The organism is Myxococcus sp. NMCA1, assembly GCF_026810205.1.
Lineage (GTDB): Bacteria > Myxococcota > Myxococcia > Myxococcales > Myxococcaceae > Myxococcus > Myxococcus xanthus_A.
Window position 1 is genome coordinate 573,262 of sequence record NZ_CP113950.1, and the last position, 57,671, is coordinate 630,932.

Below are 57,671 nucleotides of genomic sequence, written 5' to 3' on the forward strand. Positions count from 1 at the left end.
GTCACACGTGCACGTACGGTGGCGAGTTCCCGCGGTGAAAGCCGCCTCACCCAGTCATCCCGCTGGTCTTCGAACAGTCCCTCGCCGCGGCGTGCAGCCTCCAGCCAGGGCTTCCATTCCGGAGGTGCCGTCAGCCAGACGTCCACCCGCTCCATCCGATTCGACGAGCGCATTCCTTCCGGATGGAACGTCTGGATGGCCAGCAGGACTTTGTCCTCGTCATCCCAGTTCAGGATGGAGAATGCCTCCGGCTCCAGCGTGAGCCACTTCGGATGTGCACAGCCCGCCGTGAGGAGTTGCTCTCGGCCCTTCGTGAAGGAGGGCTGCTCCTTCACCATCGAGGGGGAAGGACAGCGCTCCTTCGATGGAATATCCGGCACCTTGAGTATCGCTGCGAGGACCCGCCCTCCCTGTCTTGTTTCCTCCAGGTATTCACCCAGCGAAAAGCGATATTTCCCGCGATATTCCACCCGCATGGACTCGGTGATGTATCCGCCCGAGTCGCCCATCCACGTCTGCATGAACCGGGTTGTCACCATCGGTCCGATGACACTCAGAATGTCGATGCGTGTATCCGGCTCTTTGCTCGGCAGGACAGGCCCATCGTCCTGCAACACCGTCATCCGCTGCGGGACACCGTCGACGTTCCAGGTCAGCACGCGCTGGGCAGGCTTCGGCCGGGCTGAACTCGCTGGACCCTGGGCCACGATGACGAGCAGGCTGCCCAGACACCACCCTGTGAGATTCATGGTGACGAGTCTACTTCGAATGATTCCCTTTGGACGAGCACGCCTCGGAAGTCCTCGGCCGCAAGCGCGCGGCCTTCCTCGTCACGGCCACCGAGAAGTACGGCGTGCCGTATGCCGAGGTGTTCGCCTTCTTCGTTCTGCACTCGGCCTTCGACGACGAGCTGCGCGAGGTGGTGCAGCGGCTGGCCCGTGACAAGCAGTTGGGGGAGACGCTGGGCGCCATGGCCGCCGTCCGCGAGGAGCTGAAGCGACGAGGCCTGGAGCTGGAAGGCTTCCCGGTGCGGGGAGAGAAGGCCGGTGACGTGCTGCGGGGGCTGGGGCGCGCGGGTCGGGACATGCTCTCCAGCAGCTTGGTGAGTGGTGAGGCCCGGTACACGGAACTCAGGGCGATGCGTGGGCAGATGCCACCGCCCCGGCGCCGATCTGCCTGACGCCTTCCGTAACGAGCTGAAGCGCTACCGTAAGGCGATGGGTCACTTCGGACAGGGGCTTTAGGCGGAGGAGGCAGCGGCTCGCCGCTTCCTGCCGTGAGCGTGTCTCTCAAGAGTGCGTTCATTGCCCACAGCGAGACCGTGGACTGGAACGCCGCTTTTCAGACCGGGGAACGACGCGCCGTGCTCAGCGTTGTTGCTGACGGGGCGAGGCCGGTTGGCCCTGCTGCGGGGCGCCGCTTCCGCTCATGCAGCGCTGCATCCGTTCCGCCATGCGCTGGACGTCCTCGACCTGACTGGGGTTCTTTGCGGTGAGGTGCAGAGTGGCCCCTTCTTGCGTCTGCTCCATCTGCACGTCCGCCATTCCGCGCATGGGGCAGTTCATTCCCGCGCCGCCCATTCCCTGGCCCATCATGCCGCTGCCCATCATCCCACAGGCGCAGCTTGGCTGTTGCCGTGTCGAGTCATCCGCTTGGCGTCCCGCGGACGGTGGCTGGGAAGCCCCTTGGGCTTCAGCAAGTGTGCCGATAAGAAGCCCCGTGGTGACGAGTAGTCCATATCCAAGCTTCCTCATGCTAATTCCTCCCGGAAATTGGAATTGTCCACCTACAAAGACTCATGCCGGGGTCGGGAAATGGCCTGCTGCCCCTCCCGCCATGAAGCGGAGGCTGCCGGGGCATGGCTGTTCGCTTTCTCTCCGCGCTGCACTACGCGGCGTGGACTGGCGCGATGCCGTGCATTCCCGAGCGGCCGTACCACCGGGCCCCTATGTCAGGGAAGTTGTCGCCTCGGCGGATACACTGAGCTGCCGATGCCCTCTCGCGCGCCTCGCTCACTCGCCTCGACGCGCTGCCGAATGTGGCCTTGGCGCACCCATGACGCAGCGACCGAATTTCGGGTAGGCACAAGCGGTGAGCGTCAAGGTAGATGTCGCGTGAAAGGGTTCAACCGATGCGCTTCAACTCCTGCACTGCTGGGGTGAGGTTCGGAGAGGGGCCGAGGCGGACGGGGCCCGCGGGCGTCCAGTCGCGCGTGTCGCGGCTCCACCGCTCGGGGTGACGGGCTTTGGCGCGTTGGTACACCTGGTGCCGTCGGGCCAGCAGCGCGCCCTCGCGGCCGAAGTGCCTGTCCTCGGGCGTGACGAAGCGGATGGCGCAGTGGCGGTGCTCGGTGTTGTACCAGGCCACGAAGCGCGTCACCCAGGCACGCGCGTCCTCGACGGACGCGAAGGGGCGCTGAGGGAAGCTGGGGCGGTACTTCAGCGTGCGAAAAAGGGCCTCGGAGAAGGGGTTGTCGTCCGAGACGCGGGGCCGACTGAAGGACGGGGTGACGCCCAGCCACTGCAAGGTGGCCAGTAGCGTAGCGCCCTTCATCGGGCCGCCGTTGTCCGAGTGCAGCACCAGCCCCTCGGGGCAGCCAGCCTCCTGCCAGGAGCGGCGGATGAGGGCCGCGGCGTGCTCGGACGACTCCTCTTCGTGCACCGCGAAGCCCATGCTGCGCCGGCTGAAGACGTCCACCACGAGGTACAGGTAGAGGAAGCTGCCCTTCACCGGGCCGCGCAGGTAGGTGATATCCCAACTCCAGACTTGGTTCGGCCCGGTGGCGGTGTGCTCGGCCCGAGGCCTGGGCACAGGGGCCTTGGCGCGGCCGCGGTGGGCCAGCTGCCCTGCCTCGCGCAGCACCCGGTAGAAGCTCGCCTCGCTGGCGACGTACTCGCCCCTGTCGGCCAGCCTGGGGACAATCTGCTTGGGCGAGGCGTCCCGGAACTCCTCGCTGTTGGCCACCGCCAGGATGCGGCGTCGCTCCACCTCGGACAGCCGGTTGGCCGGCCGGGTATGCGGGCCACACCGCCGGTCCTCAGCCGTCGCTGGCTTCCTCCAGCGCTGAATGGTGCGCGGAACGACTCCGAGCCGCGAGCAGATGGCCTCCAGCCGCACGCCCTTCTCCAGCGCCTCGTCGACGAGCGCGAGCGTCATTTCTCGCACGTCTCGTCCGCTGCGCCGTCCTCGTCGCCCGAGTCCTTCTCGTCCCAACCCATCGCCTGAAGTTTTTTTTCGAGCACCAGCAGTGCGGCCGCCTCAGCCAGCGCCTTCTCCTTGCGGCGCAGCTCTCGCTCGAGCTCCTTCACTCGCTTCTCCGAGACGGCCAGCCGCCGACGCTGGCCGGCCGTCAGGGCCCCGGACGGCGCCTCCTTCGTGCCCTGAGAGAGGGCTCCAGCGGCAGCCGCCCGCCACTCTGCCAGGTGCCCCTCGTGTAGCCCCTCTCGGCGCAGCAGCGCTCCCAATGCCTCGCCCGCCAGTCCATGTGCCTCCGCCAGCACGCGCAACTTCTCCTCGGGCGTCCACTTCTTGGGGCCGACGGGCTTCTCCTCGGGCGGGGGCGTCATGGCCGCCAACTTATTCGCCTCCCGCAACCACTGCGACAGCGTCGGCTGCGAGACTCCCACCTGGCGGGCCAACGCCGCGGCACTCACCGCGCCGGGGCCCACCATTCGCTTCACCATCTGCGCCTTGAATGCATCCGTGTACGGCACTGCGTTCTGCCTGCTCTCGCCCCCAGGGCGTCGTCAGCTCGGCACGTCAGCCGAGGCGACATCTTCCCTGACACAGGGGGCAAGTATGTAGGAGCGGAGTCTCCGCCGGGTCAAAGGCCTTCAGGCATCAAACCGTGCTGCGCCACGACCTCACGAATTAGGGCCTCATCCTTCAGGACGATGCGGTAGAGCGCCCGGTAATGGTCGTTCGCCCAGAAGTCGAACACGCTCCTCGCTGTTTCCTTCCCGGCGGTGTTCTGTAGGGCGGCGTACTCCTGGTAATTGACGAGAAGGTGGAGATAGGACGACTCCACGTCCACTGCTCCCTCGGGGCATCCTGTCGGTAGGGTCGGATACAGCCCGTGCAGGGCCGCCATCGCGCGCTCGGTTTTCGTTCTGTTCGCGTCGAGGAACCAGTGCATTTGCTCATGTATAAAGGTCGAGAGCAGGTGCATGTCATTGTCGAGATGCCGCGTGTGGAGCGTCAGCACGGGATGGCTGTGAGGAATGGACCTCTCATTGACTCGGACCGTGTTCGTATAAATCCACGGGTCGACCTCGAACTTCTCCAGTAAACGGCGGAGTTGCTCGCGTGTCTTCTGCTCAGGCACTGAGTCGTTTGCCAGGGTGATTTCAAGTGGAGGGGAAGCCGTGCGCCTTTCAGAAGGCGCAACAGGGGGCGAAGTCTGACAGGCAAGTGTGAGGCCCACTGACAGCATCAGAATCACGCGCATGAGTGCGCTCTAGCACACGCCTTCATGGAGCATAGAGGAGATGAAGCGGCAGGCCAGCCGCGAGCGTGGAGGAAGTCCGCCAAGCCCTAATCCCCTTCAGGGAAATCACCGAAGGGTGAAGGAGGTTACGCGATGAGGAGGCAGGAGGCTTCGCATGGCGTGGCAGCCGAGAAGGCTGACGGCAGAGCAGTTGTGACGATTTCCACCAGGCCCGGTGAATGGGATTGACGTGTCAGCCTCGCCGCTGACATGTCAATCGCATGTGCCAAGATGCTTCACGGCGACCCGACCAGGGGACGGGCTGATGGCACGTTGTGGTGCCGAGGGGCTGCTCGGGAGCGGGTCGTGTTCCTGTCAGTGTGTCGTTGGCGAGCAGAGACGAAGAGGAAAGGGGAGGCTCCTCGGGGGCAACCCGAGATGGGTCGAGCCTCCTGGTGAGCGTCAAGGTAGAGGTCGCGTGAGAGGGGGCAGCCGATGGGCTTCATCGCCGTAACCGTCTGGCGAGCGACGTGCCGAGAGCCCTTGAAGGGGGTAACCGACCGACGGTCGGCGTGCAGCGGGTGCACGCATCCGCTCGCGCAGCGTGGTAGCCGCGCAGATGAGTGCCTGACCGCAGAGGCTTGCGTGGATTCAGGATGAGTCGGGTGCGGAGGCGGAGGACGGGCGCCAGCGGTGCGGTTGCCACGCACCTGATGGGAGCGCGGCCTGGGCAGGCGTGTGCCCCAAGGGGGCTCAAGCGCACCCCTTTCAAGGTACGGTGCGCAACGTCCAGCGCTTCCTGTCGCGCTACCGGGCAGGGGGCCTGGACGGGCTGAAGATTCAGTGGGCGCCGGGCAGAACGCCCCTGATTCCCGAGGCGCTCGCGCCCCTCATCCTGGACTGGGTGCGCAAGGGGCCCAGGGCGTGCGGCCTCAAGCGCGCCAATTGGACTCATGCGGCCCTGGCCGACTTCCTGTACCAGCGAACGGGCATCCGAGTGCGTGAGACGGCCATGGGCGACTTCTGCCGCCGCCGTGGCGTGCGCCCCTACCGGCCCACCTACCGCTTCCTGCGGGCCGATGCTGCACGCCAGCAGAGGGCGCTCGAGGAGTTGAGGGAAAAAAACGCCAGGCCCAGCGAGGCGTCATTGTCCTGCTGAGCCAAGACGAGGGACGCTTCCCCATGGTGCCTACTCTGACGGCCACCTTGGGACTCAAGGGAGAACGCCCCGTCGTGGTGCCCGCGACTGCAAGGACGTGGTGCACACGTTTGCCGCCATCAACGTCATCACCGGTGCGGTGACCAACCGCATCTCTGGCAGCCGCGTTGGCACTCGCCGCAAGGACGGCCTGTCCAAGACGAAGCGGATGCAGGTGGCCTTTGCGCACCACCTGCTCGACATCGCCCGCGCCTACCCAGCCGACGAGTACCCGGAGGTAGTCATTGTCATCGACAACGCGCCCTGGCACCGGGGGCGGCCCGTGGACTGGGCTTTGCGGCGCTACCCTCACCTGACGCTGTATCGGCTGCCACCCTACAGCCCGCAGCTTCAGCCTGTTGAGCGGCTGTGGCGTCCTCTGCGCGGACGCACCACTCACAACCTTCTCTTCGACGAGATGACCGAGCTTCAGGACTCGTTACGCTTGGGGCTCACCTACCATCGTGCGCGGCCCCAGGCGGTGCTCAAGCTTCTCGGCTCTCTCTGGAACCCGACCACATCAGCCGAGGCGTGAATGAGGACATCAAGAGGGCGATGGAGCGCGCGAACGTCACGGGAGCAGAGTTCGAGGAGGTCTAGGCGCTCGTAGGTCCGCTAGGCCCCGAGTGTTTTGCGCATGTTGCGGTGGGGGACGCCCACCTCGGTGTAGGGGGCGCCGAAGACGGCGTAGCCCAACCGCTCATAGAAGGGGACCGCTGGGGCGCGCGCGTGCAGGTGGACATGGGTGAAGCCACGCTGCGCCAGTTCCACTTCCAGCGTACGCACCAGCCGGGCACCCAGCCCTTGCCCTTGGAGGTGGGAGGCCACGGCCATCTGGAACAGCCGTCCGCCGTGGGCGTCCTCGGGGTTGAAGAGGACGCAGCCGAGCACCACCTCCCCCTGGTGCGCCACCAGGTGCAGGCTGTCCGCCTCGAAGGGAAAGGTGACGTCGTCACGGGTGTAGCCGAGCGGCTCGCGCAGCACGCGGAAGCGCAGCTCCAGCTCGCCCGCGTAGAGCGGATGCCCGGGGTGGACGAAGGTGAAGGTGGTGCCGGCCGTCACGTCAGAAAGTCCCCGTGAGCTGGAGCGTGAAGGTGCGGCCGTACTGGGGCACGGGTGCGATGGAGTTCTCGTCCGACACCGGCAGTGAGTAACGGGCGTCCAGCAGGTTGTGCACGCCGGCGAAGTAGCGCAGGGGGCCGTAGTCACCCGACAGGCCGAAGCCCACCAGCAGTGCCTCGCCGCTGTCCGCGCCGCCCGGGCCGGTGGGCCGGGCGCTCTGGTAGATGGCCTGGGTGGCCACGCGCATGTCGCCGGCGCCAATGGGCAGCATCATCCGGCCCGCCACCAGGTGCGCGGGCGCCGCGTTGGCCACTTCCTCCGAGGCGTTGCGCAGCGTCACGTAGGAGTAGCTCACGTCCACCATCAGCCAGCGGCCCGGCTGCCAGTGCACGCCGGCCTCGGCGCCCCAGGCGAGTGTGGTGCCGTCGGTGTTCATGAAGCGCAGACAGGCGGCGGTGCCGCAGTCGCCTGAAGCCGAGTCCTCCGCGGTGAGCTGCACCAGGCTGGAGATGCGGTTGTGGTAGCCGGCGACAGTGAGGCGCAGCTCGTCCGTCAGGTCGTGCGAGTGCTCCAGCTCGAAGGTGGTGATGGTCTCCGGCCGCAGGTTCAGCGCCGCGCCCTGGGAGATGCCGTCCGCGTAGTAGAGCTCGTAGACGTTGGGCGCGCGGAAGGCGTTACCCGCCACCAGCTTGGTGAGGCCCCGCTCGTAGGGCCGGGCGATGACGGCCAGGCGCGGGGTGATGGGCGTGCTGTCCAGGTCCACGTACTTGTCCAGGCGCAGACCGGCCGACACGCTCAGCCGCGGGTGGATCTTCCACTCGTCGAGCAGGTACGCGGACACCAGCGTGCGCGCCTGCGTCTCCAGGGGCAAATCACCGGCGTCCTGACGGACGCGAAGCTGCGCCTGGCCTTCCACGCCGAGCGTGAAGACGTTGCCCTCGAACAGGCCGATGCGCGCGCGGGCCTCGCCGGTGAGCCAGTCCGCCGCGCCGCCCTCGGTCCGGGCGCCGCCGTCCTCCTCCGGGTAGACGTAGGTGCCCTCGTAGCGGCTGATGTCGAACGCACCGCGCACGGACAGGCTGAAGCGCTCGGTGAACTGGCGCTCGTAGCGGGCCTCGGCGAAGGCGCGCAGGTCCTGCACGAAGTTGCCCTCCGTACCGGGCACGGTGCCATAGGGCGCGGTGGGCAGCTCCTTGTTGCGCACGTTGAACTGGGCCTGGAAGGACAGGTCGCCCAGCCGGGCGCGGAGGGAGCCACCGGCGGCGCGCTCCGCGTCCAGCCCGGTGATGATGGGACCGTTGGTGCCCAGCCGGGTGGTGTCCGCGCCCGTGGACGTCAATGCGCCGGCGCTCACCAGCACCGACCGGTTGCCGTCCTCCCACGACGCGGTGGCGTGTCCCCGGGTGGTGCCGAGCGCGCCCACCGCGCCCGTGACTTCCAGGTGCTTGTCCGAACCCAGCGACTCACGGGGGACCACGTTGATGACGGCGAAGAAGGCGCCCGTGCCGTACAGGGCGCTGCCAGGGCCGCGCACCACCTCGATGCGCTCCACTTCATGGATGTCCACGCTGAGGTCGCGGGCGGCGAAGCCCTGGCCGGCCCAGACGTCGTTCATGGAGTGGCCATCCCAGAGGATGAGGATGCGCGTGTTGAGGTCGCCCGGCGGGGAGAAGCCGCGCACGCCCATGTACGTATAGGTCCGGTCGTCGGTGAGATAGAAGCCGCGCACACCGGCCACGGCCTCGGCGACGGTGCGCCAGCCGAAGGCGCGCAGCTCCTCCTGTGTGAGCACGGTGGTGGAGGCGGGCGCTTCGTCGACGGCGACCAGGCTCTTCGATGCGGCGCGCACCGGAGGCGGCGCGTAGCGCAGCTCGGCGTGGACCTTCACTTCTTCCTCGGCCACCACCTTCACCGTCTGGCGGAGCGGGCGCACCTCGCGGCTCTCCACCTCCAGCGTGTGCTCGCCTTCGGGGAGGGTGACGACGGTGGGGGTGAAGCCGGCGGGCTTGCCATCCACGCGCACCGTGGCGCCGTCGCGGTTGGCGGTGACGACGAGCCGCCCGGTGGGCCGGTCCTGGGGACGCAGCGCCACGGCGACAGGCACGTTGCCATCGGCGGGGACGTCCACCACGTACTGGCTGGGCGCATAGCCGGGGGCGCGCACGTGCAGCACGCGCTGGCCGGGAGGCAGCCGCACGCGGCCGGGCACACGGGCCAGGATGTTCCCGTTGGGGGCGTCGCGAATCTCTGCGCCCTCCGGCATGCCCGTCACCTCCACGCCGCCGGTGATGAGAGTGAGGTCGAAGGTCTGGTCCGTCTCACGGCCGCGCACCAGGGTGAGCGTGGCCTCCGTGGCTCGGTAGCCGTCCTTCTTCACCATGATTTTGTGACGGCCGGGCGTCAGCGCGAGCGTCTGCGGAGAGCGGCCCCGGCTGCCCAGGTCCATGCGGTCCACGTAGACGTCGGCGCCCTTGGGGTTGGTGGTGACGCGCACCAGCGCGACCTTGGGACGGAGTCGGTCCACGGAGCGGGAGACCTCGGCGGCGTCCTCCTTGGGCAGGTCCTCGGTGAGCAGGTCGTTGTAGTAGCGGTACGCCTCGTTGAACTTGCCCAGCGCCTCGAAGCAGCGGGCGATGTTGAAGAGGACGTTCCGGTTGGGCACCAGGCGGTAGCTGGTGAAGTAGGAGCGCAACGCCTCGGCGTACTGCCCCTTGGAATAGGCATCGTTGCCGAGCTCGAACGCGATGTCCGCTTCATCCGCGTTGTTGTCCGCCAGCACGGGCGCGGACAGGAGGAACATCGAGAGGACGAACGCGAAAGAACGGGAGGAACGCATGGGACGCCAAGCATTCTTCCCTCTCTGGCGTGAGAGGTCCATGGGGGCTTATGGGTTGGGCGTTGGATGTCGGACCTGATGGGTAATGTCGGGTCTGGACATGCAACGAGGAGTGGGGTTCCACTCCGGGGAGGCGGGGGCCATGATTCAGGAGCCGTCAGCGGGCGCGGTGAGAGAGGAACGGGACACGGGAATGGGCCACGAGACGAAGCGCCCGGCGACGTACGAGGACCTGGTGGCGCTGCCGGAACACCAGGTAGGGCAGATTATCGACGGGGAACTGATTGCTCAGCCGAGGCCGGCCAGTCGGCATGCACGGGCCAGCTTCAGGCTGGGCGGCGAGCTGTACAGCCCCTTCGAGCGAGGACGCGGTGGGCCTGGCGGGTGGCATCTGCTGGATGAGCCGGAGCTGCACCTCGGCGCGGACGTGCTGGTTCCGGACCTGGCGGGCTGGCGTCGGGACCGGATGCCGGAAGTCCCGGATACGCCCTACTTCACGCTGTCACCGGACTGGGTATGCGAGGTGCTGTCGCCTTCCACGGCTGCCCTGGACCGCTCGCGCAAGAAGCGCATCTACGCGCGGGAGGGCGTCGGGCACGTCTGGCTTGTGGACCCACAGGCTCGGACGCTGGAGGTGTTCCGGCTGAGCGGGGGCCAGTGGCTCGAGCAGGGCACGTGGTCGGACGACGAGCGCGTCCGCGCCGAGCCTTTTGAGGCGCTGGAGCTGGAGCTCGGCGTGTTGTGGCTGCCGGAGGCGAAGGTGACGTGACGTCGCCTCCGCTTCAGTGCACCACGCCCCGCGCGGACATGGCCTCCTGGGGCGAGGCGGAGGGCTCGCGCATCAACTTGTCGCCCGCGGCCTGGAGGACCTGGGTGGTGGCGCCCTCGGGGTCGCGGAAGAAGGAGGGCGTCCACATCCGCACGAGCTGCCAGCCCTGGCCCTCCAGCACGCCGGTGCGGAAGAGGTCCCACTCCACGCGGTCCGCGGCCTTCGGGTAGCGCGTGCCGTCACACAGCACGCCGACGGTGACGTCGCTCGGGCGGGTGGGGTGCCGGAGCGCGACGTCCACGCAGAAGCCGTCATTGCCCCAGTGGACCTCCGAGGACACGCGGTGCTGCGTGGCCAGGTGTCCGGCCAGGGCCTGCGCGAAGGCCGAGCCCGCGTCCGTGGGCCGCACGAACACCTCCGCTGTCTCGGCGGGCCGCTGCGTCTGGGCCAGGGTGTCTTCGGGCTCGCGGCGGGCCTCCTGGGTATAGGCCGATTCCAGGGCCTCCGCGAATCGCAGGTAGGCGAAGAGCAGCCAGCCGCCGTTGGGCTGCCGGCCCGCTTCCATGGGGGGCGCGGACTGGTAGGACTCGCGCGGAATCGAGGTGACGAGGTGAATCTGCTCCCGGGCTCGCGTCACCAGCACGTTGAGCCGCCGGCCTCCGCCCGCGCTGCCCAGCGGACCGAAGCGCCGGTAGAAGCGGCCGTGCCGGTCGGGGCCGTAGGTGGTGCTGATGATGAGGTGGTCGCGCTCGTCGCCCTGGACGTTCTCCAGATTCTTCACGAAGAGCCCCTCGAACGAGCCCGAGCCCCTGCGCACGCGCGCTTCGGCCAGCCTCGACGCGAAGGATGCATCGCTGGCGGCCATCTCATCGAGGACGTCGTTGATGGTGTCTCGCTGGCTGAGGTTGAAGCACGCGATGCCAATGGACGGTGGCTGCGGCCGTGAGAGCAGTTCCTTCACCAGAGAGCCCACGGCGCGAGCCTCCACCAGGTTGGTGCGCTTCTCGTAGGTGCCGCCCACGGGGAGCAGCCGCAATGGTGCGTGGGGCACGCTGTGGGACGGGTGCGCGGGAATGGCCTGGAGCCGCTTGTCGTAGAAGTGGTCGTTGCTGAAGGCGATGAGGTCCGCGTTCTGTGAGCGGTAGTGCACGTCCAGGTAGCACTGGTCGATGTCGAGGTTGAGCGCCGCCGACAGCAGGTCCTCCACCTCGGATTGCTGCTCCTCGAAGAGGCCCTGCTCGCTTTCGGCCTCCTGCTCCGCGTTCTGCACCACGGCGGATTCGAAGAAGCGCGTGGGTGGCAACTGCTTCGGGTCACCGGCGATGACCACGCGGTGGGCGCGGGTGAGGACGGGCAGGGCCTCCTCCAACCGGCACTGCGAGGACTCGTCGAAGATGACGACGTCGAAGATGGGGCGGCGGGGGAAGATTTGCGCCACGGTCTGTGGACTGGCCATCCACACGGGGCGGACGTCGAAGAGCGGGTCGCCCCCTTCGATGCCTTGACCGGTGGCGATGACCTGACGCACGCGCAGGGCGCGCTCTCCTCGCAGCATCAGCCGTCGGCGGAGCTCCGCGCCCTGCCCGTTGAGCCGGCCGCCCGTGCCCGCGAGCAGCCGCTCGCGCTGGCGCTGCGTCCAGCGGTGAACCAGGGCGTCGCGCACGAGGACCCGCTTCTTCTCCTCCAGCACGCGGTAGTGCGAATGGGTGGTGCGCACGCGCTCGGCGTCGATGTGCTGGAGCGCCGGAGCCTCCCTCAGTCGCGCGGAGGCTTCCGCCGCCAGCGTCGCCTTCAGCACCGCGCGCCAGCCGGCCTCTGCCTCCGCGCCCTGGCGTGCCAGCCGCTCCACGGCGGATTCCAGCGCCGGAGGCATGCCCGTCAGCACCGCGCGCATGCGCAGCAGACCTTCCACGGTGGGGAGTCGTGACACCAGGGCGGTGGTGACGGATGCCAAACGCTCGCCCGAGCGCAGCCCACGCGAGCGCGAGTCGAGCCACGGCGCGGAGAAAAGCCCCGCTTCGGCGAGCCGAGCTTCCAGCCGCGCGACGGCGTCTCCTCGGGCCGCGGACAGTCGCAGGCCCGCCAGCAGTGCCGCGCGAGACCCCGCGTCCGCCGTCAGGGCCGCCCGCACCGCGTCCCGGCACGACGCGAGCAAGGGCGTGCGCTCCAACTCCTGCAGCAGCTCGAAGAGCGCCGCGTGGGTGCGAAGCGTCTGGGACAGGGACTCGTCGGTGAGTGTCGCGGTGTCGCCCGGGACGAGCGTGGTGCGGTGGTACTCGGTGAGCAGCGCGCGGGCCTTCACGCCCGTGAAGAACCGCGTGACGCGCTCCGCAGCGAGGATGCTCAGCGTCAGACCGAACTGCTGAAGCACCCGGCGCGCCCCGGCCTTCCGCGCGAAACAGAAGAACGCGTACCACTTGCGAGCGATGTCCAGGTACGAGCCCAGCGCGGCCATCGCGGTGGCCAGCACACTCAAGGCCTGGGGTTGCTCGCGGTGGACCAGCGCCAGCTCCGCGTCCAGCGGCCCCTCCGCGAGCACCTGCCGCTGTGCCGCCAGCCCGTCGAGCTGTGTCCGCGCGGCCTGGACCCCGTCCGGTGTCGCAGCGGCCCAGCGCGCGAGGATGTCCGGACGGGCCGACTCCAGCAGCGGCGCCAGTTTCTCCGCGAAGGCGGCGCGCGCCGCGCCCTCTGCCCGAGGGTCCGCGCCGAAGACGGGCACGTCCGGTGACGCGAGCGCATCCGCGTCCCGCGCCGCGCTGTCGACGGCGCTCAGGCGCTCCCGGTAGGTGGCCATCGGCGTCGCCAGGTACGTGGCGAGGTCCGTGCCCAGGGCCTCGCGCCAGGGGTTCTCTGGATAGCCCTCCTTGCCGCCGCGCTCCAGCACCTCGCGCACCTCGCGCTCGCGCGTCGTCACGTCGCTCAACCGTGCGTCGGAGAGACTCGACACGGCGGGCGTGAGCGCGGCGGGGGCTTCCACGGAGAACCACTGGCCCACCAGTTCGTGGAAGGAAGGCGCGGTGCCTCCGTCGGGGCGCTCGGAGAGGGCGCGGTCCGCGTCCGTCAGCTCGTCATGGAGGGACTGGAGCTCCGCGTCGATGCGCGCCAGTTCCCTGGCCACGGCCGCGTCGGTCCGTGTCTCCGGCAGCGTGTCGAGCTGCTCGCGGATGCCCATGTAGAGGTCGCGCTGGTCACGCTGGGCGTCGTGGACGACGGCGCACAGGTGTCCCAGGCCGAGGTGGTCCAGGCGGTGCTTCACCACGTCCAGCGCGGTGCGCTTGTCGCAGACGAGCAACACGCGCTCCCCGCGCGCCAGGTGGTCGCCAATGGCATTGGCGATGGTCTGCGACTTGCCCGTGCCCGGAGGCCCATGGATGACGAGCCCCCGGCTGCTGCGTGCCAGTCGCACCGCGCGCGCCTGGCACGGGTCCGCGAGCGTGACGAGCCGCTCCTCGCCCGCTCGCTTGAGTCCCTCCAGGTTGGGCTCGCCGCCGCCGTGTCCCGGGGGCAGGCCGAGAGAAACATCCACGCGGAGGAAGCTCTCCAGCGGGCCGGAGATGGGCTCTCCGTCCAGGAGCGCGCGCATGTCGTCCACGAGGCTCTGGTTGGACAGGGGATAAAGACCCAGCACGGCGCTGGGGAGGATGGCGGCCTGGGGCTGGGCATCGTCGCCACGCGGAATGGCGGCCAGGAGGGTTTCCGGCGTGAAGGGGGCAGGCGCGGGCAGCTCCATGGCCTTGCACACGGCGGCCACCAGTTCGTTCAGCTCGCGCCACGGGTCCTCGCCGGCTTCATCCGCGAAGAGGTCGCCCAGCCGCTGGCCCGTCTGCTGCTCCAGCCAGGCGAGCAGCGCGGTGTTGGGGGCCACGCGGTCCACGCCGGCCTCGGCGCCTTCCAACTCCACCGACGGCACGCGGCCCTTCTTGAGCGTGAGCCGCACGGGGATGAAGGCGATGGGGGCCAGGATTCGCCGGGTGCCGAAGCCGCGCTTGTCCTTGGCGCCCGGTGGCAGGTGGAGGAGGGGAAAGCCCACGTGAAGGACGTGCGCGCCGGTGTCCTGCTCGAAGGTACGGGCGTCCTCGACGATGGTGGCCAGCTTGCGGAGCAGGTCCTGCTGTTCCTCCTCCGCGCGGGAAGGCGCGGGGGCTTCATCCGGAGGAGGCGCGTTGTCGGGACGCGCGTGGCGGGAAGGCCCTTGGGGGTTGTCCAGCGGAAGCGCGGCGTCGGAAGCCACGTCGCGGGAAGGGAAGTGGTTTTCGTCCAGTGCGTGCGCGGCCTTGGGCGCCGTGTCCAGCACGTCGTCGGCATCCGTCCCCGTGGCATCGTCGTCCTGGGCGCGAGCGGCGCGGGCCTGGGCGGAGCCCTTGCGCGGGCGAGCCTCGGGAGGCGGTGGCTTCACCACGAGCCGGGCCTGGGCCTTCTCTCCGAGCAGGGCGGCCAGCAAGGTGTGGGGCGCGGTGCCATCCAGCCGGCTCAGCGTGGCGAGGTCCACGCGCTGGCGGCTGTTGTGCGGCCGGCTGTTGAGGCTGGGGCCGGATGCGAGCGCGGCGTAGAGCCGCTCAAGCATCTTCTCAAGGACGCGGTTGCGGGGCTCGGGCGACAAGGCGGCACCTCTCGACGGGAGGGGAGGCCGCTGTCTCTATCACGCGAAGGTGGCCCTGGGCCTGGGCCTTCAGCCCGCCAGCGCGGCGGCGAGCGCCTGCGCCGCGGCCTCCAGTTCCTGCGCGGGGAGGTGGTCGGAGGCGGGAGCGTCGAAGGCGGCCCGGCCCCAGAGCCGCTGCGGCGTCTGCGAATAGCGGGGGACGAGGTGCAGGTGGAAGTGGCGCAGCACATCGCCAATGGCGAAGGCGTAGGCGTGTTCGGCGCCGAGCACCTCGCGCTGGGCGCGCATGACCCGGGCGGCGAAGGGGCCGAGCTCGCTCGCCGCGTCCGGCTCCAGGTCATACCAGGCGCGCACATGCCGGGCGCTGGAGATGACGACCCAGCCGGGCACGGGGCTGGGGCCCGCCACGCCATGCAGCACCAGTCCCGGCGCGCGCGCGATGACGCCTCCCACGGGTCGTGTCTCACCGCGCACGATGGCGCAGCCGAGACATGGGTCATTCACATCCAAGACATCTGGCATGGGCTCACGCTAGCAGTCCGGGGAAAGCCCGGGTGGGTCACGCCATCGGGTCAACGGTGACTCATGTCCATGAGGGCATACGGGGTTCTCCGAGTGATCCGTGACACACCCGGCTCCGGGCGTCTCGGCGGATGAGAACCCGCTCTGAATCAGGGGGGGCTGCTTGACGGAACGGGCAAGTGTCGGAGAGTGTCCGGCTGACGCCTCATGAAGTGTTGAGGCGGCGATACTTGGGGACTTTTCTTTCAAGGCGGGGATGATGAAGAAGCATCTGGTAATGGCCGTGGTTCCGTTCCTGGCGTTCGGTTGTGGAGACGACCTGGTTGACGCGGACGGAGACGGAATCGCGGACGGCGTGCGCGAACCGGACACTGTGACGGTAGTGACGCCGGCCAATCCCAAGGGCACGGTGTCCGGTCAGGTGCTGAGCACGGACCTGCGGCCGCTGACCGAGGTCACGGTGGAGATGACCATCGGCAGCTCGGCGGAGCCGGTGTCGGCCGTCTCGGATGCGAAGGGCAACTTCACCTATAAGAACGTCCCGGCCGGTTCGCACGTGCTGCTGACGTTCTCCAAGGCGGGCTATGCCACGCTGCGCGCGACGGCGCAGGTTCCCTCGTCCGCGGGCAACGTCCCCATCAACAACGGCAACGCGAGCTTCGGCCCCATTACCCTGGCGCGGCTGGACGGCACGCTGAACTTCCTGGTGGTGACGCCGCAGGGCCGTCCCGCGGCGGGCGTTCGGGCGACGCTGGAGGCCACGCCGGTGGGTGCCATCTCCAACGGCGATGCGTCCTCGTCGATGGTGAGCTCCGTGGTGGTGGAGGCGACCGCGAACGAGCAGGGCCTGCTGTCCTTCACGGGCATCCCGAGTGCGTCCGAGCTGGCGCGTCTGCGCAACGGCGACGGCGAGTACAAGCTGTGGGTGTCGCCCATGGACGCCAACGGTGACGGCATCCCGGAGACGGGGGGCTACGTCAGCACGTATTATGGGGCCGAGGTGGTGGCCAACAGCACCACGCGGCTCATCAGCCTGCCGTACTCGCGGCCGCAGAACGTGCCGCTGAGCATCGAGAGCAGCAACGTGGCCAGCCTGCGTGGCGGCGGCGCTGACTTCCATCCTCTGCGCAACCTGGTTCGCGTGGGTGAGCCCATCCACCTGTTCTTCAACCAGCCGATCCAGCAGGGTTCGCTGTCCGTTCTGATGACGGGCGAGAATGCAGCGGAACTTCTGCCCGTGACGACCAACGTGGCGAATGGTGGCTACAGCGCGACCATCAACCCGGGTGGCGCCATTGCGGATGGCAAGGAGTACAATATCGACGTGCGCGCCGTGTCCGCAGAGGGCGGCAGCATGTACTCGCGGACCGGGTTCTTCTTCACGGGTGACGCGTCGGCCGTGCGCCAGATGTCCATCGTGGAGTCCAAGTATGAAGAGGTGTCGGCGGTGGGCACCCTTGGTGCGGACCAGTTGAACTCCGGCGAGAGAGTCTTCCTGTCCTTCAATCACCCCATTACACGCCCGTCGAACGTGAGTGGTCACGTTTATGCTCATGTGAACTGGGATATTGGGGGGGCTACGCCTGGGGTTATTGGAGACTACGCGGGAGAGGTGGGTCATCCGATGGGATTCCCGCTTATCGAGGAGGAGCCAACTATTCCTCCTCGGACGGGCACTCGGCAGGAACTCCCCGCTTTCTCGATCATCAAGTCGGGTTACACCACGCGATGGGTGTTCACGTATTTCGGGTCGAACCTGATTCCGAGCACCAGCTTTGCTAACTTCGAAATTGTCGTGAAGTTCTCCGCCCTGCCGTCGCGCTCCATCAATGGGACCTACGAGAACTACATGGGGCAGCCTCTTGTCTTGGACTTGGCGAAGACCGGGCTGGTTCAGCTGCCCGCACTTGCTGCGTCTCCGTGACGCGCCTGCGTCGCTGACACGGCAATAAGTCGTTTCAAGGGCCCTCCATGGTTGTCCATGGAGGGCTCTGCATTTCAGGCGACAAGGTCACGCAGTCCATGTGGCGTCCATCAGCTTGGACCCACGGTCCGCGACGCTGTATGCCTTGGATTACGTTCCGGTTGGTTTCGCGAGGTAAATAGCTGGATTCCCAGGCATTGCTCTCGGAAAGAACCGGCATTGCCTGGCACAATCGCTGCAGTCGTGAGCCGGGCTATGGACTCGATCAGAGTTTTTGCAGTGTGTTTCAGTTCATTGTTCTGGGCTTGCATCAACGTGCCCGGAATCGAAGTTGTGCCTGAAACGCCGGACGCGGGACCTTCGAATCCCGTCGTGACGCTGTCGCTGTCGCGTGCGATCACGAATGGTGATGTCGATGTACGAGTTTCGGTCGCTGAGTTGGTGCCAGAGTCGGTCGAACTGTTGGTCGATGGCGTCCCGGCAGCGACGTTGCCCCGGCCTTCTTACGAGTTGCGGTGGAGCACTCATGACCTCGATGAAGGCCAGTACATCATCACCGCAAGGGCATCAATCGGCGACCGTGTTTACGTGAGTGCGGCGAACACGCTGTTCGTCGACCGGACAGCACCGCGGTTGGTGACGCAGAGCCCTCGGACTGGAGACCAGGACGTCTCCGTGCATGCTCCCATTCAGGCTGTCTTCTCCGAGGCCGTCGAGCCGTCCTCCGTGACCGCAGAGTCCATCAGGCTCTTGGTCAATCAGTCGGATATTGCTGCAGGGGTGCGCCTGTCGGCCGATGGCATGACGGTGACGCTGACGCCTGCTACGCAACTTCCCGTGGACTCAGATGTATCTGTGACCATCGCGCCTTCGGTGACGGACATGGCAGGTAACGCTTTGGATGTAACTGCACTGGACTGGCAGTGGGGCATCCCTAGGCATCTGCTTTACGGAGAGAGCATTTCTGCCGGTAGTATCGAAGCCTCTGACGTCGCGAAGTTCTCGTTGGCCCTGGATGGAACTGGCAGGCCCGTTGTCGCCTTTGTTGATGGTGATTCGCCATCAAGTCGCGGCGTTTATGTCATGCGGTGGACAGGCGTGACGTGGGAGCAGTTGGGTGACGTGCTTGGGATGAGTGCGGTCGAGTCTGCCATCAAGGCTTGCTCTCTGTGGGTTACGCCAGAGGGAGAGATCTTGGTGGCGTGGAATAGGGAGGTGACTGATGGGGCTGATGGTATTCATGTTTACCGTTGGGGTGTGAGTAGTTGGTCCGCTCTTGGCTCTCCCGTAACGTTGGAACAGCCTATGGCGAAGTTTGAGTCGTTCAAGTTCGTTGTAGGTCCTCAGGGTGAGCGCTGGTTGGTTCTCCACGAGTATGCTGCTGACGTTTCAGCTGGGATTCATGTGTTTCGCTGGGGCGAAGGGCGTTGGGAGCGACAGGGGGAGACGTCGTTGAATCCGTATTGGCTCCAGTCGAGCTTCAATCTGATGGTGGATTCGTCAGGTCGCCTTGTTGTTGTTTGGGCTCTTCAGTCAGGGACGGGGGGCGGAGTGACTCCTTATTCCAAGAGATGGGTTGGGACTCATTTTGAAGATATCCCATTGAGGCCAGCCGGGGCGGTCGTTCCGGTTGTGTCTGAATTGGATGGGGAGGATCGTCTCGTGATCGCTAAGCCATCTCAGGATTTTGAGGGGGGTGTTCGGCCATGGATTGAGCGTTCCCATGCTGCAGAGGGGTGGCAAACTCTCGGACTTGGAGTTGATGGCATGTACCCCGGCGTAACGGACGCCATGGTGGAGGTCCTCGACTTCGACCCTGCGGGACAGTTGGTCGCACTGCTCTCCGAGCCTGAAATCGCGGGTGGCCCTGTGAACCACTATGTCCGCCGCTGGGACGAGACCTCGTGGGTATCAATGGGCGCGCCGCTGCTTCCGCGCCCAGGCGCTACGCCCGTGGGACCCGCCCAGTTCTTCATGACGGGGCCCGAGCAATGGGTACTGGCCCGCATCGAGGAGTCCGAAGGCACTCCCAGCCGACGCCACCTCTACGTCTACCGCCCCAACAACTGATACACGGTCAACGTTTCACCGCCTGCCCCACCTGTTCTCCAATGAACACGCACCGGCACTTCGGACCGTATTCGTTGAAGCGCGGGGTGGGGTGGGCACGTCGGGAGGGGCGTGTATAGATTGTTCAACGCCCGTTCCAACCCGAGAGGCGTCTGTCCCATGAAGAGCACGGCGATGACAGTCCCGGCAGAAGACATGCCAACCGCCAAGGAGTCCACGGCGGGCGGGAACAAGAAGCGCGTGCTCGTGGTGGACGACTTCGACGATGCCCGGGAGATGTACGCGGAGTACCTGGAGTTCGTCGGCTTCGAGGTGGACACCGCCCGCAACGGCGTGGAAGCGGTGGCGAAGGCCAGCGAGGGCGAGCCCGACATCATCCTGATGGACCTGTCCCTCCCCGTCATGGACGGCTGGGAGGCGACGCGGCGCATCAAGCAGGACTCCCGCACCCGGGACATCCCCGTCATGGCGCTCACCGGCCATGTGCTCGCGGGGAACGCGGAGCACGCCCGGGACGCCGGCGCGGACGAGTTCGTCGCCAAGCCCTGCCTGCCGCAGGATTTGGAGAACAAGATCCGAAACATGCTCAAGCCGAGCAAGGGGAAGGTCCGGGGCGGCTGACGCCCAAGGACAACGCCACTGCTCGGCAACGGACACTCCAGCGGCCCTGGCGTCCTGGAGTCTCCTCCCTCGCGGCCCGTTCAGTTGACCCCTGGCGGACGGATGCATAGGCACCGGGTGTGGGCTCTCCGGCCGCCTCGCCGCCTCCTGATGCGTGGACTCCTCCCCAGGAGTTCGACGAGTACCGCCTTGTGCGGGCCATCGGGCGTGGGCGCACGGGGCGGGTGTTCCTGGCCCATGACACGCTGCTCGAGCGCCCCGTCGCCGTGAAGTTCATCCCCGCCCTGGGGCCCAACGCCCTGGCGCGGTTCCTCGTGGAGGCCCGGGCGGCCGCGCGCATCCAGCACCCCAATGTCGTCACCCTCTACCGGGTGGGACAGTTGGAGGAGCAGCCCTACCTCGTCTCCGAGTTCATCCGGGGGATGAGCCTGGACCGGCTGCCCAAGCCCCAACCCTGGGAGCGCGTGCTGGCCATGGGGCGGGACCTGGCACGGGGCCTGAGCGCCGCGCACCGGCGCGGGGTGTTGCACCGGGACATCAAGCCGGGCAACGCCGTGCTCACCGAGGCTGGCGAGGTGAAGCTGCTCGACTTCGGCCTCGCGAAGCTCCTGGACCGGGCCGCGGGGGCGGGGGATGGCGCGCCGCCCGCTTCCGGGACTCCGCCGCCGGAGTTGCCTCCTGACCTGGATCCGGAGGCCAGCCCCAACCTGGGCGCGCGCTCGCTGGACGGAATCTTCCTTCCATCGCTGCCGCGCGGCTCGCTGGTGGGGACGCCGTATTACATGTCCCCGGAGGCCTGGGCGGGCGAGGCGCTGACGGCGCGCAGTGACGTGTACTCACTGGGCGTCGTCCTGTACGAGCTGTGCGCGGGCAAGGGCCCCTTCCGGGACGTACCGTGGCGCGAGCTCCCGGAGCGGGTGCGCCACCAGGATGCGCGCCCCCTGGCGCAAGCGGTGTCCGGCGTGGATGCCGGGCTCGCCGCCGTCATCGACAAGTGTCTGCGTCGCGAGCCGTCCGAGCGTTACGCCACCGCCTCACAGCTGCTCGATGCCTTGGACGCACTGACGCGAGACGACACCGTCCAAGCGGTGCCGGAGGGCAATCCCTACCGCGGCCTCCAGGCCTTCGAAGCAGAGCACCGCGCCGTCTTCTTCGGCCGCCGCCGCGAGCAGCGCGCGGTGCTGGAGCGGATGCGCTCGGAGTCCTTCCTGCTCATCACTGGTGACTCGGGCGTGGGGAAGTCCTCCCTGTGCCTCGCCGGGCTGCTCCCCGCTGTCACCGAAGGGGCCCTGCAGGACGGACGTCGCTGGCGCAGCGTGCGGCTGGTGCCGGGCCGCAGGCCCCTGGCGGCCCTGGTCGCGGCGCTCGCGCCCGTGCTGGAGACGGAAGAAGAGACCCTGGCCGAAGGCTTGCGCGCCGAGCCCACGTCCCTGGTGCGCCGGCTCCGCGTGAAGCTGGGGGTCCAGGAGGGGCTGCTCGTCTACGTGGATCAGCTCGAGGAGCTGGTGACGCTGGCGCCGCCGACCGAGGCGGAGCTGGCGGGACAGGCCCTGGGGGCGCTCGCGGAGGGCGCCAGTGGCGTGCGCCTGCTCGCCACGGGGCGAAGTGACTTCCTCACCCGGCTGTCCGCCGTGCCCGGGCTGGGCGCGGAGGTGCCGCGCGCGCTGTACCTGCTGCGCGCCTTGTCGCCCGAGGAGACGCGGGAAGCCGTGACGGGCCCCGCCCGCGTGAAGGGTGTGCGCTTCGAATCCGACGCGCTGGTGGATGCGCTCGTCACCTCCACCCTGTCCGCGGCGGAGGGCGGCCTCCCGGTGCTCCAGTTCGCGCTGGCCGAGATGTGGGAGGCGCGCGACGCGGCGGCCGGTGTCATGACGCAGGCTGTGCTCGACTCGCTGGGCGGCGTGGAGGGCGCGCTCGCGCGGCACGCGGATGCGGCGGTGGCCCGGCTGCTACCGGACCAGCGGGTAGCGGCCCGGGGCGTGCTCCTGCGGCTCGTCACCGCGGACGGCACCCGCGCGCGGAAGACGGACCGCGAGCTGGTGGGGGACGACGCCCGCTACCGCGCCGCCCTGGAGGTGCTGGTGCACGCGCGGCTGTTGGTGGCGCGCGAGGCCCAGGAGGGCACGTCCTACGAACTCGCCCACGAGGCGCTGCTCTCCGGCTGGGGCACGCTGGCGCGCTGGCTGGCCGAGGCCTCCGAGCGCCGCGAGGTCCAATCCCGGCTGGAGGCCGCCGCCGCGCACTGGGAGAAGCTGGGCTTCCCGAGCGAATCCCTCTGGGGCCCGCGTCAGCTGGAGGAGACGCAGGTGCTCGACACGGGAGAGCTCACCCGCCGCGAGCGCGACTTCCTGAAGGCCTCGCGCCGCACCATGGTGCGCAGCCGGCGGACGCGGCATGCGCTGGTGGTGGGCTTCGTCATGTCCCTGGGGCTCGTCTACGGCGGGCTCAAGCTGAGGGAGCGTTGGAGCCTGGACCGGCAGGTGCGCGACGAGCTGGGCCAGGCGGCCCAGGCCCTGAGCGCCGTGCGTCAGGACTGGGGCACGCTGAGCGCCGAGCGCGACGAGGCCTTCCGCCTCTACGACGCCGGCCGCCGCGCCGACGCGGACCGGCACTGGAACCGGGCTGGTGCGCAAGCGGGACAGTTGCGCGGCCGCTTCGACGAAGTGGCCGGACGATTGGAGCGCGCGCTGGCGTTGGCGCCCGGCCGCGCCGACGTGCGCGAGGCCCTGGCGGACTTCCTCTACGAGCGCGCGCTGTGGGCCGAGCAGGACGAAGACGCCTCGGCGCTGCCCGCGTTGCTCCAGCGTCTGCGGCTCTATGACACGGCGGGCACGCGCTGGCGGCGCTGGAACGCCGCGGCCAGCCTCACGCTGGAGACACCCATTCCGGGGGCGGAGGTGGAGCTGCGTCCGCTGGCGCGCGATGCGCAGGGCAAGTATCAGCTGGGAGAGCCCCTGCAAGCGGACCCGGGGCGCTGGCTGGACGCAGCGGTGGCGCCGGGCACGTACCAGATTTCCGCGCGCGCTCTCGGCTACGAGCCGGTGGTGCAGTGGGTGCTGCTGCGGCGAGGCGAGTCGCGGCGGCTCGGCGTGCCGCTGCCGCGCATGGGCAGCGTGCCGGAGGGCTTCGTCTTCGTGCCGCCGGGTGAGGTGAAGTTCGGCAGCGCGGCCGAGGCCAGCGTGCGCGAGTTCTTCAACGCCGTGCCCCTGCACGCCGTGGCCGTCCCCGCCTTCCTGATGGCCCGGCACGAGGTGACGTATGCCGATTGGCTGGCCTACGTGGAGGCGCTGCCGCCCGCGCAACGCGCACAGCGGCTGCCGCGCGTGGGCACGGGCGGCTACGCGGGGCTGCTCGCGCTGGCGCAGGTGGACGGCGTCTGGCGGCTGCGCTTCCAGCCAGGGAACGAGCCCTACATGGCGCGGGCCGGGGCGCCGCTGCGTTACGCCCGCCGTACATCGCGCGCGGAGCAGGACTGGCTGCGCTTCCCCGTCAGTGGCATCACCTTCGCGGACGCGGAGGCCTATGCCGCGTGGCTGTCGGAGAGCGGCCGAGTCCCCGGCGCCAGGCTCTGCTCGGAGCTGGAGTGGGAGCGCGCGGCGCGCGGCGTGGACGGGCGTGAGTACCCCCACGGCGACACCCTGGCTCCGGACGACGCCAACATCGACACCACCTACGGCAAGCAGCCCGGAGGCTTCGGCCCCGACGAGGTGGGCAGTCACCCCGCATCGCGCAGTCCCTTCGGCGTGGACGACATGTCCGGCAACGTGTGGGAGTGGACCCGCTCCTGGCTGGAGCCGGGCAAGGCCGTGGCGCGTGGAGGCAGCTTCGCCTTCGCGGCGACCTCGGCGCGCGCCTCCAACCGCGAGCTGCCGGAGCCGTCCCTGCGCGACGTGACGGTGGGCATGCGGGTGTGCGCGGACGTGGCATTCAACGCGCACCCCTAAGCCCGCCTGCCTGCCCTACATCCGCTCCGCGCGCTACCGGACGGAGGAACCCTGTGTCCGCCCTGACGTCTTGGGGCGGTGATGCCCAGTGGACGAAGCAAGTGCCTGCGGGTCCTCGGGCGAGTTGCTGGGCGAGGGGCCGCTGCGGACATTGATTCCGTGGTCGGGCCGGGAGGGTGGTGGGTGATGGGTGCTTGGAAGCAGACGGTGGCGGCGCTGGTCAGCACGGTGGGCATGGTGGGCTGTGCGGGGAACGTGTCGGAGGCGGAGCCGGTGGCGCTGCGCGAAGGCGTGGCGGAGCTGGCGGCGCCGAATGGCCGCAACCTGAATGGCCGCAACCTGAATGGCCGCAACCTGAATGGCCGCAACCTCAACACCCCCGAGTTGGGGCAGCTGCTCGTGTCCGTGGACTTGGTGGGCGCCCGCATCGCGGCGGAGGTGGTGGGCGCGGTGCGGCTGGAGGGCAGCGTCTTCCACGGCGTCGCATCCAGCGGCCCGGTGTCCGGCCAGGCCTTCCTGGGCGCGCGCTTCACCGGCAACCTGGACAGTGGTGACACCGTGGAGCTGCGCGTCGACGGCATCGAGCCTGGAACGGGCGCGGACGCGGACGTCTGGGCGTACCAGGTCTCCTACTACGACGCGGCGGATGCACTCTGGAAGCCCGCGTGCGCGGCGGCGGATGGCTCCGCGCTGGGCGCCATCCCCATCGCGGGCCGGTGGGACTACCGCCAGGGCGTGCCGGGCGGCGGCGGGAAGGTGGATGACGCCGCGCGCTTCACCTTCGCCTGCGAGGGTGCGGCCATCGCCAAGTGCGTGCGCTTCGGCTACCGGCCCTGGGGCACCACGGCGGACGGCCTGGGCCTGGCGGGCCACCACCAGGCGTGCACGCGCATGGTCCGCGCGGACTTCTGCGGCGACGGCACGTCTCACACCACGGATGGCCAGTGGGTGAACCTCCATGACGGCGTGGACGTGCAGACGGATACGGAGGCGTGGCTGCACGAGGCTGAGTGGGATGCCGATGGCGCGCGCTGCTTCACGCAGACGACGCGCGCGGCGCAGGCCGTGAGCTGCCCGGGGCAGACGCAGCGCACCCACTGCGGCAAGTGGGCCCATTTCCAGGCCGGCACGCTCATCATGAGCGAGGTCCCTCCCGCGCAGTAGGCACCTTGGACGCTGGCGAGCCTGAGAGGGCTCGCCAGCCCGTCAGCCCGGCCCGCTTGCTGGCGGTGGACCTTGTTGTCACCGGGTACCGGGGGCAGGGGGCCGACACCATGGTTAGCCGGCTCGCCTTGGGGGGCGGGGATGGGAGACGCGCTGTGAGACGGGCTCGAATACGACAGGTCTTCGGCGGAGCCTCGGCGGGGATTCTGATGGGGCTCTGCGCCCTGTCCGGTTGCCGCGAGGGGGAGGAAGCAGCGCCCGCGCCTCAACAAGAGGAGCTGGAGGTGACGCTGGGCCAGGAGAACGTGGCCCGCGCCGAGGTGCGGCAGCTGCGCTCCGGCCCTGGCATCTCCGGCAACCTGCAGGCGCGCACGGCGGCGGCGGTGCGCGCGGAGGTGGGCGGCACCATCCTCGACATCAAGGCCCAGCAGGGTCAGGTGGTGAAGAAGGGCGAGGAGCTGGCGCGCATCGAGGACGTCACGCTGAAGGACCAGCTCATCGCGGCGTCGGCGGCGGTCCGCACGGCCCGAAGCGCGCTCCAGGTGGCCGAGGCCGAGCAGGAGCGCGCCGCGAGGCTGTCCAAGGCGGGCGTCATCACCCAGCGCGACGTCGAACAGGCGGAACTCTCCGTGGAGCAGGCCAAGGGGCAGCTCGCGGAGGCGCGCTCCCGGCATGCCCTGGCGCAGGAGCAGCTCAACCGCGCGCGTGTCGTGGCACCCTTCGCGGGCGTGGTGAGCGAGCGGCAGGCCAGCGCGGGTGACGTCGTCCAGCCCAGCGCGCCGCTCTTCACGGTGGTGGACCCGCGCACGTTGCGCCTGGAGGCCTCCGTGCCCGCCGCTCAGCTCGAACAGGTGCAGGTGGACACGCCGGTGGAGTTCCACGTGACGGGCTACGGGGACCGCGCCTTCCGCGGCACAGTGGAGCGCATCAACCCGGTGGTGGACCCGGCCACCGGCCAGGTCCGCATCTACGTGGCCATTCCCAACACGGACCTCCAACTGCTGGCCGGCCTCTTCGCGGAGGGACGCGTGGCCTCGAAGGGCACGCAGGCGGTCGCGATTCCCATCGACGCCATCGACGACATGGGGACCGAACCCGCCGTGCTGCGCATCCAGGAAGGTCGCGTGCAGCGGGTGAACGTCAACTTGGGCCTGCGCGACGAGGTGGCGCGGCAGGTCGAGGTCCGCTCAGGCCTGGAGGACGGCGACGTGGTGCTGCTGGGCGCCGCGCGGAGCGAGGTGGCGGAGGGCGGGCGCGTGAAGGTGTCGCCCCCGCGGCCTGACTCGAAGCCCGTGGAGGAGGCGGGGCCCGGCGTTGGCGGCTCGGAGGCACCGCCGCCTTCGCCTGGAACGCGGCAGCTCACGCCGCGTCCCGCGTCCGCGCAACCACCGGCGGAGGGCGCTGCGCCCCCGGCGCCGTGAGGCCGCGCCGTCCCACCTCTGCTCCAAGCCTGGAGTCACGTCCGTGTTCATTTCAGACTTCGCCATCAAGCGGCCCATCACCACCATCACTTCGATGCTGGCGCTGGTGGTCTTTGGTCTCGTGTCGTTGGGACTCCTGGAGACCGACGAATTCCCCGACGTCCAGCCCCCGGTGGTGAGCGTCACCATCGTCTATCCAGGCGCATCACCCGAGACGGTGGAGCGGGAAATCCTCGAGCCCATCGAGGACGCCATCTTCGCCATCAGCGGCGTGGACCCGAAGGAGACGACGTCCATCGCCACGGACGGCCTGGCGTCCTTCACGGTGTTCTTCGACTTCGAGAAGGACATCCAGGAGGCGACGCAGGACATCCGGGACGCCATCTCCAGCAAGCGCGCGGACCTGCCGCAGGAGATGGAGGAGCCCATCCTCACGCGCTTCGATCCGGCGGACCAGCCCATCGTGTCCCTGACGCTCACCTCGGAAGGTCTGGACGTCGCGGCGCTGTCGCTGGTGGCGGACCCGACGGTGGTGGGCGAGCTGCGCTCGGTGCCCGGCGTCGCCCAGGCGGAGGTCGTCGGTGACGTGGCGCGGGAGATGACGGTGCAACTCAAGCCCGAGGCGCTCCAGGCCGCGGGCCTGTCCGTAGCGGAGGTGGTGGCGGCGCTCCAGGCGCTGAACCTGGCGGCGCCGGTGGGCCGCATCAACGCGCCGCTGACGGAGGAGTCCATCCGCCTCAAGGGCCGCCTGGAGAAGGTGGAGGACTTCCGGAACATGGTGGTGGCCTCGCGCAACGGCCAGGCCATCCGCCTGGAGCAGGTGGCGGACGTCTTCGTCGGCGCCGAGGAGCCGCGCACGCTGGCGCTCTTCAACGGCGCCCAGGCGGTGGGCATCGACGTGCTCAAGGCCCGGGGCTACAGCACCACCGAGGTCGCGGACGCGGTGCGTGAGCGGGTGCAGGCGCTCCAGGAGCGGCTCCCCGCGGGCGTGAAGCTCGAAATCGTGCGCGACGCCGGCGTCCGCGTGGAGAGCGCCGTGCACAACGTGCAGTCCGCGCTGGTGGAAGGCGCGCTGCTCACGGTGCTGGTCGTCTTCGTCTTCCTCAATTCGTGGCGCTCCACCGTCATCACCGGTCTGGCGTTGCCGGTGAGCGTGTTGGCGTCCTTCATCAGCGTGTGGGCCTTCGGCTTCACGCTCAACACCATGTCGCTGCTGGGCCTGACGCTGGCCATCGGCATCCTCATCGACGACGCCATCGTCGTGCGAGAGAACATCGTCCGCCACGTGGAGATGGGGAAGGACCACTACACGGCGTCGCGCGAGGGCACCTCGGAAATCGGCCTCGCGGTGTCGGCGACCACCTTCTCCATCGTCGCCGTCTTCGTGCCGGTGGCCTTCATGTACGGCGTGGCCGGCCAGTGGTTCAAGCCCTTCGCCCTCACCATCGCCTGCGCCGTGCTGGTGTCGTTGTTCGTGTCCTTCTCACTGGACCCGATGCTGAGCGCGTACTGGCCGGAGCCGCCCAAGAAGGAGAACCCGGGCTTCATCACCCGGACGCTGAACCGCTTCAACGCCTGGTTCGACCGGCAGGCGGAGCGTTACACGCACGTCATCGCCTGGGCACTGGACCACCGGCTGGTGATGGCGCTGGTGGCAGTGGGCTCGCTGGTGGGCGCGCTGGTGCTCCAGGGCACCGTGGGCGGCGCGGGCTTCGTGCCGGTGAGCGACCGCGCGGAGGTGGAGCTGCTGGTGGAGACGCCGCCGGGCTCCAGCCTGGAGTACACGCGGCGCAAGGTGGACGAGGTGACGCGCACCCTGCGCGCCCACCCGGAGGTGGACTACACCTATGCCACCATCGGCGTGCCCCTGGCGCTCAGCGCGCCCGGCGTGGACCAGGCCCTGGTGTACGTGCGGCTCAAGCCGAAGGCGGAGCGCGACGTGAGCCAGGACGCACTGGGCGTCCAATTCCGCGAGGAGATGAAGCGCATTGGCGGCGCCACCGTCTCCGTCTTCACCTCGGGCTTCGGCGGCGCCTTCAAGCAGCTTCAGTACGAGCTGCGCGGCCCGGACCAGCGGGTGCTCACGCAGCTGGCGCAGCAGGTCCAGAAGGAAGTCGAGCAGGTGCCCGGCGCGGTGGACGTGGGCCTGTCCACGCGAGGGCAGAAGCCGGAGCTGGAGGTGGAGCTGAACCGCGGGCTCGCCGGACAGCTGGGCGTGACGGTGGGGCAGGTGGCTCAGGTGCTGCGGCCGGCCTTCGCGGGCCTGGACGTGGGCGACTGGGTGGACCCCATTGGAGAGACGCGAGACGTCATGGTGCGGCTGGCGCCGGGAGCGCGTGACAACCCCAACGACTTGTCGCAGCTGCCCATCTCCGTGGGCGCGGCGGCGGGCGGGCCGCCCCGGCTGGTGCCGCTGGGGCAGGTGGCGGACATCCGTCAGACGCTGGGCCCGGCGCAGGTGACGCACCTGAACCGTGAGCGCGTCATCAACGTGCAGGCGAACGTGCAGGGGCGCTCGTTGTCGGAGGTGGGCGCGGACATCCAGAAGCGGCTGGACGGCGTGACGCTGCCGCCGGGCTACATGCTGACGACGGGCGGCGAGTCCGCGGACCAGGCCGAGGTGTTCATGCGCGTGTTCATCGCGCTCGGCATGGCGCTGATGCTGATGTACCTCATCCTGGTCATCCAGTTCGGCTCCTTCCTGGACCCGTTGGCCATCCTCATCTCGCTGCCGCTGTCGCTCATCGGCGTGGTGCTGGCGCTGCTCATCACCGGTGACACGCTCAACCTCATGAGCCTCATCGGCATCATGCTGCTGATGGGAATCGTCGCGAAGAACGCCATCCTCCTCATCGACTTCGCCAAGTGGTCGCACGAGAAGGGCATGCCCTTGCGCGAGGCCCTCATCGAAGCGGGCCGCATCCGTCTGCGCCCCATCATCATGACGACCTTCGCGCTGGTGGCGGGCATGGTGCCGGTGGCCATCGGCGCGGGCGAGGGCGGCGACTTCCGCGCGCCGCTGGGACGCGCGGTGATTGGCGGCACGATGACGTCCACGCTGCTGACACTGCTGGTGATTCCCACCGTGTACGAAATCCTGGTGGACGGCCGGACGTGGTTCATCCGCATGCTGCGCAAGCTCTTCCGGATGAAGCCTCCTGAACAGCGGCCACACATTCCGGGTGGGGGCGGCGGCCGTGGAGAGCCGCGGCCCGCCCCTCAGTCGCGGCACGATTGAGGGCTCGGCAACGAACGGGCGGGCTCGGGACGACAGGACGGTTGGCGCATCGCGCCAGGGGCCATAGGGTCAGCCCCTTCCGCCATGTCTCGCGCCTTGCTGCCTGAAAATCACCACCGACTCGTCACCGAAGCCCTGGCCGCGCTCGACGTCCGCAACTGGGTGCTCAGCATCCACGACCCGAGCTTCCCCAGCCTTCCAGAAGAGGACACGGGCTGGGGCTCGCCGTACTCGGAAGGAGCGGCGCGCTTCCTCGCGTTCTCCCGGGAGCTGGGCTTCAACGGCATCCAGTTGGGGCCGCAGGGGCAGGTGACGGAGTTCAACGCCTCGCCGTATGACGGCACGCTCTTCTCGCGAAACCTCCTCAACGTGGCGCTCGCGCCGCTGGAGGCCCCCGAGCCCTGGGGCGCGCTGCTGCCACCGGGCCGCGTGGCGCAACTCGCCGCCAGCCGTCCCTTGGCGCTGCCCCCCGGGGAGCGCTTCCGTCACGCCTTCCGCGCGCAGACCACGCTGCTGAACGAAGCGTGGCGCACCTTCCAGCGGAAGCGTGCGGCGCCGGACGCCGCTCCGTCCATCCGGGCACTGGCTTCGCGCTTCGACACCTTCCGTCAGCAGCACCGGGCCTGGCTGGTGCGGGATGCCCTCTTCGACGTGCTGTGCGAGGAGAAGCGCGAGCCGGACTGGCGGCGCTGGGCGGACTCGCTGGACGGGCGGCTGTGGAATCCCCGCCCGGAGGAGGAAGCGGCCGCCGTCGCGCGCCTGACGCAGCTGGAGCTGCGCTACGCGGACACGCTGGAGCGCTACGCCTTCTGTCAGTTCCTGGTCCATGCGCAGCACCACGGCCTGCGTGAGCGCGTGGGCGCATGGCGGCTGAAGCTGTACGGCGACCTCCAGATTGGCCTGTCGCCGCGCGACGCGTGGGCCTGGCAGGGCCTCTTCTTGCGCACCTACCTCATGGGCGCGCCGCCCAGCAGGACGAACCCGGACGGTCAGCCGTGGAACTATCCGGTGATGGACCCGGAGCAGTACTTCGAGCCGGACGACGCCGGGGCGAACGCCGGGAGCCGCAACGGGCCCGTGCTGCGCTTCATGAACGCGCGCATGGACAAGATGCTCGGCGAATACGACGGGCTGCGGCTGGACCATCCGCACGGACTGGTGTGCCCGTGGGTGTACCGCGCGGACCTGCCGGACGCGCTGTGGTCCGTGCAACATGGCGCGCGGCTCTTCTCGTCACCGGACCTGCCGGACCACCCTGAGTTGGCGCGCTTCGCGCTCGTGCGCCCGGCGCAGGTGGACCGCGCCGTGCCGCGCTACGCGGACCGCTGGGTGAAGGACCTCGCGCCCGAACAGGTGCGCCGCTACAGCGTCCTCTTCGACACGGTGGTGGAGGCGTCGCGCCGCAACGGGCGGCAGGTGGGGGACTTGCTCGCGGAGGTGCTCAGCACGCTGCCGTACCCGCTGGAGCGCGTGCTGGCGCAGTACGGCCTGGGCCGCTTCCGCGTGACGCAGAAGGCGGACCTGCACGACCCGTCGGACGTGTACCGAAGTGAGAACGTGGGCCCGGATGACTGGGTGATGGTGGGCAACCACGACACGAAGTCCCTGTGGCGTCTGGTGGCGGACTGGCAATGGAAGGGCACGTTGCGCGCGCAGGCGGAGTACCTGGCGGTCCGCTTGTGCCCTGAGCCCTCGGAACGCGAGGCCTTCGCGCGCGAGTTGTCCACGAGCCCGGGACGGTTGGCGCAGGCGAAGGTGGCGGACCTGTTCGCCAGTCGCGCGCGCAACGTGATGATGTTCTTCACCGACCTGCTCGGGATGCCGGAGACGTACAACGCACCCGGCACGGTGGACGAACGCAACTGGTCCCTGCGCGTGCCCCAGGACTGGGCGCGACAGTACCGCGAGCGGCTGAAGGGGGACGCCGCGGTGAACCTGCCCGCGGTGCTCGCCATGGCGCTGCGGGCCCAGGGTGCACCGGCCCTCGCGCGGCACCAGCGCTTGCTGGAAGGACTGGACGCACTGGCCCGCGAGCTGCGGGCCGGGTGACGTGTGGTCCTCAGTGCTTCACGTCCACCACGAGGCGGGTGGGGTCGTGCAGCTCCATGACGCGGAAGTCGTTGGGCGCCTTGGTGCCCAGCACCCACGTCACCTCGGCCTCGAAGTCACACGTGCGCACCAGCTCCAGCAGGGTGGGCAGCTTGGGCTTCATCTCCAGCGCGGCCACGGTGGCGCGGCCCTGGTCGTCATGGCCGCGCGCGGGTGACAGGGTGACTTGGAGAAAGCCCTTGCCGGCCAGAGGCGTCTCGTCGCCGGAGCCACACTGGATGATGGGCTTGTCCACGTACTGGAGCTGGTAGCCGGGGACCTGCGGCCCGTCGAACTCGAACACCACGCGGTCGAAGTCGGCATGCGTGCCAGCGCGCACCGAGCGAAGCGTCACCGACTGGGCCGGGCGCCGCTTCAGCGACACCGGGGTGGTGGTCCACTCGCGGTTCTTCGGGTCCTCGGCGGGAGCGTCTCCCGCGGGGGCGTCCGAAGGCGGCTTGGTCTCACTGTCACCCATCGAGGCCGTGTGCACGGGAGGCCTGGCGGCGGCCTCGCCCTCGCGTGGAATGGTGCCCGGGGGCGGCGAGGTGGGCGGCGCTTGGACTTCGGGCTGGGGCTGCGCGCCGGTAGTGGCCGCGGCGGGCTCCTCCTTCTTGGAGCACCCGGCGAACGCCAGACACCCGGCCAACCACAGCGACGTCATCCTGCGTCCGGACCGCGTCATCATTCCCCTCCTGGCAGGGCCTGCGAGTTCAGGACTGCGGCCCATCGTCTCGCACGGGCGATGGCCCGGGGGCCAGCGTCACGACGGGAAAGCGGGCAAAGGTAACACCCGTGGACGGACCCGGAAGCGCTGGAAATTTTCACGGAGGACCGGTTGCCCCGGAGGGCCGCCGTCACCACGAATGCATGACACAGGACAGCGGGGCCGCGACTATCGTCCGCGCCGCAAGTTGTCCGCGCGGCCCCCGAACGCGCACGAACCGGAGAGCACCCTCGCATGGCCCCCCTCGACCTGACCTCTCTTCCCCGTCCCTCCAAGGACGACGCCACCGTGGGAACGATGGCGCGTGGCATCGTCGGCAGCGAAATCCTCCGCATCGCGGCGGAGATTCGCGAGCGGGCCGCCAAGGGGCAGAAGGTGTGCAACCTCACCGTGGGCGATTTCAACCCGCGCGAGTTCCCCATCCCCGACCCGCTGCGGGAGTACATCACCGCCGCGCTCCAGGCGGGCGAGACGAACTACCCGCCGTCGGATGGCGTGCTGGAGCTCCGTCAGGCCGTGCAGCGCTTCTATGAGCGCTCGCTGGGCCTGAAGTATCCGCTGGAGGGCATCGTCATCGCGGGAGGCGCGCGGCCCATCATCTACGGCACGTACCGCAGCGTGCTGGACGCGGGGGAGACGGTCGTCTACCCGGTGCCCTCGTGGAACAACAACCACTACGCGCACATGATGGACGCGAAGAGCGCGGTGGTGGTGACGGACGCCGCGCGGGGCTTCATGCCCACCGTGGAGCAGCTGGCGCCGCACCTGGGCGCCGCGCGCCTCTTGTGCCTGTGCAGCCCGCTCAACCCCACCGGCACCATGATTGAGCCGGATGCGCTGGGCGCCATCTGCGAGCGCGTCGTCGCGGAGAACCGCGAGCGCGAGAAGCAGGGCCGCAAGCCGCTCATCCTCATGTACGACCAGATTTACTGGGTGCTGAGCTTCGGCGCGGCCAGGCACGTCACGCCGGTGTCGCTGGTGCCGGAGGTGGCGCCGTACACGGTGTTCGTGGATGGCATCTCCAAGGCCTTCGCCGCCACGGGCGTGCGCGTGGGCTGGGGCGTGGGACCGCCGACCATCATTGCGCGCATGCGGGACGTGCTCGGCCACGTGGGCGCCTGGGCCCCCAAGGCGGAGCAGGTCGCGGTGGCGCGCTACCTGGACGACACCGCGGCGATGGAGACCTTCCTGGTGGGGATGCGCAAGGCCGTGGAAGCGCGGCTGGAGGCCTTGCACAAGGGGCTCACGCGCATGCGCGAGGCGGGGCTGCCGGTGCAGCACATCGCGCCGCAGGGCGCCATCTACCTGTCGGTGCGCTTCGACCTGGTGGGCAAGGGCGGTCTGCGCTCCAACAATGATATCCGCAAGCTCCTGCTGGAGAAGGCAAACCTGGGCGTGGTGCCCTTCCAGGCCTTCGGGCTGGACGCGGACACGGGTTGGTTCCGCCTGTCGGTGGGGGCCACGTCGGTGAAGGAAATCGAGGAGGCGCTGCCCCGGGTGGAGGCGGCGCTCCGCGAGGTCCTCTCCGCCGGCGCGTAATCCTTGCGACATCTTCCCGCTGCGCTCGTTCCACTATGGAGGTCCTGGGAATACGTTGCCCGGGGCCTCGTTGGGCCGCTCACGTGAATTCCTCCATGCTCAGGCGATTCGTGGACGTTCGGGACGAGGAAGTCGGCGCCGTCCGCTGGTCGTTCCTGTATTTCTTCACGCTGATGTGTGGCTATGCCATCCTCCGGCCCATCCGCAATGAGATGGGCACGGCGGGCAGCGTGAAGGGCTTGGACTGGCTCTTCACCGCCACCTTCCTGGTGATGCTCGCGGCGGTGCCAGCCTTTTCCGCGCTGGTGTCGCGTTGGCCCCGGCGGGTGGTGATTCCTCGCATCTACCGCTTCTTCCTGCTCAATCTGCTGGGCTTCTTCGTGTTGCTGAAGCTCGGGGTGGCGCGGGAGACGGTGGCGCGCGTCTTCTATGTCTGGTTGAGCGTCTACAACCTGTTCGTCGTCTCCATCTTCTGGAGCTTCATGGCGGACGTCTTCGCCAGCGGACAGAGCAAGCGGCTCTTCGGCTTCATCGCCGCGGGTGGCACCACGGGCATGCTGGTGGGGCCCTTCCTGGTGGGGCGGCTCGCCGAGCCGGTAGGTCCGGTGAATCTCATCCTCATCTCGGTGGTGCTGCTGGAGGTGAGCGCGCAGTGCGTGCGCCGGCTGAGCGGCTGGGCCCAGGACGTCCAGCAGCAGCCCGCCGCGGCGCAGGGCCCGGTGGGCGGCGGCGTGCTCGCGGGGCTGCGGCTCATCGTGACGTCGCCGTTCCTGCTGGCGCTGGGGCTCCAGGTGTTGCTCTACGCGGCGACCTCCACGTTCCTCTACTTCCAGGAGGTGCGGCTCGTCGCCGCGATGGGCAACGACGCGGCCAGCCGCACCGCCCTCTTCGGGGACATCGATTTCTACGTGCAGTTGGCCACGCTGGGGTTGCAGACGCTCGTCACGGGACGCGTCATCTCCTGGCTGGGGCTGGGGGCGGGGCTCGCCGTGGCGCCGGTGGTGACAGGCCTGGGCTTCCTGGGGCTGGCCGCCATGCCGGTGCTGACCGTGCTCATCCTGTTCAAGGCGGTGCGCGGCGCCAGCCACTACGCGCTGGAGCGGCCCTCGCGCGAGGTCCTCTTCACCACCGTGGACCGCGAGGCGCGCTACAAGTCGAAGAGCTTCATCGACACGGTGGTGTACCGCGGCAGCGACACGGTGAGCGCCTGGCTCCAGGGTGGCCTCACGAAGCTGGGCCTGAGCATGACGGGCCTGTCGCTGGCGGCGGTGCCCCTGGCCGGGCTGTGGCTGGGCGTGTCGCTGTACCTCGCGCGCCACCAGCGGCGGCAGGCGGAGCCGGTGCCGTCCGCCGCGCCCGAGGCGCCGGTGCCTGAAGAGGCCGCGGCCCGCTAGCGGTCATCCACACGCAGTCAGTCCACACACGCAGGAGGAATCCCGCATGACGCTGTCTCGCAGGAGTGTGATTCAGGGAGTGGCCGCGGCCGGCTCGCTCTGGGCCATGGGGTGCGCCACCACGGGCACGTCCGGCACCGCGTCTTCCACCCAGGGGCAGGGGGAGCAGTCCTCCGCGCCCGCCGCGCCGCTGCGCATCCTCATCCTGGGCGGCACCGCGTTCCTGGGCCCGGCGCTGGTGGAGTTCGCGCGCTCGCGCGGCCACACCGTCACGCTCTTCAACCGGGGGAAGACGAAACCGGGTCTCTTCCCGGACGTGGAGAAGCTGACGGGCGACCGCGACCCGAACAAGGGCGAGGGCCTGAAGGCGCTGGAGGGCCGCAAGTGGGACGCGGTGGTGGACACCTCCGGCTACGTGCCGCGCATCGTGCGCGCCTCCGCGGAGCTGCTGGCGCCCCACGTCCAGCACTACACCTTCGTGTCCTCCATCTCCGTCTACAAGGAGCTGTCGCGGCAGGGGCTCGACGAGACGGCCGCCGTCGCCACGGTGGAGGACACGGCGACCGAAGATGTGGAGAAGCACTACGGCGCGCTGAAGGCGCTGTGCGAGCAGGCCGCCGAGGCCGCCCTGCCGGGGCGTGTCTTCAACGTGCGGCCGGGCCTCATCGTCGGGCCGGATGACCCGTCCGACCGCTTCACCTACTGGCCCCTGCGCGTGGCCCGCGGTGGTGAGGTCCTGGCGCCCGGTGACGGCGTGGACCCGCTGCAGTTCATCGACGCGCGGGACCTGGCGGCGTTCATCATCCGCTCCGTGGAGGCCCGCACCACCGGCATCTTCAACGCCACCGGCCCCAGCCAGGACCTGCTGATGCGGGACTTCCTGGAGGCGAACAAGACGGCCCTGGGCAGCGACGCACGCTTCACGTGGGTGGACACCGACTTCCTCACGAAGCACAAGGTGGAGGCGTGGTCGGACATGCCCGCCTGGGTGCCGCGCAACGGTGAAGAGGGCGGCATCGGCAAGGTGAGCATCGCCAAGGCGCTGGCGGCGGGCATCACGTTCCGCCCTGCCGCGGAGACGATTCGCGAAACGCTGGCCTGGTTCAAGGCGCTGCCTCCCGAGCGTCAAGCGAAGCCGCGCTCCGGCTTGTCCGCCGAGCGCGAGAAGGAAGTGCTGGCCGCGTGGCACCAGGCGCGCGGCACCGCCAACGCGGGCTGAGCGAGCCTTCGAGCGCGGGGACGGGCGGCTGGGGGCAGGTGAAGCGCCTCCTCGCACTGCCCGTCCTTGCGTCTGTGGACGCGGGTTTGACAGGAAGGGTGGGGCAGCGCGGTTTGCTGCCTGGGGGAACAACTTCGGCGCGGTGGGCTTCCGCGAGTTCCCGCGCTATGGCGACGACGCCATGCTGTCCGGCTACCCGTACCACTGCTTCGCCTCCGTGGATGACGCCGGCAACGCGCTGTGGCTCACCCTTCACCGCGCCGTGACGGGCTCGGCGGCGCTGCTCGTGGAGTGAGCGCACGGGCCGGGTGCCCCGCAAAGCAACGAGGGATGCCCCGATGGACTCGGAGCATCCCTCGGATTTCGACCCATATATCGGGTTCGCCCTCCCCCTCTGGCGAGCGTGACCCCGGGTCCCCCTTCCACAGACTTTGCCGCCCCCGCGGCGCCGTCTTCCTACCCGCCCTTGGTGTGTGTCCGGAGGGCCTTGGACCCCTCCAGCGAAGCTGCGTGTGACACCTTCCCCCTACACCGCTTACGGCCCCTTCAGGTGCGCTTGCCCGGTGCCCCCAGCACCGTCACTCGGGGGAGCCGAGGCCCCCCCTTCACCTGTCCTGCTGCGTCCCAGGGCACCGCGGGCCGTGAGAGGGCCCGCAGCCGTGCCTGCGTCTGAGCGCGTCCGAACGTCTGCGGGCGCATGGACGCCACCCGCGTTACGTCCCTCGACTGGATTTGGATGGCTGCCGTCACGGCTGAATTCGCCAGGACCGCCAGCTGTGCCCGCTTCGCCCCCGCGAAGGTGGCCAGCTCCGGAATGACGATGCCCTCCAAAGCCCCCCCAGTGGCCTCGAGCCACTCCCCCCGGGAAAAGCGCCCCGGCCGTTGAGCCGTGGCCCTGCTTCCCTTGTCGCCGTGCGACACTGCACCGAGCCTCGTGTTTCCCCCAGATGCCCCCCGGCCCGGTCCATACGCGACGTGCGACATGCGTCTTCCCCCCGTTCGGTCCGCCGAAGTGACTGGCGACAAGGGCATACTGGCTCAGACCCAGGACGGAGTTTTCCGCCTCCGCGCCAATTGCTTGCGCGAGCGCGCCAGCGTGTCTGGCGTGTTTCAGTGGGTGTTGGCGGGGTGGATTTTCCGCATCTTCTCAGAGACCTGGAAGGTGGCGGGTGGGACGTGGGGCGAGCAGGCGCTACGGGTAGGGCGAGGCGGGACTCGGAGATGTCAGCCTGACACGATAGGGGAGTGGCTCACACTGCGTCTCCAGGCTCCCTCCCTGGTGGGTGGTGTGGTGGGCGGGAGGGGACAGGGCACATGAGGTGGGAAGAGATGGGCGAGACGCCCCGGGAGGACAGGCTCGGAGGCTGGGACGGTGGTGCGAAGGCGTCCCCAGGCCGCTCCTCCCTGCTGGCCGTGCTGGCGGAAAAGCCCTCCGTGGCGCGCGACATCGCGCGGGTGCTGGGGGCGAACGAACGCGGTGAGGGCTGGCTGCGCGGCAATGGCTATGTGGTGACGTGGGCCATTGGACATCTGGTGGGACTGGCGCAGCCCCATGAGATTCGCGCGGACTGGAAGAAGTGGAGCCGCGCGCTGCTGCCCATGCTCCCGGCGGACTGGCCGCTGGTCGTCTCCAAGGAGACGCGCAGCCAGTTCGAGGTGGTGAAGCAGGTGCTCAACGCGCCGGAGGTGTCCTCGGTGGTGTGCGCCACGGACGCGGGGCGCGAGGGCGAGCTCATCTTCCGGTACATCTACGACGCGGCGAAGTGCCGCAAGCCGGTCCAGCGGCTGTGGGTGTCGTCGCTGACGGAGCGGGCCATCCAGGACGGGTTCCGCCGGCTCGCGGACGGCCGTGAATACGAAGCGCTGGCTGCCGCGGCCATGGGGCGCAGCCGGGCGGACTGGCTGGTGGGGATGAACCTGTCGCGCCTGTACACCCTGGCGCACGGGGGCCACGGAGAGATGCTGAGCGTGGGCCGGGTGCAGACGCCCACGCTGGCCATGGTGGTGGAGCGCGAGCTGGCCATCCGCGACTTCGTGCCGCGTGACTACCTGGAGGTCGTGGCCACCTTCGCGCCCAAAGCCAAGGGCGTGCCGTCGGACGCGCGGTACCAGGGCACGTGGTTCCGCTCGGGGCCGGACGGCAAGCCCGTGGCGCCCCCGGGCTTCGAAGGCGTGCGCGAGGCGCGGAGGCTGGACGCGAACGGCGTGGAGGCGCAGGCCATCATCGACCGCGTGCGCGCCGGGCGGGCCGTCATCGAATCGCTGGAGGCGGAGCAGAAGAAGATGGCGCCTCCGCTCCTCTACGATTTGACGGAGCTTCAGCGGCATGCCAACCGGCTTTATGGCTTCAGCGCGCAGCGCACGCTGGAGGTGGCGCAGGCGCTCTACGAGAAGCACAAGCTGTTGAGCTATCCGCGCACCGCCAGCCGGCACCTGTCGCGCACGGTGGCGGACACGCTGCCGGAGGTGGTGAACGCCATCCGCGCGCCCTATGAGGAGGACCTGGCCGTCGGCACGGGGGCTCGGGCGCTGGGCAAGCGCTACGTGGATGACGCGAAGGTGACGGACCACCACGCCATCATCCCCACGCCCACGTCGCCGGGTGGGGTGCGGCTGTCTCCGGACGAGCAGCGCGTCTATGACCTGGTGTGCCGGCGGTTGCTCCAGGCGTGGCACGAGGACCATGTCTGGCGTGTCACCACCGTCATCACCGCGGTGACGTCGGCAGGGGCGCCGCCGGTGGTGGACCGCTTCCAGAGCACGGGCACCCAGGTGGAGCGGGTGGGCTGGAAGGTGCTGGACATTGGCGGCGGGCAGAAGGCGCCGCGTCTGAAGACGGAGGGACGCAAGGGCGAGGACGGGGAGCGGGAGCCGGACGACGAGCCTCAGAACTTGCCGTCGGGGTTGGAGCGCGCGCAGCCGCAGTCGGTGGAGGACGTGGAGGCGGTGAAGAAGCGCACGCGTCCGCCCCCGCGCTTCACGGATGCGACGCTGCTGACGGCCATGGAGTCGGCGGGGCGGGCGCTGGATGAGAAGGAGCTCGCGGACGCGATGCGCGAGACGGGCCTGGGCACGCCCGCCACCCGCGCGGCCATCATCGAGGTGCTGCTGGACCGCGAGTACCTGCGCCGCCGGGGCAAGGTGATGGAGGCCACGGAGAAGGGCATCCATCTCATCCAGGTGGTGCACCCGGATGTGAAGACGCCGGCCATGACGGGCCAGTGGGAAGCGTGGCTCCAGCGCATCGAGCGCGGAGAGGGCCAGCTCGATGAGTTCATTCGCGGCATCGAGGCGTATGTCATCGAGGTGGTGGGCCATGGCGCCACCGCGCCGCAAAGGCCTCCGCGCAACGAGGTAATGGGGGCGCCACCTGGCGCGGGTTGGGGACAGGACGGCGCGGCGACGGTGGCGAGCGGAGTGGTGGGTGCGGAAGGTGCGTTTGCGGCGCACGGCGCTGGCGCGGGAGCGCGTGGCCCTGGTGGGCAGGCTGTGTTCGCGGAGTCCTCTGTCGAGCGCTCCGCGGATGCCACGTCGGGTATGTCGGGACGTGGCCGACAGGGGGCATTCGCGGAGTCCTCTGCTGAGCGCTTGGCGGATGCTTCCGCGGGCATGCCGGGACAGGGACGCCAGGGGGCGTTCTTGGAGCCTTCGGAGCCGCTCTTCGGGACGCGGCGGAGCAGGACCTCGGCCTCCGTCGGTCGCTCGGAGCCTCGTGACGAGCCTCCGTCCTCCGCCATGTCACCGGGCGGCGGACCGGCCTCACGTCTTCCGCGAGCGGATGGCGCGGGCTGGAACGCTGGGGCCTGGGGGGACGCTGGCGCCGCTCGCGCTCCAGCGAACCGCGCGAGGACCCCTGCGTCTGCCGCGTCCACCGGGCAGCGGCCGGAGCGCGTCCGGCGTGCGCCGACGGCGCCCGAGGCGCTGCGTCCGCTGTTGAAGGAGGCGTTCGGTTTCTCGGACTTCCGGCCGTATCAGGAGGCCGTGTGCCGCGCGGCCACGGCGGGAGAGGACCTGCTGCTCGTGATGCCCACGGGCGCGGGCAAGTCGCTCTGCTACCAGTTGCCGGGTCTGGCGCGCGCGGGCACCACGCTGGTGGTGAGTCCGCTCATCGCGCTGATGGAGGACCAGGTGGCGCGGCTTCAGTCGCTCGGCTTCGCGGCGGACCGCATCCACTCCGGAAGAGACCGGGCCATGTCGCGGCAGGTGTGCGCGGACTACCTGGAGGACCGGCTCGACTTCCTGTTCATCGCGCCCGAGCGGCTCGGCGTCCCGGGCTTCGTGGAGTTCCTGGCGCGCCGCACGCCCGCGCTCATCGCGGTGGACGAGGCCCACTGCATCTCCCAATGGGGACACGACTTCCGCCCGGACTACCGGCTCCTGGGCTCGCGCCTGCCGCTGCTGCGCCCCGCGCCCGTGGTGGCCCTCACCGCCACCGCCACGCCGGACGTGCAGCGGGACATCGTCCAGCAGCTCGGCCTGCAAGGCCCCGGGGGCAAGGCGCGCACCTTCATTCACGGTTTCCGTCGCACCAACATCGCCATCGAGGTGCGGGAGCTGAACCCCGGCGCGCGCGGCGACGCCATCCAGGGCCTGCTCCAGGACGAGGAGAACCGGCCCGCGATTGTCTACGCGGCCACGCGCAAGCACGCCGAGCAGCTCGCGGACCAGCTCGCGGGCGACTTCCCCGCGGCCGCCTATCACGCGGGGCTCCAGCCTTCGGAGAGAGACAGGGTGCAGGCCGAGTTCCTCCGGGGTTCGCTGGAGGTCATCGTGGCGACCACGGCGTTCGGCATGGGCATCGACAAGGCGGACGTGCGCACCGTCATCCACGCGGCGCTCCCCGCCAGCCTGGAGGGCTACTACCAGGAGCTGGGCCGCGCGGGCCGCGATGGAAAGCCGTCGCGCGCGGTGTTGCTGCATTCGTACATCGACCGGCGCACGCACGAGTTCTTCCACCGGCGCGACTACCCGGAGGCGTACGTGCTGGAGCGGCTGTTCAAGTCCACGGCGCCGCAGCTCGAGCCCAAGGCCGTGCTCCAGGGCCGCGTGCGAGGAGACCCCGAGGTCTTCGACAAGGCACTGGAGCAGCTCTGGATTCACGGCGGCGTCGTCATGACGCCTGACGAGACGGTGATGCGCGGGAAGCCGGGCTGGTCCGCGTCGTACTCGGCCCAGCGCGATCGCAAGCTGCTGCACCTGGAGCAGATGGGGCGCTACGCGGAGGCCCATGGCTGCCGCATGAAGCAGCTCGTGGGGCACTTCGGTGACACCCAGGATTCGGGTGAGCCGTGCGGCCTGTGCGACGTCTGCGCACCAGAGGCCTGCGCCACGCTGCGCTTCGCCGAGCCGACCTCCGCGGAGCGGCACTGGCTGGAGCGCATCCTGGAGTCGCTCCAGGAGCGGGACGGACAGGCCACCGGACGGCTCCACCGCGAGCTGTTCGGAGAGTCCCTGCCACGGCGCGACTTCGAGCGGCTGGTGGGCGGACTGGTCCGCGCCGGGCTGACGCGCTTGGAGGTGGACTCGTTCGACAAGGACGGGCAGGTCATCTCGTTCCAGCGCCTCGCCCTGACGGACGAGGGCCGGCGCACGCGCGCGGTGGACCCCCAGCAGGTGGTCCTGCCGTTGCCCCTGGAGAAGGCCGCGAAGCGCAAGCGGGGCAAGGGCGCGGAGAAGGGCACCGCCAAGCGGTCCTCGGCCAAGAAACGCACGGTCCGCGCGAAGGCCGGGGCCGCGACGCGGCGCACGGCATCCGAATCCCATGAGGAAGACCCGTCGACGCACTGGCGCGCGAACGCTCCCTCGAAGAGCACCGCCGGGGCGCCGCGTGCGTCCCGGAGCACGGGGGCTCCGAGTGCCTCCTCGAGCCGCCGCGCCGCGGCCGAGCCTTCTCCGAAGATGGTGGAGGCCTTGAAGGCCTGGCGGCTCGCGGAGGCGCGCAAGCGGCGCGTGCCCGCCTTCCGCATCCTCACCGACCGGGTGCTGGAGGCCATTGCGTCGGCCTGTCCGGAAAATGGCTCGGAGTTGATGGCCATCCACGGGGTGGGGCCCTCCCTCACGGAGCGCTACGGCGCGCAGATTCTTTCCCTCGTGGCGCGCAGGAGCTGAGCCCGGAAGCCCGCGAGGAAGGAGGCGTCCTTCCCACGAAGGGAAGGGCGCTTCCCTCCGCGCGCCACGGAGATTCCAGCGCAAGTCCGCGGGACGGGCGCAAGGGGCCGTGTCCGCACGCCCGCAGGAACGGAGAGCGTGCGTCCAGGCAACGAATCTTCTTCACCGCGCTGGCGGGCAGTGCAGGCGGCGTCCGCCCATCGCCACGTTGGTCCGGCCAAGCCAGCGGACTTGTGAGCGGACGCAGGGTGAAGAGGGGGGCACGCGATGGAACTGGGCTTCGAGACGATTGGAAACGCCACGCTCATCTGCCACGACCACGGTCCGGTGCTGGTGACAGACCCGTGGACGGACGGCAGCGCGTACTTCGGGAGCTGGACGTTGTCGCATGAGATTCCGGCGGCGCAGCGCGAGGCCATCCAGGCCTGTCCCTACGTGTGGCTGTCCCATGGCCACCCGGACCACCTGAGCATGGAATCGCTGGGCGCGCTGCGCTCGCGCACGCTGCTGGTGCCCAACCATTTCGGCAACCGCATGCGCGATGACTTGCGCGAGCAGGGCTTCAAGGTGCACGTGCTGGCGGACCGGGTGTGGACGCAGTTGTCACCGCGCATCCGCGTCATGTGTCTGCCGGACGTGAACCAGGACGCGGTCCTGCTGGTGGACCTGGGCGGGCGGCTGCTGGTCAACCTCAACGACGCGGGGGACCGCGGTGCCGGCCACTTCGTGCGCAAGGTGGTCAGCGGGTATCAGGAGTCGTATCTCCTGGCCCTGTCCGGGTATGGCGACGCGGACATGATCAACTTCTTCACCGAGGACGGGCATCGCATCGAGCCCTATGCCGCGGCGAAGACGCCCGTGGGGCGGAGCATTGCCCGGCAGGCGGAGTTCTACGGGGTGCGCTACTTCGTCCCCTTCAGCTCCATGCACAAGTACCAGCGGGCCGACAGCATCTGGGCCTCCGAGTACACCACCCGGCTGGAGGACTACGGCCGGGGCTTCGAGTCGCGCACCTGCTCGCTGCTGCCCGCGTTCATCCGCCACGACTTCATCCGCGGTCAGACGGAGCGCATCCAGCCCCGGGAGCGCGTCCTGCGCCCGGTGGACCCCAAGGCCTTCGGCGACGACTGGAGCGATTCACTGGACACGGACGAGGTGACGGCGCTCACCACCTACTTCCTCGGCGTGGAGCACCTGGGGCGCACGCTCGACTTCCTGCGCTTCCGCGTGGGGGGCCGGGAGCACGTCATCGAATTCCAGAAGCGCCGCTTCCGCCGGGGCATCACCTTCGAGGTGCCACGCGGCTCGCTGATGTCGGCCGTGCGCTACCAGGTCTTCGACGACCTGCTCATCGGCAACTTCATGAAGACGACGCTGCACGGCGACTTCGGCGCGGGACGGCTCTACCCGGACTTCAGTCCCTATGTGGCCAAGTACGCGGACAACGGGCAGGCTCGCACGCGCAACGAGCTGCGGACCTATTTCGCGGACTACCGCAAGCGCGACCCGCTGGGCTTCCTGCGCGCCAAAGTGGAGACACATTGCGTGCGGCCCCTGCAGACGCAGTCCGCGGAGCTGCTGCGCATGCTGCTGCCCCAGGACTCGCGGGGCTACCGTGCCGCCAAGGAGACCTTCTGGCGGGTCCGCCGCGCCCTGCTCTAGAGGTACGGCGACAGCAGCCGCGCCAGCCCATCCCGCAGGCGGATGGGCAGGGCGCGCGCGTCCACCTGCTCCAACGTGAGGGGCCGCGCGTTGCGCAGCCGCGCGGCCACCACGCCCTCCAGCTGCGTGGCCAGCGCGGCGTCGTAGCACTCCACGTTGAACTCGAAGTTGAGCCGCAGCGAGCGCGGGTCCCAGTTGGCCGAGCCGATGAGCGACCACACGCCGTCCACCACCATCAGCTTCGTGTGGTCGAAGGGCGGGGCGGTGAGGAAGATGCGGCAGCCCGGCCGCAGCACCTGCCAGAGCTGCGCGTAGGCGGCCCACTGCACCAGCGGAAGATTGCCCTTCTCGGGAAGGAGGATGTCCACCTGGACGCCGCGCAGCGCCGCCACGCTCAGCGCGGTGATGAGCGCCGTGTCCGGGAGGAAGTAGGGCGTGACGATGCGCACCGACGTCCGCGCCGTGGCCAGGGCCCCCAGCAGCACCGTGCGCAGCGTCTCGAAGTCCTCGTCCGGGCCGTCCGCGATGCCCCGCGCGAGCACGGAGCCCGCTTCGGTGAGCGGCGGGAACCAGGCCTCGCCTGTCAGCCGCTCGCGCGTGGTGAAGGCCCAGTCCTCCGCGAAGGTCTCCTGGAGTTGTCCCACCAGCGGTCCTTCGACGCGGAAGTGAAGGTCCACGGCGGCGTGCTCGCCGGGCCAGAAGGCCTCGCGGATGTTCATGCCGCCCGTGAAGCCCACGCGCCCGTCCACCACCAGCAGCTTGCGGTGGTTGCGCAGGTTGGCGAAGGGCAGCCGGTAGGGCATCAGCGACGGCAGGAAGCGCGCGGCGCGGACGCCGGCTCGCCGCAGCCGGCCCAGGATGGGCGGCCACGTGTAGCGCGAGCCCACCGCGTCCACCAACACCCGCACCTCCACGCCCCGCTTCACCGCCGCGCTCAGCGCCTCTACGAAGCGCCGGCCCGCCATGTCGTTGTCGAAGATGTAGCTGCACAGCGACAGCGTCGTGCGCGCCGCGTCAATCGCCTCCAGCATGGCGGGGTAGGCGTCCCGGCGGGACTCCAGCACGGTGAGGCGGTTGCCCGGCAGCAGCGGCCGTCCCACCACCGCGTCCCCCAGCCGCACCAGGGGTGCCAGGGGGGCGGCCTCGGGGTGGGGGCCGCTCACCGTCTCCGCCTTCACGGGCGCCACCTGGGACAGTGGCGGAAAGCGGCCGTGCTCTTGTTTCAGCATCAACGACCGCGCCCGCCGCCGGATGCGGTTGATGCCCAGCAGGACGTACAGCACCCCGCCCAGCACCGGCACCAGCCACGCCAGCCCCACCCAGCCCACCGCGGCCCGCACGTCCCGCTTGTGCAGCACCGCATGGGCGCTGGCCACCACGCTGATGAGCACGGTCAGCGCCGCCACCACGTGGGGCCAGGCCACCTCCAACCACGCGGGGATGTCGAACAGGTGCATAGCGAACGGCGGGGCCCTCCCGTTCCGCCTATCACGCCCGCATGGAGCGCGCAGTCCTCAGCGCCCCCGGGGCGTCGGGAATCAACCCCGGCGGCCGTTGGCCCCCGTGTGCCGGCGCTGGCTGAATGAATCCGGCCCTGCTGCGTTGAAGGGGTTGACGCAGGCTGTCTGGGAATGCATCTTGCCAATGTCTGGCATTTTGCAACGGGTGGTTTTCTCCCCGGGCGCAGCGGACCTGCCCCACGGGGCAGGTGACCGATAAACAGACAGCACTGTCTGGTTTGGATGCGACACCCTCGACGGACGCGATTCCTCCGTGCTGACGCCATGTTGCCGGGCGCGCCGTCAGGGATGTTTACATTCTTTGGCTTCAAACTTGGAATATCGAAAGTCCATGCAATGTCATGAAATCTTGCTTTGTCCTCTGGGCGTCAGATTGGCGCGGCGGTTGCTCAAGGGCGGAGCGCTCCAGGCCGCGGCTGGCGGAATCGCCGGGCGGCGGGTGCGTCCCCCGAAGTAGGCGTCAGAGGAAACCCCAAGATGCTCAAGTTCCGCTCCGTTGCGCTGGTGGCTGGTGTGGCCCTTCTCGGTTCCGCGTGCGGTGGCCCGGAGGCCTCCGAGTCCGAGCAGCCGAAGATGACGTGGGAGGAGTTCCGGGCCTCGGTGTACGAGGATCCCGAGGGCAAGCTGATTTTCGACGGTGACATGGCGCTGGACAGCGAGGAGGAGCTGCGGGCCTTCTTCGACAACCACGTCGCGGCGGAGACGGGGACCAGCCGGGGCGGCCTGGCCGTTTACAACACCAGCCCCACCAAGGCCGTCAGCGGGGACGTGAAGTGGAACGCCACCCAGGCGCGCAACCTCACGTACTGCGTCAGCAGCACCTTCTCCGGCAACAAGTCGCGTGTGGTGACGGCGATGAACAGCGCCACGGCGGCCTGGGAGGCCACCGCGAACGTCAACTTCACCCACGTGACCGCGCAGGACGGGTCCTGCACCGCTTCGAACAACAACGTGCTCTTCGACGTACGTCCGGTGAACGCGGGCGGCAGCTACCTGGCGCGCGCCTTCTTCCCGAACTCGGCGCGCTCGGGCCGCAACGTGCTGGTGGACAACTCCGCCTTCGGCAGCATCTCCCCCTGGACGCTGACGGGCATCATGCGTCACGAGCTGGGCCACGTGCTGGGCTTCCGTCACGAGCACACGCGTTCCTCGGGCAGCGGCTGCTTCGAGGACAACGCGTGGCGCGCCCTGACGACGACGTATGACCGCGCGTCCGTCATGCACTACCCGCAGTGCGCTGGCACCCAGACGGGTGACCTGGTGCTCACCACCCTGGACAAGCAGGGCGCTCGCGCGCTGTACCCGTAGTCCCACGATGCGGGACCGCCGCCCTGGCCGCGCCGTGAGGCCCGGCCAGGAAGGGCGCGCTGGCTGGAGGGCACCCCTTGCTCGGGCGGGTGCCTTCCGGCCTCATCGCGTTCGCGCGCTGCCCGCCGTCAGGACGGCGCGCCGACGCCCAGCTCCTCGGTCGCGTGGGGCGACTCGAAGAAGATGAGCGTCTTCACGTGGTCCGCGTCCTCGATGTCCAGGCACTCCAATTCGCCGCTCTCGCTCTCATCCGCGTAGATGTGGTCGGGCTTGAGGATGCGGTGGGTGACCTCTCCGCCCGGCCGACCGACGATGATTTCCACGGAGCCCTTGTCGCTCCCCTTCGGTTCAAGGGCGATTTCGACCAGCGGCAGCCTGCCGGCGAGCGGCTGGTCGCCGAAGTCGGCGCTCTCCGTCTCGATGCGCACCCAGTGGTCGCGCTCCAGGTTGCTCAGCAAGGCGAGGTAGTCCCCCCAGCCTTCCCTGGGTATCTCCCGAGTGTGATGCATGTGTCTGCCCTCCGGATTCCGTTGCTCAGCAAAACCGTAAGGCTTGTGAGTGCGGGGTGTGGAACGGGCCTGCTCCCCTGGCACGTCAGCTGGCCGGAGGGCGCGCGGCTACACCCGCCGCGCCTGGACCTCGCCGGCCTCCAGCGTCAGCCGGAGCGTGCCGTCGTTTCCACGGTGGCCAAAGTGCTCGTAGGCGGCCTGCTCCAGCAAGGGGGCGAGCGTGGTGCGCAGCCCTCGCGCGCCCGTCTCCCGCTTGAGCGCGCGGGCGACCACGAACTCCCGCACCTCGGTGTCCACCTGCAGGCGCAGCCCTTCCTGCTCGAACTCGCGCTCGTAGGCACGCAGCACGTTGTGCTGGAGGATGTCGCCCAGGGTGCCCGCGTCCAGGGGCGAGAAGGAGACCAGCCGGTTGAAGCGGCCAATGAGCTCCGGGATGAAGCCGTAGCGCGCGAAGGCGGTGGTCTGTTCCAGCTGCTCCTCCGTCACCCGCGTGGCGATGCTCTCCGCCCGCGCCGGGAGCGGTTCGCGGCCGAAGCCCAGGTGTTCGCTCCGGGCCAGCCCATCCGCGGTGGCGCCCAGTCCACTGAAGGCGCCGCACGCGATGAAGGTGACGCAGGCCAGCTCCATGGTGTCGGGCCGCTGGCGGCTGGTGAAGCCGAAGTCGGGCGGGAAGTCCGCGCTGGGGGCGGACAGCATGTGCAGCAGGCTGCGCTGCACGCCGAAGCCGCTGACGTCCTTCGTGGTCTGCTGGCCGGCGAAGCGGCTGTCGGAGCGGCTGGTGGCGAGCTTGTCGAACTCGTCCATGCACACCACGCCGCAGCCGGCCCAGGCCGCGTCCCGGTCCGCGGCTTCGTACAGGCGCGACAGCAGCGTGCTCACGTCGTCGCCCACGTAGCCCGTTTCGGAGAACTGCGTGGCGTCCGCCAGCACGGTGGGCACGGCGAGGATTTCGCGGAACAGCAGCTCCACGAGGAACGTCTTCCCCGAGCCGGTGGGCCCCAGGAAGAGGCAGTTCTCCCGCATGCCCGGTTCGGGGGCGAGCCCCTCCAGGAACAGGTGGCGGATGCGGCGCAGGTGCCGGTACGCCAGCACGGATGCCGCGCGGCGCGCCTCCGGCTGCCCCCGGTAGCCCAGGTCCGACAACCGCTCGTCGATTTCGCGGGGGGAGAGGACCTCAATGGCGGCGACGCGCGCGCGCACGTCCTCGTCAGGCGATTCGGGCAGCGGCTCCAGGCCAGGGTGGGGGATGCTCATTCCAGGGGACTCCAATCAGGGGCGGGTGGCCGCCGGAGGGCGCATCATCCTGGCGGGGCGCGGGGCCGACAAGGCGGGCCGCGCGCCTGCTCACGGCCGTCTTCCAGCCCGGGGTGTCGTCACGAACACCGTCGGGCGGTTCCCATTCCTTCCGGGCGCCATGCCTACCCGTGAACATCCGCCGCGCGGCGGGCGCGTCCGGCCGCACGGAGTGCTCCTCAAGGGCAGGGGTGCCGCATTACAGGGTCACGCCCATGGGTCCAGCGGATGAGTCTCGGGCAGCGCGGTCGAAGGCCCCTCTCTTGGGGGCGTGGGTGGAGGCGGACGGGCGGGTGCGGTGGCGTGTCTGGGCGCCCGGCCACCAGCGCGTGGAGGTGGTGTTGCACGACGCGCAAGGCAATCCCGGCCGCGTCTTGCCGATGGCGCAGGAGCCCGGCGACTGCTTCGGCGCGGTGCTGGAAGGGCAGGGCGCGGGGCTTCGCTACAAGCTGCGCGTGGACGGCGAAGGCCCCTTCCCGGACCCGTGGTCGCGTTCGCAGCCCCAGGGCGTGCATGGGCCGTCCGAAGTGGTGGTGCCCGACTTCGCCTGGACGGATGCGGGCTGGAAGGGCGTGGCGCCGCAGGCGCTGGTCATCTACGAGGTGCACGTGGGCACGGCCACGCCCGAAGGCACCTTCGAGTCGCTCATCCCGCGTCTGGCCGGCCTCAAGGAGCTGGGCGTCACCGCGCTGGAGCTGATGCCGGTGGCGTCCTTCCCGGGACGCCGCAACTGGGGCTACGACGGCGTGAGTCTGTTCGCGCCCCTGTGGGCCTACGGCGGTCCGGAGGGGCTGCGCCGGTTGGTGGACGCCGCGCACGCGCACGGGCTCGCGGTGCTGATGGACGCCGTCTACAACCACTTCGGACCGGATGGGAATTACCTGCGGGTGTATTCGCCGCACTACTTCACCGGCCGCCACCACACGCCGTGGGGCGACGCGGTGAACTACGACGCCGAAGGCAGCGCCCACGCGCGGACCCAGGTGCTGGCCAACGTGGAGATGTGGATTGCCGACTACCACCTGGACGGCCTGCGCCTGGACGCCGCGCACGCCATCATCGACGACGGCACGCCGCACCTGCTCACCGAAATCGCCGAGCGTGCGCGGGCCTGCGCGCCGGGCCGGCAGGTGCATGTCATCGCCGAGGACGAGCGCAACGAGCGGCGCCTGATGCGCCCCGCGGCGGAGGGCGGCCTGGGACTGGACGGCGTGTGGGCGGATGACTTCCACCACCAGATGCGCCGCGCCTTCGCGGGGGACAGCGAGGGCTACTACCGGGACTACACGGGTAACACGGAGGACCTGGCGCGCACGCTGAACCAGGGCTGGTTCTACGAAGGGCAGGTGTCGAAGAACCTGGGCCATGCGCGAGGCACGAAGGCGGATGGGCTGGAGCCCTGGCGCTTCGTCCACTGCATCCAGAACCATGACCAGGTGGGCAACCGTGCCTTCGGCGAGCGGCTGGGGCACGACGTGAGCCCCGCGGCCTTCCGCGCCATGAGTGGGCTGCTGCTGCTGTCTCCCTACACGCCCATGCTCTTCATGGGGCAGGAGTGGAACGCCAGCACGCCCTTCCTCTACTTCACCGAGCACAACGCGGAGCTGGGCAAGCTCGTCACGGAGGGCCGGCGCAAGGAGTTCGCCGGCTTCGCGCGCTTCGCGGGCGCGGAGGTGCCGGACCCGCAGGCGGAGGACACCTTCACCCGCTCCCGACTGGACTGGGCGGAGGCGGAGAAACCAGGGCATGCGGGCGTGCGAGCGCTCTACCGGGAGCTGCTCCGTCTGCGCGCTTCTGAGCCCGCCCTGCGCGAGACGGGGCGGGGCTCCTACGAGGCCCGGGCCCTGGGGCCGGACGCCCTGGTGCTCGAGCGGCGTGGGGGCGGCCAGCGCCTGCGGGTGTTGCTCAGCCTGCGCGGCGCGCTGGATTATCCGGTGCCCGCCGGCTCGGAGCTGGTGCTGTGGACCGAAGATGCTTGCTTCGGCGGCTCCGAAAAATTGCAGCCATTGAAGACAGACACCGTGCAGCTGAAGGGTTCGGCTCTGGCTGTGATAAGACTTCCCGCAAAAGACTGAGAAACGCGTGATGTTTCATTGCACGTTTCACTGCAGGGCGAGCGGGCATGTCTGAAAACATGCTCAAGAAATGTCGTGGGAATTCCATATCGACTCAAAGGGTATTTGGGCCCGCAGTCCGTCGTTGAGTCGGTAACACCTCTGGTCGCTCCTGAAGAAAGCCCCCGCGCGTAGGTGTGGGTGCTTGCTTCCGGGGCGGTCAGGGAATGGAAGTCCACGCGCCGCGGGGGGAACGCGGCGCTCCGGAGGGGCTCTTGGCCGCTCCGATGTGTCGCGGAAGCTCGCGGCCTCACTTGAGGTAGTCACTTGAATCGACAGCACTCGACTTCGTCCCGGGGGGGATGGAAGCGCTTCCGTACGTCTGTCACCGCGTTCTCGCTGGCTGTCGGCGCGTTCGCGACGCCCGCGCTGGCCGCTGGAGGCTTCACGTCCGCCACCGCCAGTTCCGACGACGGCAACACGCCTGCCATGGCGGTTGACGGCAACAAGGCCACGCGCTGGTCGGCCTCCGGCGCGGGCCAGTGGATTCGCGGCGACATGGGGTCGGTGAAGCCGCTGAACGGCCTGGACATCGCCTGGTTCCGTGGCAACGAGCGCATCAACCTCTTCGACATCTCCACGTCGACGGACGGGACCACGTTCACCCGCGTCTTCGTGGGCATCTCCTCCGGGAAGACGGCTGACTTCGACCGCGTCACCTTCCCCACGGTGAACGCCCGCTACGTGCGCGTCACCTTCTACGGCAGCACCCAGACGACCTGGGGCAGCATCACGGACATGGCGGCCCTCTCCGGCGCCACCATCCCGGACCCCGACCCGGACCCGGAGAATCCGGACCCGGAGAATCCGGACCCCGGCCCGGGCCCCTCGCCCACCCAGGACAAGTTCGGCGTGTCGATGATCTACCCGACCAAGTCGGGCGGCGAGCAGTGGTTCCTGGCGGACAACGCGACGTCCGACAAGCGCTTTGACCCGCAGAACACCATCAGCCGCAACTCGGACGGCTCCTGGAAGATGAAGAACAGCAAGGTGCGCATGTCCGTCTTCACTTCAACGGGCTACAGCGCGTCCAAGATTCCGACCTATGACCGTGACGTGCTGGCCAGCCGAGGCTACATGCAGGCGGCGAACGACTGGCGGAACGTGGAGATGACGGGCTTCATCAAGGTCAACTCCGCGTCCGACAACACGGACAACTTCGCCTGGTACGCGCGTGGCGGAAAGCACAACGACAGCCACTCGGGCTGCGAGGGCAGTGCCTACAAGGGCTCGCTGCACTATGACGGCCGGGTCCGCTGGCAGAAGGAGACGTGGCACGTCTCGTACGAACAAGCGGCGTACAAGTCCGGCACGTCCGCGCTCCGCGGCCGCTGGGTGGGCTTCAAGTCGGTGATGCGCAACACCAAGGTCAACGGCAAGGACGCCGTGCGCCTGGAGATGTACCTCAACGAGAACGCCGACAAGGTCACCTGGAAGAAGGTCTACGACATGGTGGACTCGGGTAGCTGGGGTGGCGACGCCAGCCACTGCGGCGGCGGGGTGAACGCCATGCCCATCAGCTGGGGCGGCCCCATCGCGGTCTTCCGCTGGGACAGCGCCACCGACGTGGACTTCAAGTGGCTGTCCGTGCGCGAAATCCCCGCGGAGCAGTGAGCGGCTGACGGCAGTTGGCGCCCCGCCCCGGTACTCCCAGGAGTGCCAGGGTGGGGCGTTTTCAGCGCATCCGATGGGGGCCATCAACGCCGTCCGGCCTCCTGGTGGATTCCCCCTGTGGACGGGGGCCCCTCTCCCGTGTTCTGGATTCGGCCCGACATGGCCATGAACGTCCAGACCGCCACCGACACGTCCGACCGCATCTGGGAGCAGGAAATCCTCCCCGCGCTCGAGCGCTACATCCGCATCCCCAACAAGTCGCCCGCCTTCGACCCGGACTGGGTCCGCTCCGGCCACATGGAGGCCGCCGTTCAGCTCGTCGCGGACTGGTGCCTCGCGCAGGCCCAGCACCTGCCCGGCCTGGTGCTGGAGGTGGTGCGCCTCAAGGACGAGAAGGGCCGCGAGCGCACGCCGGTCATCTACATGGAGGTGCCCGGGACGAAGGGCGACGACACCGTCCTTTTGTACGGCCACCTGGACAAGCAGCCGGAGATGACGGGCTGGCGCGAGGGCTTGACGCCGTGGACGCCGGTGCGCGAGGGCGACAAGCTCTACGGGCGCGGCGGCGCGGATGACGGCTACTCCGCCTTCGCGTCGCTCACCGCCATTCGCCTGCTTCGCGAGCAGGGCCTGCCGCACGCGCGCTGCGTGGTGCTCATCGAGGCGTGCGAGGAGAGCGGCAGCTACGACTTGCCGGCCTACATCGAGGCGCTGGCGCCGCGCATCGGCAAGCCGTCGCTGGTGGTGTGTCTGGATTCCGGCTGCGCCAACTACGAGCAGCTGTGGATGACCACGTCGCTGCGCGGCATGGTGGCCGGCAACCTGCGGGTGGACGTGCTCACGGAGGGCGTGCACTCCGGGGACGCGAGCGGAATCGTCCCGTCGTCCTTCCGCGTGCTGCGGCAGGTGCTGTCGCGCGTGGAGGAGGAGGGCACGGGCAAGGTGCTGGTGGAGGCCCTGCACACGCAGATTCCGGAGGCGCGGCGCGACCAGGCCCGCGCGGCGGCCAAGGTGCTGGGCGAGGAGGTCTTCACCAAGTTCCCCTGGGTGCCCGGCATCCGCCCCGTGTCGGACGACGGCGCGGAGCTGGTGCTCAACCGGACGTGGCGCCCGGCGCTGTCCGTGACGGGCGTGGACGGCATGCCGGCGCTCAACAGCGCGGGCAACGTGCTGCGGCCCTTCACCACGGTGAAGCTGTCCATGCGCATCCCGCCGCGCGTGGACCCCAAGGCGGCCATGGAGGCGCTGACGCAGGCGCTGGTGAAGGACCCGCCGTACGGCGCGACGGTGACGTTCGAGGGTGAGAAGTCCAGCACCGGCTGGGACGCGCCGCCGCTGGCCTCCTGGCTGTCGAACGCGGTGGAGTCCGCGTCCGCCACCTACTTCGGCCGGCCGGCCATGGCCATGGGTGAGGGCGGCACCATCCCCTTCATGGGCATGCTGGGCGAGCGCTTCCCGGAGGCGCAGTTCCTCATCACCGGCCTGCTGGGCCCGGGCAGCAACGCCCACGGCCCCAACGAGTTCCTCCACATCCCCACGGGCAAGAAGCTCACCTGCTGCGTGGCCAGCGTCATCGCCGACCACTTCAAGCGGTAGGCGGCTTTCGCCGGGCCCGCTTCCCATGCCGGGGAGCGGGCGCCTCGTCCAGTGCCTCGTCGGTGAGGCGCACGGTGCGGCGGTTCCAGGAGAACGTCAGGCGCTTGCCCGTCTCCGGCCAGTCGAAGGACACCGCGCCCGTGCGGCGGTCCTTCGCCAATGACAGACGCATACCCCATTGAGGCGCCTCCAGGACGCGGTGGCGCAGGTCCTGGGCGACGGCGTCCACCGCGTCCCGCAGGGCCACGCCCAGGTTCATCAGGCCGAGCTGTTCGCCGTTCAGGATGTGCGGGGCAGGGGGCGGCGTGGACTCCAGGAACTGTTGCTCGCCCACGGGCCGGAAGGCCGCGGAGGTGGGCGGCGCATCCATCATCAGCAGGGGACCGCCGTCCGCCTTGCGGAAGAAGTACGGCACGTCGTAGCGGCCCAGCTGCTCGCGCTCCTCGGGGCTGAAGCGCACGCGGCCCCGGTCGCTGGCGCCGGGCACCTGCCCTCGGGACGCCAGCATCATGTGCTCCAGCGGCGCGTCATACGCGTCCGAGGGTTTGACGAGCACGCGGACATGGTGCCGCCGCGCCGCGCGCGCGAGGAAGGCCGTCACGCGTTCGTGCTCCATGAGCAGCTTGGTCCACACGTCGAACATGCCGCGCAGGAAGGGCAGCAGGTGGGCCGCGTAGCCCACGTGGCCCTCGGTGTCCGCCACCACGGAGCGGGCTTCCTCCCGGGCCCACGCGCGCCTTCGCGGGCGAAGCTGGAGCGCGCCGTTCCGGGCGGGGAAGAAGCACAGCAGCGGGCCGCCGGTGGTGCACCACCAGGCGCGCCATTCGAAGCCGACGTGGTGGTTGCCGCGCCGGTTCCCCTCTGGAATCAGCCCTGTCTCCGGGAGCCGGCGCACGGGACAGAAGAACAGCTCCAGGTCCACCAGGTAGGGCAGCGGCTCGCGTTGCCCGCGCCGGACGCCCACCACCAGGTTGCTGCCCAGCAGGTCCGCCGCGCCCACGGCGAAGCACGTGCCGGTGAGGGCGCCCGCGTGGTGCCAGAAGCGCGCGGCCTGGGGCGGCGGCAGCTGGCAGCCGTGGAGCTTCAGCTGGGGCGAATCGCGGAGGACGCCCCACTGGCGGGGACGTTCAATCCAGTCCTGCCAGCTGTACGCGAAGGCGTCCCTGCCTCGTCCGCGCAGGACGCGCAGGGTGGGGAGCCGCACCGCTCCCGAGGCCGCCGGAAGGTGGTTGACCCAGTCGAAGAAGGCGCGTGGGCCACGCCGCTCCGGCTCCGCCAGGAAGAGGGCCTCTCCGCTCGCGGGCCGGGGCTTGTACGCCAGCGCGCCGCCCCGGCGGAACTGGACGCGCAGGACGTGCTGCCGCCCGTTGTGCGTCTCCTCGGGGTTGGCCCAGAGCCGGGTGACGGGGCCCTCGAAGCCCGCGCGGCGGAAGACGCCGGCCTTCAGGTCGCGTGCGAGCCGCTTCGCGAAGAGGCCGAAGAAGGCCAGGAACCCATCCCTCAGTCGGAGCAGCCCCGGGTGGGGCCCCTGTGCCGCCGGGGTGGCGGCGCACAATGCGAAGGCATCCGTCAGCACCGGGCCGAACAGCGCCGCGTTGGTGAGCCGCACGACGCGCGCGCCGAACAGGCCCGGGCGCCGCCGGGCAATGGCGTCGCACCCGTCGCCCAGGGCTTCATAGAAATCCACCAGCGGCTGGAAGGCGGGCTGTGAGAGCAGGGCGCCCAGCCGCGCGGCGTCACTGGCGCCTTGGAAGGCGCGGGCCACCTGCAGCACACGCTCGGGGCCGGGCCGGACAATGGGCGGGAAGCAGCCGCTGGCCTCGGGGCCCTTGCGGACGGCCTCCAGGAGGCGGCGGGTCTGCGGGGGGAAGCGGGGTGGGGCGGCTGGAGGTGTTGGTGCAAGGGATGGCAGCACATGCGCCCTTCGCGTCATCAGTCGGCCCTGTCCCGGTCGGGCGAAAATAGAAACGCGCGACCCGGCGAGGCCGGGACGCGCGTGTGAGGCGTCCAATCAAGCGTCAGCGGCGCGTGTCCTAGACGCAGTACATATAGCGCGAGCAGGTCTTGAACGCGTTGGTGGAACCCGCGGGCTTCGTCGTCTTGTCCAGCTCCCGAAGCACCTGGGTCAGCTTCTTGGTCTGCTTGGACGCCTTCGTCTTCGTCTTCGCCTTCACCATGGGAATCCTCCACACGTTGGGGTCAGACTGCTCAAGCATGGTAAAGTGTGTAATTCGATTGAGTCAAGTTGAGATGTCTTTGCTTGCTGCGTTATCGGCCTGCCAGCTGGATGGCTCGAAATGTCAGTAGAATTTCCAGCATCCGGCGCACGCCCGCGCGCGTCGCGGGCAGCGGTTTCAAGACGCGGAGTGGCATGTCGCCTCGCGAGGGAAAAGGGTGCAAGAGTTCACCCACGCTCACCGTGCGCGCCGTGTTCAATGTCGCGACAAGTTTATTCACCGGTTGCCGAAGGCCTGAGACATGCAACGCGTTGCCGTTGGCTGAACAACACCAACCCGTGCCTGTTTTCTCCAGCAGGATGGGGAAGCTTTTATTCCCGTGAAGGATGTCTGTGTCCTTGAGGGGCCGCCGCCTCGCGGGAGGCGGTGGGGGCTCGAAGCCGCCCGCGGAGCGCCCGTTGAGCCACAGGGTCCGGATGTGGGCCTGGGTTCGTGAGTCATGGCTGCTTTCGCGCAATGTGTTCGCGGCCTGCCGCAGGGCGGCGGGCAGCTCACGCGGCAGCACGCCGTCGCCGTCGAGCACGTCCGGTACCAGCGCACGGCCACGCGCCGTGTCGCGAGCGCGTGGTGCGTTACCGCGGCCTGTGCTCACGAGGTCCTCCACGTCATAGCGGGCCTGGTGTCCGGTGACGGGGACGCCCACGTTGACGCTGGTGGCGACGTCCCGGCTCGCGCTCTCTCCGACGTGGTAGTAGCTGGCGGGCCAGTAGAGGATGTCGCCGGGCCCCACTTCCGCGGTGAATGACTCCGCCAGGTAGGGCGCGTAGTCCACCAGGGTGGTGACGGGCATGCTCCATGGGCGCCTGGCCCAGAAGCGCATCCGCTTGCGGCCCCGGATGGCAAAGAGGAACGTGGTGAAGCGGTCCAGGTGGACGCCCACCGGACTGTGCTCGTAGTTCCCATGGAACAGCGTGGTGATGCCGCCTGACAGGGGGAGCCCCACGCGCC

At 69.4% G+C, this 57,671-nt stretch carries 36 protein-coding genes and 2 pseudogenes (2 of these 38 only partly in view); 22 read left to right on the forward strand and 16 right to left on the reverse strand.

Annotated elements, in window-relative coordinates; translation table 11 throughout:
• Positions 1-749, reverse strand: partial view of a hypothetical protein gene (locus OZ403_RS02605; RefSeq protein WP_268783395.1) — the 5' portion only. The gene continues 427 nt to the left of window position 1, outside the view; only the first 749 of its 1,176 coding nucleotides appear in the window; its start codon is at positions 747-749; its stop codon lies beyond the left edge, outside the window.
• A 26-nt stretch (positions 750-775) separates the two neighbouring features.
• On the opposite strand from OZ403_RS02605, the pseudogene OZ403_RS02610 reads away from it, so the two are divergent.
• Positions 776-1,162 (forward strand): annotated as a pseudogene (locus tag OZ403_RS02610) (hypothetical protein); the annotation flags it as partial.
• Between the two features lie 205 nt (positions 1,163-1,367).
• On the opposite strand, the gene OZ403_RS02615 reads toward OZ403_RS02610, so the two are convergent.
• The 3 genes and pseudogenes from OZ403_RS02615 to OZ403_RS02630 form a co-directional block, all read right to left on the reverse strand.
• Entirely contained in the window at positions 1,368-1,595 is a 228-nt protein-coding gene (locus OZ403_RS02615) for a hypothetical protein (RefSeq protein ID WP_140852925.1), read from the reverse strand.
• Between the two features lie 529 nt (positions 1,596-2,124).
• Positions 2,125-3,713, reverse strand: a pseudogene (locus OZ403_RS39610) (IS3 family transposase).
• A 110-nt stretch (positions 3,714-3,823) separates the two neighbouring features.
• Complete coding sequence (locus tag OZ403_RS02630; RefSeq protein ID WP_268783396.1) at positions 3,824-4,447, reverse strand: hypothetical protein; 624 nt, start codon at positions 4,445-4,447, stop codon at positions 3,824-3,826.
• Positions 4,448-5,204: 757 nt separating this feature from the next.
• Between OZ403_RS02630 and OZ403_RS02635 the strand changes: the two genes are divergently transcribed.
• Both OZ403_RS02635 and OZ403_RS02640 read left to right on the forward strand, forming a co-directional pair.
• A complete protein-coding gene (locus OZ403_RS02635; RefSeq protein ID WP_268783397.1) occupies positions 5,205-5,585 on the forward strand; it encodes a helix-turn-helix domain-containing protein in 381 nt (126 codons plus the stop codon).
• Positions 5,586-5,685: 100 nt separating this feature from the next.
• Positions 5,686-6,159, forward strand: coding sequence for a transposase (locus OZ403_RS02640; protein WP_268783398.1), 474 nt, complete (start codon positions 5,686-5,688; stop codon positions 6,157-6,159).
• 80 nt (positions 6,160-6,239) lie between these two features.
• Here OZ403_RS02640 and OZ403_RS02645 read toward each other — a convergent pair whose 3' ends face one another.
• A complete protein-coding gene (locus OZ403_RS02645; protein WP_268783399.1) occupies positions 6,240-6,686 on the reverse strand; it encodes a GNAT family N-acetyltransferase in 447 nt (148 codons plus the stop codon).
• 1 nt (position 6,687) lies between these two features.
• On the reverse strand, positions 6,688-9,522 hold the full coding sequence (locus OZ403_RS02650; protein ID WP_237077982.1) for a TonB-dependent receptor domain-containing protein: 2,835 nt from the start codon (positions 9,520-9,522) through the stop codon (positions 6,688-6,690).
• A 142-nt stretch (positions 9,523-9,664) separates the two neighbouring features.
• Here OZ403_RS02650 and OZ403_RS02655 point away from each other — a divergent pair, with 142 nt between their 5' ends.
• Positions 9,665-10,291 carry a Uma2 family endonuclease gene (locus OZ403_RS02655; protein ID WP_140786931.1) on the forward strand — a complete coding sequence of 209 codons (627 nt, stop codon included), beginning with the start codon at positions 9,665-9,667 and terminating at the stop codon, positions 10,289-10,291.
• A 13-nt stretch (positions 10,292-10,304) separates the two neighbouring features.
• Here the strand turns inward: OZ403_RS02655 and OZ403_RS02660 are convergent, their stop codons facing one another.
• Positions 10,305-14,891, reverse strand: a complete 4,587-nt coding sequence (locus OZ403_RS02660; RefSeq protein WP_268783400.1) for an AAA domain-containing protein — start codon at positions 14,889-14,891, stop codon at positions 10,305-10,307.
• 69 nt (positions 14,892-14,960) lie between these two features.
• Entirely contained in the window at positions 14,961-15,413 is a 453-nt protein-coding gene (locus OZ403_RS02665; RefSeq protein ID WP_011550653.1) for an HIT family protein, read from the reverse strand.
• Positions 15,414-15,669: 256 nt separating this feature from the next.
• Between OZ403_RS02665 and OZ403_RS02670 the strand changes: the two genes are divergently transcribed.
• The 8 genes from OZ403_RS02670 (at position 15,670) to OZ403_RS02705 (ending at position 31,844) form a co-directional block, all read left to right on the forward strand.
• Positions 15,670-17,337 carry a carboxypeptidase-like regulatory domain-containing protein gene (locus tag OZ403_RS02670; RefSeq protein WP_140786937.1) on the forward strand — a complete coding sequence of 556 codons (1,668 nt, stop codon included), beginning with the start codon at positions 15,670-15,672 and terminating at the stop codon, positions 17,335-17,337.
• A 372-nt stretch (positions 17,338-17,709) separates the two neighbouring features.
• Positions 17,710-19,407, forward strand: coding sequence for an Ig-like domain-containing protein (locus OZ403_RS02675; protein WP_268783401.1), 1,698 nt, complete (start codon positions 17,710-17,712; stop codon positions 19,405-19,407).
• 159 nt (positions 19,408-19,566) lie between these two features.
• Positions 19,567-20,028 carry a response regulator gene (locus OZ403_RS02680; RefSeq protein ID WP_174258617.1) on the forward strand — a complete coding sequence of 154 codons (462 nt, stop codon included), beginning with the start codon at positions 19,567-19,569 and terminating at the stop codon, positions 20,026-20,028.
• A 119-nt stretch (positions 20,029-20,147) separates the two neighbouring features.
• A complete protein-coding gene (locus OZ403_RS02685) occupies positions 20,148-23,972 on the forward strand; it encodes an nSTAND1 domain-containing NTPase (RefSeq protein WP_268783402.1) in 3,825 nt (1,274 codons plus the stop codon).
• Between the two features lie 78 nt (positions 23,973-24,050).
• A complete protein-coding gene (locus tag OZ403_RS02690; protein ID WP_328285500.1) occupies positions 24,051-25,136 on the forward strand; it encodes an ADYC domain-containing protein in 1,086 nt (361 codons plus the stop codon).
• 209 nt (positions 25,137-25,345) lie between these two features.
• Positions 25,346-26,557 (forward strand): efflux RND transporter periplasmic adaptor subunit, encoded by a 1,212-nt coding sequence (locus OZ403_RS02695; protein WP_268783404.1) that lies wholly within the window; start codon positions 25,346-25,348, stop codon positions 26,555-26,557.
• A gap of 43 nt (positions 26,558-26,600) precedes the next feature.
• A complete protein-coding gene (locus tag OZ403_RS02700; RefSeq protein WP_268783406.1) occupies positions 26,601-29,795 on the forward strand; it encodes an efflux RND transporter permease subunit in 3,195 nt (1,064 codons plus the stop codon).
• A gap of 84 nt (positions 29,796-29,879) precedes the next feature.
• Positions 29,880-31,844: a 4-alpha-glucanotransferase gene (locus tag OZ403_RS02705; RefSeq protein ID WP_268783407.1), complete on the forward strand. Its 1,965-nt coding sequence runs from the start codon at positions 29,880-29,882 to the stop codon at positions 31,842-31,844.
• Between the two features lie 10 nt (positions 31,845-31,854).
• Here the strand turns inward: OZ403_RS02705 and OZ403_RS02710 are convergent, their stop codons facing one another.
• On the reverse strand, positions 31,855-32,568 hold the full coding sequence (locus tag OZ403_RS02710) for an AMIN-like domain-containing (lipo)protein (protein ID WP_442929802.1): 714 nt from the start codon (positions 32,566-32,568) through the stop codon (positions 31,855-31,857).
• A 276-nt stretch (positions 32,569-32,844) separates the two neighbouring features.
• Between OZ403_RS02710 and OZ403_RS02715 the strand changes: the two genes are divergently transcribed.
• The 4 genes from OZ403_RS02715 (at position 32,845) to OZ403_RS02730 (ending at position 37,057) form a co-directional block, all read left to right on the forward strand.
• A complete protein-coding gene (locus tag OZ403_RS02715; protein WP_140786955.1) occupies positions 32,845-34,149 on the forward strand; it encodes a pyridoxal phosphate-dependent aminotransferase in 1,305 nt (434 codons plus the stop codon).
• A gap of 95 nt (positions 34,150-34,244) precedes the next feature.
• Positions 34,245-35,543 (forward strand): NTP/NDP exchange transporter, encoded by a 1,299-nt coding sequence (locus tag OZ403_RS02720; RefSeq protein WP_237077987.1) that lies wholly within the window; start codon positions 34,245-34,247, stop codon positions 35,541-35,543.
• A 46-nt stretch (positions 35,544-35,589) separates the two neighbouring features.
• Complete coding sequence (locus tag OZ403_RS02725) at positions 35,590-36,762, forward strand: NAD-dependent epimerase/dehydratase family protein (RefSeq protein WP_140797084.1); 1,173 nt, start codon at positions 35,590-35,592, stop codon at positions 36,760-36,762.
• A 142-nt stretch (positions 36,763-36,904) separates the two neighbouring features.
• Positions 36,905-37,057, forward strand: a complete 153-nt coding sequence (locus OZ403_RS02730) for a hypothetical protein (protein WP_268783408.1) — start codon at positions 36,905-36,907, stop codon at positions 37,055-37,057.
• Between the two features lie 251 nt (positions 37,058-37,308).
• On the opposite strand, the gene OZ403_RS02735 is transcribed toward OZ403_RS02730, so the two are convergent.
• A complete protein-coding gene (locus tag OZ403_RS02735) occupies positions 37,309-37,593 on the reverse strand; it encodes a hypothetical protein (RefSeq protein WP_140786964.1) in 285 nt (94 codons plus the stop codon).
• A 483-nt stretch (positions 37,594-38,076) separates the two neighbouring features.
• Here OZ403_RS02735 and OZ403_RS02740 point away from each other — a divergent pair, with 483 nt between their 5' ends.
• Entirely contained in the window at positions 38,077-42,870 is a 4,794-nt protein-coding gene (locus OZ403_RS02740) for a DNA topoisomerase 3 (protein WP_268783409.1), read from the forward strand.
• Between the two features lie 267 nt (positions 42,871-43,137).
• Positions 43,138-44,532 (forward strand): MBL fold metallo-hydrolase, encoded by a 1,395-nt coding sequence (locus OZ403_RS02745; RefSeq protein WP_140873118.1) that lies wholly within the window; start codon positions 43,138-43,140, stop codon positions 44,530-44,532.
• On the opposite strand, the gene OZ403_RS02750 is transcribed toward OZ403_RS02745, so the two are convergent.
• Positions 44,529-45,989, reverse strand: a complete 1,461-nt coding sequence (locus OZ403_RS02750) for a phospholipase D-like domain-containing protein (RefSeq protein ID WP_140852941.1) — start codon at positions 45,987-45,989, stop codon at positions 44,529-44,531. The genes OZ403_RS02745 and OZ403_RS02750 overlap by 4 nt on opposite strands.
• 540 nt (positions 45,990-46,529) lie before the next feature.
• Between OZ403_RS02750 and OZ403_RS02755 the strand changes: the two genes are divergently transcribed.
• A complete protein-coding gene (locus OZ403_RS02755) occupies positions 46,530-47,360 on the forward strand; it encodes a M57 family metalloprotease (RefSeq protein WP_174258618.1) in 831 nt (276 codons plus the stop codon).
• A gap of 128 nt (positions 47,361-47,488) precedes the next feature.
• Here OZ403_RS02755 and OZ403_RS02760 read toward each other — a convergent pair whose 3' ends face one another.
• Together OZ403_RS02760 and OZ403_RS02765 are read right to left on the reverse strand one after the other, a co-directional pair.
• Positions 47,489-47,869 (reverse strand): DUF5335 family protein, encoded by a 381-nt coding sequence (locus tag OZ403_RS02760; RefSeq protein WP_174258619.1) that lies wholly within the window; start codon positions 47,867-47,869, stop codon positions 47,489-47,491.
• Between the two features lie 108 nt (positions 47,870-47,977).
• Positions 47,978-49,123: an AAA family ATPase gene (locus OZ403_RS02765; RefSeq protein ID WP_268783411.1), complete on the reverse strand. Its 1,146-nt coding sequence runs from the start codon at positions 49,121-49,123 to the stop codon at positions 47,978-47,980.
• Positions 49,124-49,377: 254 nt separating this feature from the next.
• Here OZ403_RS02765 and treZ point away from each other — a divergent pair, with 254 nt between their 5' ends.
• The 3 genes from treZ to OZ403_RS02780 all read left to right on the forward strand — a co-directional run bounded on the left by treZ (position 49,378) and on the right by OZ403_RS02780 (position 54,486).
• Positions 49,378-51,237, forward strand: coding sequence for a malto-oligosyltrehalose trehalohydrolase (gene treZ / locus OZ403_RS02770; protein WP_268783412.1), 1,860 nt, complete (start codon positions 49,378-49,380; stop codon positions 51,235-51,237).
• Between the two features lie 306 nt (positions 51,238-51,543).
• Positions 51,544-52,890: a discoidin domain-containing protein gene (locus OZ403_RS02775; protein WP_140786978.1), complete on the forward strand. Its 1,347-nt coding sequence runs from the start codon at positions 51,544-51,546 to the stop codon at positions 52,888-52,890.
• 159 nt (positions 52,891-53,049) lie between these two features.
• A complete protein-coding gene (locus OZ403_RS02780; protein WP_174258621.1) occupies positions 53,050-54,486 on the forward strand; it encodes a M20 family metallopeptidase in 1,437 nt (478 codons plus the stop codon).
• Here OZ403_RS02780 and OZ403_RS02785 read toward each other — a convergent pair.
• The 3 genes from OZ403_RS02785 to OZ403_RS02795 form a co-directional block, all read right to left on the reverse strand.
• Complete coding sequence (locus OZ403_RS02785) at positions 54,476-56,401, reverse strand: DUF4135 domain-containing protein (RefSeq protein ID WP_268783413.1); 1,926 nt, start codon at positions 56,399-56,401, stop codon at positions 54,476-54,478. The genes OZ403_RS02780 and OZ403_RS02785 overlap by 11 nt on opposite strands.
• Before the next feature lie 118 nt (positions 56,402-56,519).
• A complete protein-coding gene (locus tag OZ403_RS02790) occupies positions 56,520-56,702 on the reverse strand; it encodes a hypothetical protein (RefSeq protein ID WP_140786979.1) in 183 nt (60 codons plus the stop codon).
• A 52-nt stretch (positions 56,703-56,754) separates the two neighbouring features.
• Positions 56,755-57,671: the 3' portion of a JmjC domain-containing protein gene (locus tag OZ403_RS02795; protein ID WP_268783414.1), read on the reverse strand. Its footprint extends 391 nt past the window's final position; the window shows 917 of its 1,308 coding nt (coding positions 392-1,308); its start codon lies off the right edge, out of view — the gene reads right to left on this strand; its stop codon occupies positions 56,755-56,757.

Bases quoted from the DNA above. Each gene is read 5' to 3' on its own strand.
- OZ403_RS02630 (WP_268783396.1), bottom strand. From the start codon at position 4,447: ATGCGCGTGATTCTGATGCTGTCAGTGGGCCTCACACTTGCCTGTCAG.
- OZ403_RS02780 (WP_174258621.1), top strand. From the start codon at position 53,050: ATGGCCATGAACGTCCAGACCGCCACCGACACGTCCGACCGCATCTGG.
- OZ403_RS02765 (WP_268783411.1), bottom strand. From the start codon at position 49,123: ATGAGCATCCCCCACCCTGGCCTGGAGCCGCTGCCCGAATCGCCTGAC.
- OZ403_RS02750 (WP_140852941.1), bottom strand. From the start codon at position 45,989: ATGCACCTGTTCGACATCCCCGCGTGGTTGGAGGTGGCCTGGCCCCAC.
- OZ403_RS02790 (WP_140786979.1), bottom strand. From the start codon at position 56,702: ATGCTTGAGCAGTCTGACCCCAACGTGTGGAGGATTCCCATGGTGAAG.
- OZ403_RS02725 (WP_140797084.1), top strand. From the start codon at position 35,590: ATGACGCTGTCTCGCAGGAGTGTGATTCAGGGAGTGGCCGCGGCCGGC.
- OZ403_RS02745 (WP_140873118.1), top strand. From the start codon at position 43,138: ATGGAACTGGGCTTCGAGACGATTGGAAACGCCACGCTCATCTGCCAC.
- OZ403_RS02705 (WP_268783407.1), top strand. From the start codon at position 29,880: ATGTCTCGCGCCTTGCTGCCTGAAAATCACCACCGACTCGTCACCGAA.
- OZ403_RS02655 (WP_140786931.1), top strand. From the start codon at position 9,665: ATGATTCAGGAGCCGTCAGCGGGCGCGGTGAGAGAGGAACGGGACACG.
- OZ403_RS02615 (WP_140852925.1), bottom strand. From the start codon at position 1,595: ATGATGGGCCAGGGAATGGGCGGCGCGGGAATGAACTGCCCCATGCGC.
- OZ403_RS02720 (WP_237077987.1), top strand. From the start codon at position 34,245: ATGCTCAGGCGATTCGTGGACGTTCGGGACGAGGAAGTCGGCGCCGTC.
- OZ403_RS02665 (WP_011550653.1), bottom strand. From the start codon at position 15,413: ATGCCAGATGTCTTGGATGTGAATGACCCATGTCTCGGCTGCGCCATC.
- OZ403_RS02650 (WP_237077982.1), bottom strand. From the start codon at position 9,522: ATGCGTTCCTCCCGTTCTTTCGCGTTCGTCCTCTCGATGTTCCTCCTG.
- OZ403_RS02760 (WP_174258619.1), bottom strand. From the start codon at position 47,869: ATGCATCACACTCGGGAGATACCCAGGGAAGGCTGGGGGGACTACCTC.
- OZ403_RS02695 (WP_268783404.1), top strand. From the start codon at position 25,346: ATGGGGCTCTGCGCCCTGTCCGGTTGCCGCGAGGGGGAGGAAGCAGCG.
- OZ403_RS02710 (WP_442929802.1), bottom strand. From the start codon at position 32,568: ATGACGCGGTCCGGACGCAGGATGACGTCGCTGTGGTTGGCCGGGTGT.
- OZ403_RS02715 (WP_140786955.1), top strand. From the start codon at position 32,845: ATGGCCCCCCTCGACCTGACCTCTCTTCCCCGTCCCTCCAAGGACGAC.
- OZ403_RS02740 (WP_268783409.1), top strand. From the start codon at position 38,077: ATGAGGTGGGAAGAGATGGGCGAGACGCCCCGGGAGGACAGGCTCGGA.
- OZ403_RS02755 (WP_174258618.1), top strand. From the start codon at position 46,530: ATGCTCAAGTTCCGCTCCGTTGCGCTGGTGGCTGGTGTGGCCCTTCTC.
- OZ403_RS02670 (WP_140786937.1), top strand. From the start codon at position 15,670: ATGATGAAGAAGCATCTGGTAATGGCCGTGGTTCCGTTCCTGGCGTTC.
- treZ (WP_268783412.1), top strand. From the start codon at position 49,378: ATGGGTCCAGCGGATGAGTCTCGGGCAGCGCGGTCGAAGGCCCCTCTC.
- OZ403_RS02680 (WP_174258617.1), top strand. From the start codon at position 19,567: ATGAAGAGCACGGCGATGACAGTCCCGGCAGAAGACATGCCAACCGCC.